This is a genomic window from Caulobacter sp. P4_E5, assembly GCF_056401555.1.
On record NZ_JBFUJD010000044.1, the window covers coordinates 1 to 42,154 of the forward strand.

Sequence of the window (42,154 nt, forward strand, 5' to 3'; positions counted from 1 at the left end):
CGTTTTAGCTCATCCGCCGTCATCCCCGCCGCCCGCAATTCCCGCAGCGTTTCGGCCTTGTCGCGCTTGGCGTAGCGCTTGCCGTCCGGGCCCAGCAGCAGCCCGTGATGGCGATAGGTCGGCGTCGGCAGGCCCAGCAAGGCCTGCAGCAGGCGCTGGATGTGCGCCGCTTCGAACAGATCCTGACCGCGGATCACATGGGTGACGCCTTGCAGAGCGTCGTCGTGAACCACGGCCAGGTGGTAGGCGACACCGACGTCCTTGCGGGCCAGCACGATGTCGCCGGCGGTCTCGGGCCGCGCCTGGATCAAATCCGTCTCGCCGTTCGGTCCCGCGCCGTCTTCCAGAAAGCTCAGGCGCTCGAACCCATCCAGCGCCTCGCGCGCCGCCGCTAGCGACAGGCGCCAGGCGAAGGCCTCGCCGCGCGCCAGGCGCTTGGCTTCCTCGTCCGCGGGCAAGGGCGCGCCGACATACGGGACGGCCGGCTCGTGCGGCGCGCGGCCGATGTCGAGTTCCTTGCGGGTCTTGAAGCAGCGATAGACCAGGCCACGCTGGCGCAGGGTCTCGATGGCCGCATGGTAGTCGGCCAGATGTTCGGACTGCCGCCGGACGGGCTCCTCCCACTCCAGCCCCAGCCAGGCCAAGTCCTCGAAGATCGCCGCGTCGTATTCGGGCCGGCAGCGCGTGGCGTCGATGTCCTCGATGCGCAGCAGGAAACGGCCGCCAGCTTCGCGCGCGGCCTGGAAGGCGGTGAGAGCCGAGAAAGCGTGGCCACGATGCAGATAGCCCGTCGGCGACGGGGCGAACCGGGTGACGAAGGTCACGCTTACGTCTCAGTCCTGGGGAGCCGTGAACTTCGCGAACATGCCCAGGTGCTCGAACACGGCGCGGAGAAAGGCCTCCTCGCCGCCCAGAAGTTCCTTGAGCGGAGCGAATTGCTTGAAGCCGATCATCTCGGCCAAGCCGTGGCCGGCGCACCAGGCGGCGATGGTCGCGAGCTCCAGGTCGATCTCGGTGGCCTGGCCGCCGGCGTTCTCGTCGATGGTGTTGCGKACCTGGCAATAGGCGCCGTCGTCTTTCAGCTGGTCAGGCAGGGCGTCCTTGTCGCGCGAGCGGTCGTACATCACGCGATAGAGCGCCGGATTGTCGCGAGCGAAGCAGACATAGGCCACGCCCAGGTTGGTCATCCGCACCCGCGCATCCGGCGTCGAGGCGCGGGCCGTGGAAAGGGCCACGTCCAGCTCGTGCCAGCCCTCGTGGGCGACGGCTTCCAGCAGCTCGGCCTTGTCCTTGAAGTGGTGATAGGGCGCGGCGGGACTGACCCCGGCCTCGCGGGCGACGGCCCGCAGCGACAGGGCGGAGGGGCCCTCGCGCTCGAGGATCGCGCGCGCGGCGTCGACGAGCGCGCGGCTCAGATCGCCATGGTGATAGGGGCGGGATTCGGCGGTGGCTGTGGTCATCGGGCCTCACTGTAACCACACCTTTCTAAAATTTCATCCAAACGCTGTAAAGATGATCTTGACGGCGTTTAGATTTGCGCTATCTAAGCACTGTCCAGATTGGTTCAGCCCTCAGGGTGGCCAATGACCCATCGGGGGTTGGGACATGACCAAAGAGAGGGACCATCATCATGCAACGGACGCTCAACGCCTTTGAAAACGCCTTCGACCGCCTGGCCGCCGGCTACTTCCTCGTGATCGCCCTGGGCCTCGCCGCCGCTGTCGCCGGCGTGGTGCTGTAAGACTGATTGCTCGCGCTCGGCGGAACTGGCGCTTTCGATCCCGGATCTAGCGGGGAGGAAGCCACCCGCCGCCGCGTTCGGCCCGCTTGAACCTCTCCGGAAGGGGAGCTAACTGGACCGAAGACGCGTTAGGCCTTCGACGCCGTTTCTTCCGTATGCGTCGCAGGCTTCTTCCATGATCCAAGACATTTTCCGGCTATGAGCGTCGCCTTCACGAAAGAGGGCGACAGCGAAGCCTTCGCGGCGGATCTGCCCGATCGCCCGATCTCCACCCAGCCCAATATCGTCACGCCCGAAGGCTTGGCCCAGATCGAGGCCGAGCTGGCGTCCGCGCGCGCGGCCTATTCGGCGGCCCAGAGCGCCGGCGGCGCGGCCGACGGCGACCGCACCGCCATGGCCCGCGCCACCCGCGACCTGCGCTACTGGTCGGCGCGCCGGGCGACCGCCCAGCTTCTGGAGCGCGACCCGGCCAAGACCGTCGTGCAGTTCGGCGACCGCGTGACCTTCGAGCGCGAGGACGGCCGCGTGCAGACCTTCCGCATCGTCGGCGAGGACGAGGCCGATCCGGCCCAGGGCTCGATCTCCTACGTCGCTCCGATCGCCCGCGCCCTGTTGGGCAAGGTCGTCGGGGACGTCTCGCCCGCGCCCGGCGGCGAGATCGAGATCACGGCGATCGGGTAGTTCAGCAAGAACCGGATTGTCATTCGGGTCGGGCTACGCCACCTGCGAATGATGTTCGTCCCGCCGACCGCCGAAGCCCTGCTCGAAGCTCGCAAGCATCTGGCTGCCATCGATCCGGCCCTGGCCGCGATGGAGGCCGTCACGCCGCCGTTCGAATGGCGCGTCAGCATGGGCGGTTTTCCGGGCCTGCTGAAGATGGTCGTGCAGCAGCAGGTGTCCCTGGCCTCGGCCGCCGCCATCTGGGCGCGGGTCCAGGCGGGTCTGCCGGAGATGACCCCGGACGTCGTGATCGGCCATGAGGAGGCCTATCTGCTGTCCCTGGGTCTCTCGCGCCCCAAGGCGCGCTACGCTCGCGCCCTCGCCGAGGCCCATGTCACCGGCGCCTGCGACTTCGACGCTCTTTCGGAGCTATCGGACGACGAGGCCGTGGCGGCCTTGACCGCCATCACCGGCATCGGCCGCTGGACGGCCGAGGTCTATCTGATGTTCACCCAGGGCCGCATGGACATGTTCCCCGGCGGCGACATCGCCCTGCAGGAGGCCATGCGCTGGGCCGACAAGGCCGAGGTTCGGCCCACTGAGAAGCAGGCCTACAAGCGGGCCGAGCTGTGGCGCCCTTATCGCGGCGTGGCCGCTCACCTGCTGTGGGCCTGCTACGGCGCTGTAAAACGCCGCGAGATCGCGCCTTTCTAGAGCCGACCGTGGCGGCGGAGAGTGGCCGCGGTTCCGGCACAGGCACGCGATAAACAATACCGTCGGCGAGATGTCTTGGTTCTGTCGCCGACTTGGACCATCCTTTCCTTGCGTTCGGGAATGGATGGCGATTCCCAGAATTGCGTAGGAAGGAGGCCCGTCTTCAGTCCTGTCGCGTACTTCATCAGCCGAAGCCCCATGGGCTTGGGTTCCGGGCGTTCCGCCGCCCGTTTCGAGGGGGGGATCTGATGCAGGTCCTCACGCGCCCACCGTCTGGCATGCCAGCCTTGGTGCTCAACGCCGACTTCCGGCCGCTCAGCTATTATCCGCTGTCCCTCTGGCCCTGGCAGGAGGTGATCAAGGCGGTGTTCCTGGACCGAGTCGACGTCGTCGCCAGCTACGACCAGGTGGTCCATTCGCCGTCGTTCGAGATGCGGCTGCCCAGCGTGGTGTCGCTGAAGCAGTACGTCCCTCAGGACCGTCCGCCGGCCTTCACCCGTTTCAACCTGTTCCTGCGCGACTCGTTCAGCTGCCAATATTGCGGCTCGCCCGAGGATCTGACCTTCGACCACGTGATCCCGCGCTCGCGCGGCGGCCGGACCACCTGGGAGAACATCGTCACCGCCTGCGCGCCGTGCAATCTCAGCAAGGGCGGCCGCACGCCGCGCGAAGCGGGGATGCAGCCGTTCCACCACGCCAGGCGGCCGTCGATGCACGAGCTGCAGGACCGCGGACGCAGGTTCCCGCCGGGGCGGCTGCACGTCAGCTGGCTGGACTATCTGTATTGGGACATCGAGCTGGAGGCCTGAGGCGCTCCGATCGAGACAGCAAAACGGCCCGGGCTGGCGTTTTGAGGAATGGCATCCCGGGCCGTCGGCTATGAGGCGGAAGGGGATCTGACCGCCAAGCTGAGCCTAAAATGCAGGCCTACGGCGAAGGTTCCGGGCTTTCGCGAAAAATATTGAAGCGCCGAGACTGGCCCGCGAATAGGGATGGCGCCGTGCAACCCGAACCTGAGCCGGCGGGTTTTATCATCCGAGGCAAAAAAGCCACGGGAGACACGCCATGACCCGACACCAGACCGACGGGGACAACCAACGCCACTTCACCCACGGCACCGCCGCGTCGACGGCTGACATGGCCGCCGAGGGCAAGATCCGGGCGGAAGACAAGCACATCGACGCGCCGCATGCTCGCGAAGCCAAGCGCCCGCTGCAAGAGGGCGAGAAGCACGATCAACTGGCCGCCAAGGTCGCCAAGTCGGAGAACCGTCAGGAAGCCCTGCTGGACGAAGGCCTGGAAGAGAGCTTCCCGGGCAGCGACCCGGTCAGCGTCAAACGGATCACCTGACGCGCCGTCTTAGCGGGCGGGGAAACGACGGGCGGCGCGCTCGGCGAAGCTGACCACGCCGTCCATTTCACCAAACGAAGGTTCCGCCGTCGCCGGCTCGAACGCCGTCGCCTGGCGGCGGCGGCCGCGGCGGCGGTCCATGGAGGCGATCTGAACGAAGGTCAGGTCGCCCTGCTCGCGGGCCATCTTGCGCACGGTCTCGATCATGCCCGCGCCGTAGATCGTCAGAATGCCGGCCGCGTCGGCCAGCCAGTCGGGGAGGTTGCCGTCACGGTGAGCGATGATCTGGGCCACCTCGACCGCCGCGCCCAGGACCAGGGCTGCGATCGCCAGGTCGTTGCGGCGCATGCGAGGGAAGGCCAGGAACGAGATCGCCAGCAGGCCGCCGAACGCGATCGCGTGTGCGGCCTTGTCGCTGAGCCCGAACACCTGCTCCAGCCCCTGGAACGGCCCCAGGGTCAGGACCGCCACGGTCAAGGAGCCGACCAGCAGCGCGAGACGCGCGGCGGCGACGAAGTGGACGGGCTTGAACATGGAACGCGATCTCCGGAGACGTCACCATCCTAACCGTGAAGGTCGCGCCATTCGGTAAACGGGCAGGGTCAACGAGAGATGACCGCGCCCGCCGAGCCCGGGCCTATTTCTTCTCCGCCTCGGCCTTTTTCTTGGCCTCGGCTTCGGCCTTGGCGGCGTCGTCCTTGGCCTTCTTCCAAGCCTGGAACACTTCCAGATAGGGCTGGCGGCGCAGGACCTTCGAGGCCGGATCGACGATCACCGGGACGGCGCCGCCGACCGCTACGCGGCCGGTTCCATCGGCCATCGGCAGGGTGACGATCTTGTCGCCGACCTTGACCTCGATCGGCATCGGGAACGGCTTGTCCTTCGGCGCTTTCCAGCGCAGCACGAGATCGCCGCCGTCGCGGGTCTCGATCAGCTCGGGCTGCTGGGCCTCGTACAGATAGACGTCGAAGAACCAGCCATAGTCCTTGCCGGTGACCTGGTTGACGATCTTGATGAAGTCCTTGGTTCCCAGATAGCGGGTCGAGAAATTGCCCGGCTTCGGGTCGTCGCGGCCGTAGACGGCGATGCGGGTGATCTTGAAGAAGGCTTCGTCGCCGATCAGCGTCCGCAGAGTGTGCAGGACGTTGGCGGCCTTGAAGTAGATGTCGTTCCCGGGCCCGCGATCGGCGTTGTAGACGTCGTCTTCCTTGAGCTGCTTGCCCGAGACGATCGGAAACCGGTTCTTGGTGTCGACCCGCATCTGGTTCAGGCGCGCCATGTACTCCATGTCGCCGTGCAGCCATTGCGACATCAGCGGCTGCATGTAGCTGCCGTAGCCCTCGTGCAGCCACATGTCGTCGTTGTCGTTGTTGGTCAGCTGGTTGCCGAACCACTCGTGGGCGAACTCGTGCTGCAGCAGCCAGTCGAAGCCGTAGGCCTCCTTGGCGTACTTGTTGCCGTAGGCGTTGATGGTCTGGTGCTCCATGCCCAAGTGCGGAGTCTCGACCACGCCCATCTTCTCGTCGCGGAACGGGTAGGGGCCGATCATCTGCTCGTAGAAGTCCAGCATCGGCGCGAACTCGGCGAACAGGCCCTTGGCCTTTTCCGCGTTGCCCTTCAGGTACCAGAACGACATCGGGAAGCTGTCGCCGAAGCGGCTCTTGTAGCTGGCGGTCAGCTCCTCGTAGGGGCCGACGTCCAGGGCGATGGCGTAGGTGTTAGGGTTCTTGGCCCGCCAGTTGTAGGTGCGCCAGCCGTCCTTCTCGCTCATGCCCAGGAACACGCCGTTGGCGGGCGCGACCAGCGGGGCGGGGATGGTGATGTGCAGGTCGACCAGCTTCGGCTCGCCGGTCGGATAGTCGATGCAGGGCCAGAAGATATCGCAGCCGTCGCCCTGGACGGCGGTGGCGATCCACGGCTCGCCGGTCTCGGTCTTGCTCCAGACGAAGCCGCCGTCCCAGGGCGCGCGCTTAGCCTCCAGCGGAACGCCGTCATAGGTCACGACCACGGTCACTTGCCGGCCTTTGGCGACCTTCTTCGGGAGGGTGATGGTCATCCGGCCTTCGGGATTGCTCCAGGCCGAGGGCTTCAGCGCCTTGCCGTCGACGGTCAGCATGCGGACCGCGAAGACGCGGTCGAAGTCCAGCACCAGCTTGTCCAGCGGGGTCTTGGCCGTGAAGGTCAGGGTCGCCTCGCCCTCGATCGCCTTCTTGTCCGGTAGGATCTTGAACTTCAGGTCGGCGTGGTCGAAGCCCAGCGCCTGCTGTTCGGCGGGCATCGGGCCGCCAGTGCTGAGGGACAGTTCGCTGGTCTTGAGCGGCTCCGCCGCGAGAGCGAAGCCCGTGGAGAGCGCGAGCAGCGACGCCGCGCAGGCGGCGAGGGTACGGAACGACAAGGAGCGACTCCCCAACACGAAGATCTCGTTGGGGCGTATCGGTAGGCCGGCGCGGGACGGCCGCCAAGCTTTGGCTTTAGATCTTCTCGCTGATCTTGATGGCCGCGCGGCAGCCGGCCTGGATCACGGCGGTCAGCAGCGGATAGGCGGTCGCTTCGTGGGCGCCTTCTTCGATCGCCAGGTCGCGATGCGCCAGCTCGTCGTCGCGGAACTGGGTCAGCTCGGCGGCCAGGGCCGGATCGCGGTCCTTCAGCTCCTCGATCTGACCGGCGTAGTGCTGCTCGATGACGTTCTCGACGGCCTCAGTGCAGGCATGGGCGGCCTTGTCACCGAGCAGGGCGGTGCCGGCGCCCAGCGCGAAGGCGGCCGCGCGCCAGACCGGCGACATCAGGGTCGGGCGCACCTGTCGCTCGGTCAGCAGTTCGTTGAAGCGAGTCAGATGGACCTGTTCGTGGCCCTCCATCTCCTTCAATTGGTCGGCGATCCGCTCGCGGCCGGGGCTGGCGCGCATCACCGCCGCCTGGCCGCGATAGATGTGGACGGCCGCCAGCTCGCCAGCCTGGTCCACGCGCAGGATCTCGGCGAGACGGGCGCGCAGCGCGCCCTGGCCAGGACGGGGCGGGACCGGCTTGGTCATTGGAGTGTCTCCGCCTTGCGCAGGCCGGCCAGGACCGACCACACGGCCAGCTTCAGCGAGACCAGCGCGTTCCAGCCGGCCATCGACAGGCCCAGGAACACCCAGGCGGCCTTGTCGCACATCGGCGGCTTGATCTTCATCGTGCCGTTCAGCATGGCGGTCAGATTGGCCGCACTGGCCACGCCGCTGCCCGTGCAGGTGGTCGGGCCCGGCCACCACTTCCACTCGACGCCGGCGTGGAAGACCGCCAGCCCGGTCCCGTACAGGAAGATCGCCGCCAGCAGCAGGTTGGCGGGCGCGCGCAGGCGACCGGCCAGCGGTGTGCGCTGAAGGGCGAAAGCCACCAGGCCGACGGCGCCGGCCACCCAATAGACCTCGCGAGCCTTCAGGCAGAGATGGCAGGGGGCGAGGTGACCGAAGGTCTCGAACGCATGGGCGATGGCCAGCATCGCGGCGCTGCTCAGGAAGGCGATCAGCGGCCAGTGGCGGGTCACCAGGTCGTAGACTCGGCCGACAAAGGTGCCGCTATCGACGCTCGTCTTACGCTCTTCGTTCGTCATGCGGCGCAAGCTCCACCATGTCCGCCCCCACCGATGAAGTGGCTGGCGGTCAGGCCAATGACAAGGAGCGCGATCAAAATTCCGGCGAATAGCGCCAGGCGACGCTCGACGATCGGCAGCAGGGTCGGGCCGAACTTCTTGATGATGAAGGCCACCAGGAAGAAACGCGCGGCGCGGGTCACGGTCGAGGCGGCGATGAACATCGGGAAGCTGAAGGCGGCCAGGCCCGAGGCGATGGTCACCAGCTTGTAGGGGATCGGCGTCAGGCCCTTGGCCAGGATCACCCAGACGCCGTACTTGCCATACCAGCACTGGAACTGCTCCAGGCCGCCGGCGTGGCCGGTCGCGGCCATCATCCACAGGCCGAAGTCGCGCAGGAAATACCCAATCGCATAGCCCAGGCAGCCGCCCAGCACCGAGGCGATCGTGCAGATCAGGGCGTAGCGCCAGGCCTTCTCCGGCTTGGCCAGGCACATCGGCGCCAGCATCACGTCCGGCGGGATCGGAAAGAACGAGCTCTCGGCGAACGAGACCGCGAACAGGCTCAGTGGAGCGTGACGGGAAGCGGCCAGGCCCATGACCCAGTCGTAGAGGCGACGCAGCATGCGGACTCCGAGGAAACGTGTGGCCCCGGTAGCTAGCAGGGCGCGACGAGCTTGTCCGCAAGGATGTCGGCGCGCGCGGCTTCCCGCCCGCGCGCGCCTCCAGTCCGGTCAGAACTTCAGCGACAGGGAGACGCTGTAGTTCCGGCCCGGCTGGGTGTAGCCGTCCTTGACGGTGGCGTTGTCGGCGAGGCCGCGAGCGTCGCTCCACCACCAGTACCGCTCATCGGTCAGGTTGAAGACGCCGCCGCGTACGGTCACGGCCTCGGTCACCGCCCACCACGCCGTCAGGTCAGCGACGGTGAACGAGGGGGGCATGAAGCAGTTGTTGGCCGAGCTGCCGCTCGCCCCGGCGCAAGCCAGGCCTGAGCGGCCGACGGTCTTGCGGTCCGAATGGATGACGCTGAGGTCGCCGCCGAACTTGCCGGTCGGCGCGCGATAGGCCAGGCCGGCGGTCAGCTTGACCGGATCGATCGAGGTCAGGGGCGTGTTGACCCCGTTCGTGCGCGAGGCGCCGCGTGCGTAGGAGGCGGCGGCCCGGGCGGTGAAGCCGGCGCCCAGCTCGAACGAGCCCTTGGCCTCGGCCCCACTGACCTTCACGCCCGACAGGTTGACGTATTGGTAGACGGCCGGATTGGCGGCGGTGAAGTTCCCGCCGACCTGAACCTGCTCGATGAAGTCGTCGTACTCGCCGGTGAAGCCGGTGAGCGCCACGCGCCAGCCGCCACGATGCATTCGAAAGCCGGCTTCCAGGGTCCGGCTGGTCTCGGGCTTCAGGTTCGGGTTCGAAATCGACCTGTAGTTCGAGACCAGGTTGGCGAAGCCGGTGTTGACCTGCGACGGGGAGGGGGCCTTGAAGCCCGCTGCGACATTGGCGAACACGGTGACCAGGTCCGTGGCGTCCCAGACCAGCCCCAGCTTCGGCGAGACGTGGCTGTCGCTCTGACCTGAACTGGCGGTCGTGAACAGCGGATCGGCCTTCGGATCCAGCTTGTAGTAGTCGAAGCGGACGGCCGGATAGATCGTCAGCGGACCCGCCGTGATCTCGTCCTGAACATAGAGGCCGGCCAAGGTGTAGTCGGTGGTCGGGAAGGCCTTGGCGGGGAAGGTCTCGCCGACCGGTGGGACCGTGCCGTCGCGTGTGCCCTGCTGACGGGTGATCGAGGCGTCACCGCCCCAGACGACCTCGTGCTTCACCGATCCGCTGTCGAACACGCTGTGCAGCTCGACGCTGGCGCCCAGCACCCGGTTGTCGAAGGTGGCGTCGCGGGTGCGGTCCGCGGCGGTGTTGCGGTCCTCGGCCGAGAACTGCCGGGTCTTGCTCTTCTGCCAGTACAGCGAGGTGCGGGCGGCGCTGATCAGGCCGCCGCCGCCATCGAAGCGGTGGTCCAGCGTGGCGCGGTCGCGACGCAGCTTGTCGAAGGCGGTCAAGCCGATCACGCTAGTCGCGGCCAGGGGCGGCTTGGCGATGGCCGAAAACACGGTCCAGTCGACGTCGCGGTCCAGGTGGTCGAGCGTCAGGCGGAAGCGGTTCTTGTCGTCGGGACTGTAGACCAGCTTGCCCAGGATCGCGTTGGACTGGTTGTCCTCGGGATTGGCGGTGGTGCGATCGACATTGGCCGAGTCGTTGGTCCCCGCCGTCTTCTGGCCCTCGCCGTCGCGGCGGGTATAGGCGAACAGCGCCTCCCAGCGATCGGACTTGCCGGCCAGCACCAGGCTTTCGGTCCAGCTTTTGTCGGCCGAGGCGTAGCCGACGCGAGCGCGGCCGGCGAAACTCTGGTCGCCCTTCAGGATATCGGACGGATCCTTGGTGATGAAGCTGACCGAACCGGCCAGGCCGTCGGCGCCATAGAGGGCCGAGGCGGGGCCACGCACGATCTCGACCGACTTCAGCAGGTCCAGGTCCACCTGATCGCCGCGACCCACCGACTGGGCGCCGAAGGCGAAGCCGTCCGGCACGCGCACGCCATCGAGGACGATCAGCACGCGGTTGCCTTCCAGGCCCCGAATGTTGAAGCCGGCATTGCCGTCGCGGCCGGTTGAGGCGCCCGCGGCGGTAAAGCGGGCGGGCGCGCTGCGCACCGACACGCCGGGTTCGTCGCGGACCAGGTCCTTGATGTCGCGGACCAGCCCGTCCTCGATCTCGTCCGACGAGATGACGCTGACCGTCACCGGAGCCTCGGACACCGTCTTCTCGGAGCGGGTGGCGGTGACGGTGACCTTGTCGAGTTCGACCGCGTCGGCGGCCGGCGTCGACTCGGCGGCGTGAACGGCGGTCGCCAGCAGGGCGGCGGTCGAGGCGGCCATCAGGGCGGCCAACTTCAGGCGAGACATCAATATCCCCTCGATGGTGTAGATGCGAATGGTTCGCAGTTGATGGCGTTGGCCTAGAGCCGCCTGTCCAACCGGTCAAGCTATTTGCAATTGATTCTCAGAACTATTCGCAATATGCCGAGTCCGMCGCGACTGGAGCGGCGCCTGGGGTGTTCTCGATGATCCGATCTCTCCGCGCGGGCCTGATGGGCGGCGCGCTTCTGCTCTGCCTCACCGGCGCGCTGGCGCCCGGGGCCGCTCAAGCCCATTCGCCCTATCTGCTGCCCACCGTGTTCGACGCGTCCGACCGCAAGATCGTCACGGTGCAGGGCTCGTTCACCGAAAACTTCTTCACGCCAGAGGTGGTGATGAAGTCCGACGCTTGGGCGGTGGTCGGGCCCGACGGCGTCCGCACGCCCCTGACCCCGACCTACCTGCGCGAGCTGGCGCTGGTGGAAGCAGTCACCGAGAAGCCTGGCACCTACCGCATCACCACGGGCCAGCGCGCCGGTCGAACCGCCAAGGCGGCCCTGGTCAACGGGGAGTGGAAGTTCTTCGAGGGCGAGAAGGCTCCGGCCGACGCGATCGACATGCAGAGCATGACCCTGACCGAGGTCTATGTGACGCGCGGCGCCCCGAACGAGGCGGCTTTGGCGCCAATCGGCAAGGGGCTGGAATTCAAGGCGGTCACCCATCCCAGCAAGATCGTCACCGGCCAGGAGGCGGTGTTCGAGGTGATGTTCGACGGCAAGCCGCTCGCGGGCCAGCCAATCACCCTGCAAGGCGCCGACGACCGCTACGCCGACAGCAAGAGCGCGCCGACGACGGTGACCAGCGACACCAAGGGTCGCTTCGCCGTCAAGGTCGACAAGTCAGGCGTCTACCAGGTCCAGAGCCGCTACCGCGTCGCGCCCGCCGCCGCCGGCCAGCCCGGCCAAAGCTTCACCTACGCCCTGACCTTCGAATCCCTCCGCTAGGACATCCCATGAAGACCCGCGCTATCCTGACCGTCACCCTGGCCGCCGTCCTGACCACCGGCGCCGCCCATGCCGCCTCGCACGCGCGCGACACCTTCATCAAGGAGCAGGACCAGAACGGCGACGGCGTCGTCTCCAAGGACGAATTCGCCGCCACCCGCGCGATCCAGTTCGCCAGGACCGACGCCGACAACAATGGCTCGTTCTCGCAGGCCGAATATGTCGGCGAGTTCAAGGCGCGCCTGGAGAAGACGCTAGCCGCCTCGGATCGCACGGCCGCGGACAGGGAGGAAGAGCGCGTGCGCCAGATGCGTCAGGTCAATATCCGCTTCGGCGTTTTGGACAGCGACAAGAGCGGCGCCATCACCCGCGCCGAGTTCGACTATTCCGGCTGGCGAATGTTCAACCACCATGACACCAACAACGATGGCGCGGTCTCGATCGCCGACCCGGTCAAGGAAGACGCGCAGGACTAAGTGGAGACGGAGGCGCCTCGCCACAGTTGGATTTTCGGCGTTTCGTGGCTATGACCGCCGGCCAAGACATAGGCCGCGCGGCCTGGACGAAAGCTGAAGACCATGAGCGACACGCCTCCCGACCGCCTCTCCGTCAACCCGGACAGCCCGCACTACAATGCCGACCTGCTGGAACGCGGCATCGGCATCCGCTTCAAGGGCGTCGAAAAGACCAATGTCGAGGAATACTGCATCAGCGAGCGCTGGGTGCGGGTGGCCGCCGGCAAGACCATGGACCGCAAGGGCAACCCCATGACCATCAAGCTGCAGGGCGACGTCGAGGCCTATTTCCGCGACACGGCCGAAGCCTAAGGCGCGTGAGCGATCCCGACCCTGACCTCGAGGCGATGGCGCGCGACGAGCTTTCGCGCGCCGTGACCCTGCGCTGGCAGGACCTGAAGGCGGTCGTCCCCTGGGGCGACACCTTCGAAGGCATCTCGCCCGCGGGCCGCTATGTCGAGGTCGAGCGCAGCTACATCTGGGCCTCGGACGAGGGCGGCGACATCCTCTGCGAGGTGACCGTCTATGGCGGGCCGTCGCGCTATGACAGCGGCGTCCGCGCCACCAAACTCATTTCCCGCCCGTTTTGAGCAGCTTGGCCGTGCATCGATAACGCTGTTGCGTTAACCATGGGAAGCGCCATCGATGGCGCTTCGCGTGGACCGAGGGGGCTCCGGTGTACCAGTCAGAATTTCCGGTCGATCAGCCGGTGCCGGTGTTCGACCCGACTCTTGTGTTCCTGCTGATCCTGGCGGGCCTGGCCATCGCGGGCCTGGCCTTCTTCGCAGGTCGGCTGACCGGGCGCGGCGACAAGGGCGAAAAGCGTAGCGATGTGCCGAAAATCATCCACGAAGCCGTGAAGGCCAAGTGCGTGTCGGCCAGCAGCGCCCATTCCGGCGAACTGGTGGTCAAGGCCCAGGACCTGATCGACGAGGTCAAGCTTCGGGTCGGCCCGGTGCTGGCATTCGGCGGCCCGAGCGCCAAGGCCTTCGAGCATCTGGCCAAGGCCATGAAAGGCGATCCGCCTGAAGAGAAGAAGGACGACAAACACGGCGGCGGTCATGGCGGCCACGGCAAGGACCACGACAAGACCCACGGCCACGATTCGCACCGTCCGGGCGATTCCAAGGAGCACGGCGCCGACGTCGGCGTCCTGACCCGCAACGTGACGATTCTCGCGCCACAGACGGTGGTCATCACCCATCCGCACAAGCCCGATCCACACGGCCATGACGACCATGGCCACAAGGACGAAGCGCCCAAGCCCTTGGATCACAAGGAATACATGCAGCAGCTGCGCCTGGCGGTCGCCGAGTTCTCGGACTTCTGGAATCGCCCGAACTGCCTGCGCGAGATCCAGGACTGCCAGAAGGCCCTGACCGAGACCAAGCCGTTGCCGAAACTCAAGCTGGGCCTGTCCGAGCGCGATTGATCGCCCGGCAAGGGGGCTGGGGGCATAAGAACGCCGTTCAGGAAGGCGAGACGACTATTCTCTGCCCAAGCGGCGTGCGAAACTGCTTCTTCGTTCGGGCGAACTCGCCGAGGCGTTGAGCCTTCGGCGGAGGACGCTCACACCAAGATAACGCGTGGGCCCAAACGCCAAGGCCCGGAAACGCGAAACGGATTGGCGAAGGCCGCTCCTCCTTGAAGGCGGTCACGCTTGGGAGGACGAAAGGAAGGGATATGACCGCGACGGTCTCTCCGATCACCCCTGGCGCGTCCGAAGCGCCTGAAACCGGCGTCAGCCTGATTGAGTATGTGCCGTACAAGCTGGCCACGGCCTCGGCGGCGGTCAGTCGCCTGATCGCGCGGGCCTACGAGGACCGCTTCGGCCTGACCATTCCGCAATGGCGGCTGATGTCGGTGCTGGCCGAGGGCAACCTGACCCAGCACACCGCCGTCACGCGCACGGCCATGGACAAGGTCCGGGTCAGCCGCGCGGCTCAGGAATTGGTGGTCCGACGTCTGGTGGCCCGCACCACGGTTCGTTCGGATCGCCGCTCGCACACGCTGGAGCTGACGGCCGCCGGCCGGCGTCTGTTCGCCGAGATCGCGCCTTTGGCCCTGGCCTACGAGGCGACCCTGTTGGCGGGGCTGGCGCCCAGCGAGGTGGCGATGTTCAAGCGCCTGCTGGACCACCTCGAGACCGCGGCCATCCAGCTGACCGGCGGCGAAACGATCTCGCCGCCGTAGAAAACGGCATGACGAAGAGCGGGTGTCGCGGCACTGGAATTCGTCCGCGACGCCTGCTAGGAAGACCACCCTTCGCGAAGGCGAAGCACGCGGGCGTGGTGAAACTGGTAGACGCGCCGGACTCAAAATCCGGTTCCGAAAGGAGTGTCGGTTCGACCCCGACCGCCCGCACCAACTCTCTCTTCTTCAGATCGAGACCTGACTGGCCAGCCGCGCGCGGGCCAGGTCGATGAAGGCCCGCAGCTTGGGCGCTTCGGCGGCGCGGCGTGGGAAGTAGAGGAAGAGCCCGGGCTCTTCGATGGCGCTGGTCGGCAGGACCTGGCGCACCTGGCCGGCGGCCAGGGCGCGGCGTGCGATAGGCTCGAACAGATAGGCGACGCCGACGCCGGCCATGGCCAGGTCCAGCGCCGCCATCGAGTCGGTGACGCGGGCGGGGCCGCGCACGGAAAGAGCGACGTCGCGCCCGTTCTCGCTGAGATCCCAGGCATAGGCGGCGCCCGAGGCCAGCTGGCGATAGCCGATGCAGGCGTGATGCTGCAGATCCGCCAGGGCGCGAGGTTCGCCCGCGCGACCCAGATAGGCTGGCGAGGCGACCATGATCGCCCGCAGCGGCGGGGTCAGGCGCACGGCGACCATGTCCTCGGCGATCATCTCGCCCAGTCGCACGCCGGCGTCGTAGCCCTCGGCGACGATGTCGATCGAGGCGTCCTGGCTGACGACCTCGACGGTCAGCTCCGGATGGCGGACGGCCGAAGCGGCCAGAAGATCGGTCAGCACCAGCGGGAAGGCGATGCGCGGAGCGTTGATCCGCAGCGTGCCGGTGACCTGGCCGCGAAGGGCCAGGGTGGTCTCGAACGCGTCACGGATCTGATCGAGGGCCGGCGCCGTCTGGTCGAGGAACCGTTGGCCCGCCTCCGTCAGGGCGACGCTGCGGGTCGTGCGGGCGAAGATCGGCGTCTTCAGGCGCGTCTCAACAAGGCGCACCGCGTGGCTGACCGCCGAGGCGCTGAGATCGAGCTCGGCCGCGGCGGCGGCGAAGCTCTTGCGACGCGCCACGCAGGCGACGACGGGCAGGTGCAGCAGAAGGTCGCGATCCATTATGCGATCATATCGCATAATCTAAGCGATATGAGCAGAATTATCGTCCCGGGCAGCTTGATGCATCTTCCGAACAACGGCGTTGCGCCCCACGTTTCGAAGGAGAACACCATGTCCGAGCAAGTCTGGTTCATCACCGGCGCTTCAAGCGGTTTCGGCGAGGCCTTCGCGCGCTACGCCCTGAAGCAAGGCCACGAGGTCGTCGCCGCCGCCCGCAGCGTCGACAAGCTCGCCGCCATCGCCGCCGAGGCTCCCGACCAGGTGCTGGTCCAGCCCCTGGACGTCACCAAGCCCGGCGACGCCGAGATCGCGATCAAGGCCGCCGTGGCCCGTTTCGGCCGCATCGACGTGCTGATCAACAATGCCGGCTACGGCGTGGTCGGGGCGGTCGAGGAGACGCCGATGGACGAACTGCGCGCCCAGATGGAAACCAACTTCTTCGGCGCGGTGGCCGTGACCCAGGCGGCCCTGCCGACCTTCCGCGCCCAGCGGGCCGGCGCGATCGTCAATATCTCCAGCCTGGGCGGCCAGCTGTCGATGCCGGGCTTCGGGGCCTATAGCGCCAGCAAGTTCGCGCTCGAAGGGATCTCGGAGGCGCTGGCGGCCGAGATGGCGCCGTTCGGGGTCAAGGTGCTGATCGTCGAGCCCGGTTCTTTCCGCACCAACTTGGCCGGCGGCGCCATGCGCCACATGCCGGCCAACGACGCCTATGCCGGGACGGTCGGCCCCACCCGGGACTTCGCCCACGCCATGCACGACACCCAGCCTGGCGACCCGGCCAAGGCGGGCCCGGCCATCGCCAAGGCCCTGGCCGCCGAGGTCACGCCGCTGCGCCTGCAACTAGGCGCCGATGCGGTCGACATGGTCCGCACCCATGCGCAGAAGCTGCTGGCCGACCTGGAGGTCTGGGCCCCGGTGGCCCTGGACACCGCCTTCTAGAGGCGCTGTGCTGCCTCTACCCGGTGGATCAGACTACGCAGCAGCCCGCGTCCCTTCACCCAAGGCCCATGGCCTGACTCGACGTTGATGTGCCCCGCGCGGCCCAGGTCGACGAACTCCGAGCCCCAGCCGCGGGCGAAGGCCTGGGCGCGGTCGATCTCGACATAGGGGTCGTCGCGGCTGGCCACGACCAGGCTGGGGAACGGCAGGCGCTGGCGGGGGATCGGCGAGAACCCCACCAGCAGGCGACCGGCCGGGCCCTCGCGATTGACGTCGGCCGGCGCCACCAGCATCGCCCCGCCGACCCCGCGTCCGCCCGTCACCTGGGCGAAATGGGCGACGAGGGCGCAGCCCAGGCTGTGGGCGACCAGGATCGCGCCGGGCCGCTGCCGCACCGCCTCGGCCAAGCTGATCGTCCAGTCGCCCAGCAGCGGGCGCTCCCAGTCCTGCTGGTCGACGCGCTCGGCGCCAGGCAGCTCACGCTCCCAATGGCTCTGCCAATGGTCGGGGCCGGAGTTGTAGAGGCCCGGCACGATCAGGATCGGCGGATCGTCGCGATCCGAGCGACGCGTTTCGGAGGCGTACGGAGCGGGGGTCATCATGCGAACTCTAAGGGCTTCAAGGCGTCGAGCCGCAGATAGGCCCGGCCCGCCGGCCTGCTCAATTCATATCAACTGGATAGGAATTCAGAAAAGCTGAGGCGAGACCGGTGTTTCCGGCGCGCTCAGCCGATCCGATCGCCGCGATGCAACGGATCGGGCAGGGGATCGCCGGCCTTCACGAACTGCAGCGACACCGAGTTGATGCAGTAGCGCAGCCGCGTCGGCGCCGGCCCGTCCGGGAAGACATGGCCCTGGTGGCTGTCGCAACGGGCGCAACGGGTCTCGATGCGAGCCATGCCGTACGAGTCGTCGCGCACGCCGACCACGTGGTCCTCGGCGAACGGCGCGTAGAAGCTGGGCCAGCCGGTGCCGCTTTCGAACTTGGTCTCGTGCTTGAACAGCGGCAGGCCGCAGAGGCGGCAGCAATAGACGCCGGGGCTCTTCTCGCCCAGCAGGCCGCCGCAGAACGGGGCCTCGGTGCCGTGATGCAGGAGAACCCGCGCCTCCTCGGCCGTCAGGTCGGCCTCCAGGCGTTCGCGTTCGGGCTCGGTCGGCGGCGTGAGATCGAAGCCGACGGTTGAAAGGATGGCTGCGTCTGTCATGAACGCTAATGTAAGCGCTAAGGCGTTGATCCGGTAGAGAGCCAGGAGTCGTCCATGACCGTCGCCGTCGCCTTTTTCCAACCAGGCTGGGCCGATTGGGAGGCTGGCGCGGTGCTGGCCCTGCTGCGCGAGTATGTGAAAGTGCAGATCGAGGTGGCGACGCCGACCGGCGATCCGGAGACCTCGATCGGCGGCGTGTTGGCCGCGGCCGACTATCGCTTCGACGATCCGGTGCTGAGCGACGCCGACGTCTACATCCTGATCGGCAGCGACGAATGGTCGAAGGGCGAGACGCCGGCGGTCACGGCGCTGATCCGCCAGGCCTTCGCCGACGGCAAGGTCGTAGCGGGCATCTGCGCCGGAACCACGGCCCTGGCCCGCGCGGGTCTGTTCGAGGGGCGCAAGCACACCTCGAACGGCAAGGACTGGCTGGAGGGCGTCACACCCGGCTATGCGGGCACGGAGCACTATGTCGACAGCGCCAAGGCGGTGACCGACGGCAAGCTGGTCAGCGCTTCGGGCCTGGCCCCGGTGACCTTCGCCGCGGCCGTCGCGCGCCTGATCGCCCCCGAACAGGAAGAGATGATCGCGGGCTACGAGGCGATGTTCGCGAAAGAGTTTTCAGAGCGATAAGGCCCACCCCAAACATCCGACCTTCCCGGCGAAGGCCGGGACCCAGATTCATCCGGAGCGGCTTTGGTGTTCGCGCCTACGGACTGCGCCAGCATTCCAGGTGCTCGTGGGTTCGATCTGGGCCCCGGCTTTCGCCGGGGTGGTCGGTTGAAGAGTTATTTGAGTGTGGCGGCGCCCGCGCGCGCCACGATTCCGTCCTGGGCGCCGGTGCCGCCGGAGACGCCGATCGAGCCGACGATCTTGCCGTCAACCAGCAGCAGCTCGCCGCCCTCGACCGCGGTCGCGCCGGTGAAGATCGAATTCAGCGTTCCGGCCTTCACCGCGTCCTGGAAGTAGGATGAGGGGCGGCGGAAGTTGGCCGAGGTGTGGGCCTTCTTCAGCGCCACCTCGTTCGAGCCGTACTGTGTGCCGTCCATCTTTTCGGCGAACACCTGCTGGCCGTTCGACTCCAGGATGACGATGACCATGGTCCAGCCGTTCTTGCGCGCTTCGGCCTCGGCGGCGGCGGCCACCGTCTTGGCCTCGGCCAAGGTGACCACGCGGCTGGAATAGGCTGGCGCGRGCGCTGGCGTCGGCGCGGGGGCCGCCGTCTGGGCCAAGGCCGGGCCGCCGGTCAGGACGAGGCCGGCGGCGATCAGGGCGAGAGAGTTTCTCATGGCAGCACGACCTCGTCGTTCAGAGCGGTGTTCTGGGGCTGGGTGGAAACAATGCGGACCCGCAGGCCCGAGGCCTTCACGCCCGCCGGGATCTTCAGCTTCACCGAAGCGGTCTTGGGCAGCAAGTCCAGCGGCGCCTTGAGGGCTGGAATAGCGGCGCTGTTCAGGACCTTGCCCGAGGCGTCGACGAGCTCAAGCCTGGCCGCCGCCGCGTCCTGGGCGCCCAAGCTGTGGACCTTGGCGGTGACCGCCGAGCCCTTCACCGTCACGTCGCCGCGCCCGACGCCAAGGTCGGCGCGCTTGGCCGGATCGTCGCCGGCCGTGACCAGCTTCATGTCGATGACCGTGGTCTGGCGCGGGGCCAGGGTGACCTTGGTTCCAAGGCTGCGCTCGAACGGTAGCGCGCGGGTCTCGCCGGAACCGTCGATCGCGTCGTCGCCGTTGGCGTCGGAGCCCTGGCTAAGGCTCCACTGGCCCGGCGCGACGTTCCAGCCGGTCATGGTCGCGCTCACCGGCTTGTCGGTGGTGTTGTAGGCGACGACCTTGAAGCCAGTCTTGGCAGCGTCCTTGACCAGCAGCGCCACATCCGCGCCGTCGGCGTTGTCGAAGCGCCACGAGACGACGTGGCCCGGCGTCATCTGGCCGCGTTTGTTGGCGATGCCGCCAAGGCGCGAGCGTTGCAGGATGTCGGACGGCAACTCGACGCGGTCGGACCACCAATGGCCCTCGGTGTGCATGTACATGTGCTGGGCGTTGAACTGGATCTCGTCGGCATAGAGAGCCTCAAGATACTTCTTGTCGCCCGTCAGGCTCCAGGCCGCGTAGCGCTCGAGCGCGCCGCCCTTGGCCGCCAGCTTGACGATCGCGTCCTTGTTGGGTTCGCCCAGGTTCATGGCCGTCAGGGCGTTCTCGTTGATGCTGCCCAGCGACTTGATGCCGTTCTTGGAGATCCGCCAGGTGATCGGGGCCAGGTACTTCTTGTCGCCGGTCAGGCGATAGGCGGCCCAGAACACCTGGAACGGACCGTCCGCGCCCGAGCCTTGCAGCACCGTGCCGCCGCGCTCGGCGTCGCTGCGCCAGTTGATCTCGTTGGGGTACGAGCCGTCCTTGGCCACGTGGGCCAGATAGCCATCGGCCAGGCCGATGACCGTCGCGCGGGCGGTCGGGTCGCCGTTGTAGTCGGCGATCAGGATGGAGGGATGGGTGACGCCGAACGAATACGGCTTCTGCCACTCCCACGGGCCTTCACGGTACGAGATCTTGCCGCTGTACCAGTTGGTGTTGAAGTGGACGTGGCCGGCTGGGTTCTTGTCGACCACGCGGGGCAGGGCCTTCACCGTCGTGAACAGCCGCTCGACCGCCAGAGGATCGCCGTAGTTGACGTACATCGCCTCGGCGTTGGAGTTGATGCCTTCCTCATAGGCGTGCAGTTCGTCGGTCACGATGGTCGACAGGCCGTCGGTGAACATGCCGTTCTTGTAAACGGCGTCGGTGAGGCGGTTCAGCGAGGTCGTGATCTTGTCCGGCTGTACGCCCATCAGGGCTAGGCCCGGCCACTGCTGCAGCAGGTCGCTGTCGTCCGACAGGCCACCGCCGAAGTCCCCGTAGTCGGCCTGGCGCTCGTCGATCCACCAGTCGACGAACTTGGTGACCAACTTCAAGTCCTCGAGCTGGCGGAAGGCCCACAGCGGCGTGGCGTCGGTGGGCTTGGGTTGGTCGAAAGCTGGCCAGCCCTGGCTGCCATAGGTGATGTCGCCCCAGTACTCCCGGCCGATCTGGTTGTCGGGATCCACCTTCAGCAGGTCCGAGATGTCGGCATAGAGGCGGCGATACAGGCCCTGGCGCTTGGAGGTGGTGTGCTCCTCGACCAGGAAGGCCCAGTTGTCCTTCACCTGGTTCAGGCGATCGGCGATGTGCTCGGCCTTGGCCTTGTCGCGGTCTTTCAGGACGAGACGGATCTTGGCGCCGTCCAGGGCCTTGGGGCCGAACTCGGTGCTGTCGGCGGCGATGGTCAGGTACAGGCTGTCAGGCGTCAGGATGCGGTCGCGCATGTCCAGCCATAGGGTGCGGGCCTCGCCGGCCTTCACCGAGACGCTGACGTCGATCATGTTCCGGCCCGGCCAGATCGGGTCCTTGACCTGGATGTTCAGCGGGATCGTGGTCCCAGAGGCGCCGGGCAAAGCGGGGATGTCGATGGCGACGCCGTCCAGGCCGTCGCGGGCGTTCTCCCAGCCATAGGCCCAGTTGCGGGCCAGGGGCTTGGCGGCGGGGGCGTCGCCGAACCCCGACGGGATCAGCACGTGCACGATCGGCAGGCCCTTGGCGGCGAGGTCGCTGGCCGACCGCGGACGCGTGGGCGCGCCTTCCGGGATGGCTACGACGGTGGCGCGCTCGCCCGCCGGATGACGGCCGGCGATATAGGCGTTGAGGTTGGCCAGATTGAGATAGTCCGGCGCCACGTCGGCGCGGACCGTGTAGCTCATCTTGAACGCGTCCTTCGGCTCGGCGCCGGCGGTCACGTTATAGGCCCAGATCTCCTGGATCGGGGTCTCCTGCGCCACGTTGGTGAAGGTCAGGACGCCGCCCTTCAGCGGCTGGGCCAGGGTGTTGACCGTGCGTTCCTGATCCTTGGCGCGGGTCCCGACGCTGGCGCCCTTGTCGCCCGCTTTGGCGGCCCACGACAGGTCGCCATAGGCCGGGCCTTGGATCTCGATCCGGTTCGCCGGCTCGTCGGGCAGAACCAGCGTCAGGGCCTTGCCGCCGTCGACATAGACGTTCCAGTCGGGCAGCTGGAAGTAGTCGTCACGGCCGGGCAGGCGCGAGCGGTTGTAGACGCCGGGCCAGGTGGTCTCCTGGATGCCGTCCGTGCCCTTCCACATCCATTGCTTGAGGTCCTTGGCGTCGGCGAACTCGACCTTGCGGATCGTGGTCTGGGCGTCGGCGAGGAGCGGCGGCAGGTCCTTGTTCCAGCCGTAGCGCTGCTTCCAGGCGGCGTGGACGGCCTGATCGTCCAGGGTCGCCACCGGCGCGGTGGCGGCCGGCGTCTCGTTGCGGGCCAGGGCGGCGATCGTGTCGGGGGCCAGCGGACGGTCGTAGACACGCAGCTCGTCCAGATCGCCGCCACGGGTGAAGTTATAGCGGCTCTGCACCTGGTGCGGGGCGATCACGCGGCCGGCGACGCCGAACTGGTCGAGACCGGCGTCATAGACCGCCTTGGTTTCGGTCTTGGCCGCCAGCTTGCCGTCGACGAACAGCTGGACGCCGGTCGTCTCGTCCCAGGTGAAGGCCRGGTGGGTCCAGGCGTCGGCGGCCGGGTTCTTGTCCAGCTTGAACGACGCGCGGGTGCGCGAGAGGCCGTTGTCGGTGACAAAGGCGTCGAAGCCGTGGCCGTTCCAGTCGATGCGCAGGAACGCCATGTCCCAGCTGGAGTGGTCGGCATAGCCGACGCGGAAGATCACGAACGGGGCGACCCCGACCGGATAGCCCGAGCGCCAGAAGAACGACAGCGTGCCGCGCTGGGCCTGGATGTTGCCGGGGGCGTTCCAGGAGACGACGCCGTCGTCCTCGGCGTGGAAGCCCTTGCCCGCCTTGCCGTTGTCGATCGGCGTGACCTTGTCGGCGAAGTTGGGGACCGGGTCGCCGGCGGCGAGGTCCGCCACCAGGCCCTTGTCGCCCGAGGCCTTGAACAGCAGGGCCGGCTCCGAAGCCAATGGGCTGCTTTGGGCCCCGACGGCCGCGTTGGCCAGGATCAGCGCGCAGGCCGACCCAAGGAAAATCGCCTTCATATGGACTGTCTCCTCCCGATGGCGGACATCTCGGACCTTACTCGTGGTAACCGGTGTCATGCCTAGGGGTTGGTGTAGCGCCGTAAGGGCATGCTTGCAAACCCGCGAAGGCCTGATAGGCCATGCTGCAAAGCACAAAAACGATGGGCGGAAGTTGCCGATGTTCACGAAGATCCTGATCGCCAATCGGGGCGAGATCGCTGTGCGGGTGATCAAGACCTGCCGCCGGCTGGGGATCAAGACGGTGGTCGTCTATTCGGACGCCGACGCGGGCAGCCTGGCCGTCGAGATGGCCGACGAGACGGTGCACATCGGGGCTTCGCCGGCCGCCCAGAGCTATCTCGTCGCCGATAAGATCATCGCCGCCTGCAAGCAGACCGGCGCCCAGGCCGTGCACCCGGGTTTCGGCTTCCTGTCCGAGAACGCCAGCTTCGCCCAGCGCTGCGCCGACGAGGGGATCGTGTTCATCGGTCCCAATCCCGGCGCCATCTCGGCCATGGGCGACAAGATCGAGAGCAAGAAGTTCGCCGAGAAGGCCGGCGTGTCCTGCGTGCCCGGCCATATCGGCGAGATCGCTGACACGGCCCATGCGGTGACCATCTCCGAGCAGGTCGGCTACCCCGTGATGATCAAGGCCTCGGCCGGCGGCGGCGGCAAGGGCATCCGCGTGGCTTGGAACCGCCAGGACGTCGAGGAAGGCTTCCCGGCCGTGCGGGCCGAGGCCAAGGCCAGCTTCGGCGACGACCGGATCTTCATCGAGAAGTTCATCGAGAGCCCGCGCCACATCGAGATCCAGGTGCTGGGCGACAAGCACGGCAACGTCGTCCACCTGTTCGAGCGCGAGTGCTCGATCCAGCGCCGCAACCAGAAGGTCATCGAGGAGGCGCCGTCGCCTCTATTGGACGAGGCGACCCGCCAGGCCATGGGCGCCCAGGCCGTGGCCCTGGCCAAGGCGGTGAACTACGACAGCGCCGGCACGGTCGAGTTCGTGGCCGGCCAGGACAAGAGCTTCTTCTTCCTGGAGATGAACACCCGCCTGCAGGTCGAGCACCCGGTCACCGAGCTGATCACGGGCCTCGATTTGGTCGAGCAGATGATCCGCTCGGCCGCTGGGGAAAAGATGGCGTTCGGCCAGGCCGACCTGAAGATCAACGGCTGGGCCATCGAGAGCCGCATCTATGCCGAGGATCCCTACCGCAAGTTCCTGCCCAGCATCGGCCGGCTGGTGCGCTACGCCCCTCCGGAGGAGGGACAGCGGGAAGGTTATGTCATCCGCAACGACGCCGGCGTCCGCGAGGGCGACGAGATCTCGATGTACTACGACCCGATGATCTCCAAGCTCTGCGCTTGGGCGCCGACACGGCTGGCGGCCATCGACGGCATGGGCCGGGCGCTGGAGGATTTCCACATCGAGGGCCTGGGCCAGAACATCCCGTTCCTGGCCGCGGTGATGGACCAGGAGCGGTTCCGGTCCGGCAAGATCTCGACCAACTACATCAAGGACGAGTTTCCCGACGGCTTCGCCGGCACGCAGCCTACGGCCGAACAGCTAGACATCCTGACCGCCGTCGGCGCGGCCATGCAGCGGGTCTACGCCGCCCGCGCGCGCTCCTACGCCAACGGCCTGGCCGGCGCGCCGCGCGCCGAATGGGTGGTCGCCGTCGGCCACACCAAGCGCCGGGTGAAGGTGAGCGGGGAGGGCGACGTCACCGTCGAGATGCTGGACGAGGGCCGCGTCCTGTCGCTGACCGACATCGACTGGCGTCCCGGCAAGCCGGTGTTCAGAGGGGCTCTGGGCGGCAAGGCCTTCACGGTCCAGGTCGCGCCAGCCGCCGAGGGCTTCGACATCCGCCATCGAGCGACCAAGGCTCGGGTGCTGGTCCTGACCCCGCGCAGCGCCGACTTGCACGACAAGCTGCCGGAGAAGCAGGCCGCCGACACCTCCAAGCTGGTGCTGTCGCCGATGCCGGGCCTGGTGGTCTCGATGGACGTCACCACAGGCCAGCAGGTCCGCGAGGGCGAGGTGGTCTGCGTGCTCGAGGCCATGAAGATGCAGAACATCATCCGCGCCGAGCGCGACGGCGTCGTCAAAGCCGTCAACGCCAAGGGCGGCGACCCGGTCGCGGCCGACGAGGTGTTGGTGGAGTTCGCGTAGGAGGCGTCGTGGATTTCACGGAGAAACTGCTTAGTTTTCAAGGGCGCCTTAGGCGAAGGGACCTATGGCTAATCATGGTCGGTCTCCTTGTCGTAGGGTTATCTTTCCGGAGTCTCGTCACCGGCGTGGCGGGCTGGGCCTTCATGGATACACGGCTAACCTGGCCGATGCTCTTGCTGACAGCTTGGCCGAGCACCGCCGTTACCGTGACACGGCTTCATGATCGTAACCTGTCGGGCTGGTGGGCGGCCTTGATGTGGGCGCCAACCTTCTATCTGGAGCTAAAGCCTCACTTGGCGCTGTCTGGATCGATGGCCTCGATCATGAGTGGTCTATCCTCTCTGATCAGCCTCGCCTTTTTCGTGGTCATATTCTGCCTCGACGGCACGAAGGGGCCAAACCGGTACGGTTCCTCGCCCAAAGGGATAGGAGGACCGGATGTGTCCGTGGCCCAAGTCTTCGACTGAGAACTCGTCGCGGCATTTTGCAATCTGCGGTAAAGTCTCTAGCCTCGGCGCATGGCGAACACCTTTCGGATCTCGACCCCCAGCCTGCTCAGCTTCAACGGCCGCCTTCGGCGCTCACACTATTGGGTGACAAGCTTCGCCCTGGGCATCGTCAAGGCGGTGCTGACCGTCATTCTGGCGGCCGCAATCGGTCAGATCGAGATCAAGGACGGTGGCTTCGCCAGCGGGGTCGCCGAACTGTTGTTCCTGTGGCCCACCCTGGCGCTGTTGGTGAAGCGGGGGCACGACCGTAACCGTCCGGCCCTGTTCAGTATTGGCATTCTGGTGGCAGGTTTGGTGGCCGCCATTATCATCGCGGCGACGCAGTACCGTGATGCTCCGGCGCTTTCGGTCGTTTGCCTGGTCGTCATACTGGGGTGTTTCGGATTCCTGGCCATCGACTACGGTTTTATCGACGGAACGCAGGGACCCAACCGCTATGGGCCTTCACCGAAGGGGATCGGCGCCGAGAGCCAGGATGTGGCCGCGGCTTTCGATTGAAGCTCGCGCTTGCCACCTCCGGTCGAGCCGCTAACTTGACCGGATGGCGAAGAAGAATCAGTTCCTGATAGACGGCCTGTTCGGTTTCGACGGCCGGTTTCGGCGCTCCGAATACTGGATCGCAAGTATCGGCGTCGGGGTCGTGCGTTTCGTGGTTCTGCTGGCCGCCAGCGCCGCCCTGGGCATGGGGGTGAGGGAGGCGTCAATGGTGATGCCGTTGCGTATCGGCCTGGACCTACTCTTCCTCTGGCCCTCGGCGGCGATCGCCATCAAGCGCGGACATGATCGCAACCGCTCGGCCCTGTTCACCGGCGTCCTGCTGGCGATCATCTATGTTGTGGCCGAGGTCTCCACCGCCTTGACCGGCGCGGGCCAGATGGTGGCCGGCGGCGTGGTCGCGCTTCTGATGTTCCCGGTGATCATCTACCTGTTCATCGACTATGGCCTGATCGACGGGACCAAGGGCCCGAACCGCTACGGTTCCTCGCCTAAGGGGCATCAGGGCGTCGGCGCCGAGGTGGCCAACACCTTCGACTGAGGCAGCTCTTTCTCCGGCAGGGCTCAGGCTCTAGATTGGGCCTGTCGGCGCGCGGCCGACTCGTAAGGCTGCAAGGGCGGGCATGAGCGATCGTAGCGAATGGGCGGAACTGTTCCTGTCGTCGAACGGCAGGCTGTCGCGCACGCCGTTCCTGATCGCGGCCGGTGTCCTGGTCGGCGTGGCGGTGCTCTATGAAGCCATCGCCGGCTATACGCTGCACTGGCTGACCGGCTGGCTGGTCTATCCGGCGCTGCTGTTCTCGGGCGCCTGTGTGCTGTCCAAACGCCTGCACGACCGCGGCCGTTCGGGCTGGTGGGCGCTGCTGATCCTGGTGGCGGTGGTCGCGGTCTGGCCGCAGCCCGAGCACTTCCTGGATTTCCTGTTCTCGCTGGTGCTCGTCTGGGCGATCGTCGAGCTGGGCGTCATGGGCGGCGAGCAGGGCGCGAACCGCTATGGGGCCAACCCGTTGAAGGCGGTTTCGATCTAAACCGGCGCCGCCGTATCCTCGACCGGCCCGAACACCTTCTGGAAACTCGCCCGCAAAGCCGCGTCGGCCTCGTCCATGGTCACCGGCAGGCCCAGGTCGACCAGGCTGGTCACGCCGTGCTCGGTCTGGCCGCAGGGAACAATGCCTGAGAAGTGGCCAAGGTCCGGCTCCACGTTCAAGCTGATCCCGTGGAAGCTGACCCATTTTCGCAGCTTGACGCCGATGGCGGCGATCTTGTCCTCGCGGCTCCAGCCCGGGCCCTTGCGCTCGACCCAAACACCGACCCGGCCATCGCGCAGCTCGCCGGTGACGTTGAAGGCCGCCAAGGCGTCGATGATCCAGGCCTCCAGCGCCGCCACGAAGGCGCGCACGTCGCGGCCGCGCTTGGTCAGGTCCAGCATCACATAGGCCACCCGCTGGCCGGGGCCGTGATAGGTGAACTGGCCGCCGCGCCCGCTCTCGAACACGGGGAAGCGGTTGGGCTCGATCAGGTCGCCGTTCTTGGCTGAGACGCCGGCCGTATAGAGCGGCGGATGCTCTAGCAGCCAGACCAACTCGCCCGCCATTCCGTCGGCGATGGCGGCGGCGCGGGCCTCCATGGCGGCAACGGCTGCCGGGTAGGGGACGCGCTCGGTCGAAACCGCCCACCCCGTCGGCGCGGCGTCATCGCGCCTCATGGTCGGAAGCCCAGCATTTTCAGGGTTTAACGGGAGAGCAAGCATACGGCCTTAATCTTGCAATCGAGACGTGGCGACCCGGTCGGTCGTTTTAGTCAGTTTCAGGGGCCCTACTTCGTGAGCCAGGTCAACGCCGTCAATGTCGAGATCTCCGTCCTGCTGGGGCGCTCGATCCTGCCCATGCAGCAACTGCTGCGCATGGGCCGCGGCGCGGTGATCCCGCTGGACGCCAAGACCAATGACGAAGTGTGGATCCTGGCCAACAACCACCCGATCGCGCGCGGCGAAATCCAGATCACCGACGACCGCATCGCCATCCAGGTGACCCGCGCGGCCGACGTCTACGACTACATGGCCGGCGGGACCTAAGAAGCCGCGGGCTGGAACTTCGCTCATAGCGAACTTCCGACTTCCCAAATCCGATTCAGTTTGCTACCTGCCGCCCCTCACCACGAGCGGTCGTGGCGGAATTGGTAGACGCGCAGCGTTGAGGTCGCTGTATCGCAAGATGTGGAAGTTCGAGTCTTCTCGACCGCACCAGTGTTGAACACGGAATAGAGCGCTCCCGGCGAAATCGGTTTCCGACTCGCTAGGGGCGCTCTAATCGTTTCTGGCCTTGGTTTCGCCCCAAGCGCGCTTCACGGACCCAGCCTTACGAAACCAGCCTAGAGCTCAGGAGGCCCCCATGACCCGGGACACCGCCGAACTGACCGACGACGTGCTGGACGACATCCCGCTGGCCCAGATCCCACTGCCCAAATCCGAGACTCCCGAGGAGCTGGAAGATCTCGCCCTTGGCGACGACTACGCCCTCAATCCCGAATATGTCGAGATGGTGGTCGACGCCGCCGACAGTGGCGACACCAAGCGTCTGCGCGAGCTGGTGGGCGCCCTGGACCCGGCCGACGTCGCCGACCTGATGGGCTTCCTGACCGCCGACTATCGCGAAGAGATCATCCCGCTGCTCGATCCCGAGGCGCTGGGCGAGATCATCTCGGAGCTGGAGGACAACATCCGCGAGGAGGTGCTGGAGGCGACCCCGTCGGTCACCCTGGCTCGGGCGCTGGAGGAACTGGACACCGACGACGCCGCCGACGTCATCGACGACCTGGACGACACCAAGCGCTTCCAGGTCTTGGCCGCCATGGGCGAGATCGACCGCGCCGCCATCGAGACGACCCTGTCGTACGAGGACGAGACCGCCGGCCGCCTGATGCAGCGCGAGTTCCTGGCCGCGCCGGAGTTCTGGACCGTCGGCCAGACGATTGACCACGTCCGCGAGGCGGGCGACCAACTGCCGGAGCTGTTCTTCGACGTCTATGTGGTCGATCCGACCTTCAAGCCGGTGGGCGCGATCCCGATCAGCATCCTGCTGCGCAGCCGCCGCGAGACGCCGCTGGCCGAGTTGATGGAGGCGGTCACCGAAATCGACGTGGCGATGGACCAGGAAGAGGTCGCCTACATCTTCGACAAGTACCACCTGATCAGCGCCCCGGTGATCGAGCCGGGCGGCCGGCTGGTGGGCCAGATCACCGTCGACGACATCGTCGAGGTCATCCGCGACGAGGCCCAGGAGGACATCCTGGCCCTGGCCGGCGTGTCCGACGCGGGCCGCGACGCCTCGGTCATCGAGATCGTCAAATCGCGCCTGCCGTGGCTGATGCTGAACCTGGCCACCGCCACCCTGGCGGTCAGCGGCGTCGCCATCTTCCAGGCCGAGATCGCCCAACTTGTGGCCCTGGCCATCCTGATGCCGATCGTCTCGTCGCTGGGCGGCAACGCCGGCACCCAGACCCTGGCCGTCGCCGTCCGCGCGCTGTCCAGCAAGGAGCTGACCACCGCCAACGCCCGCCGCATCGTGATGCGCGAGCTGCTCGTCGGCCTGGTCAACGGCCTGTGCCTGGCCCTGGTGATGGGGACGGCGACCTATCTGTTCTTCGGCGCCAAGGACCATCACGGCAAGCTGGCGATCATCGTCGGCGCGGCGCTGATCGCCAACATCTTCACCGCCGCCCTGGGCGGCATCCTGGCGCCGCTGGCCCTGGAGAAGATGGGACGCGACCCGGCGGTGTCGTCGTCGATCTTCGTGACCTTCCTGACCGACTTCACCGGTTTCTTCGCGGTGCTGCTGATCGCGGCCCTGCTGCTGCACTGACGCGTTTACGGCGGCAATAGGGGAAACTGGCGCCGACCTTGCGCCGGGACAGACGAACGCATCCGCGTCTGTTTCAAACTGGGTCAACTAGGCGATGAAACCGCGTCATCAGGTCACCCGGACGGTCGTCGATCTCATCAAGAGATTCGAAGGCTACCGTCAGAAGGCCGCGCAGCTCCTCGATGGGCGCTGGACGGTCGGCTATGGCCACACCCTGACCGCTCGCGAGGGCGCCTCCGTCTCGGAAAAGGACGCCGAGGCCCTGCTCTTGTACGACCTGATCTCGGTCGCGCACTCGGTCAACGAGCACACCTATACGCCGCTGAACCAGAACCAGTTCGACGCGCTGGTCTGCTTCGCCTTCAACATCGGTCTCGACAACTTCCTCCGCTCGGGCGTGCTGCGCCGGATCAACGAAGGCTCGCTGCTGCAAGCGGCGTGCGCGATGGAGATGTGGCGCAAGGCCGATTTCGAGGGCGAGCGGATCGTCATCGACGCCCTGGTCCGCCGCCGCTCGGCCGAGAAGACCCTGTTCCTGACGCCGGCCAATGGCGAGTGGGTGCCCGCGCCCAGCCCGGTGCTGCGCCCCAAGGTCGACTACGACGCCAGCTGCGCGATCCCGAAGCAGACGCCGATGGCCGTCAACACCCGCACCGAGGGCGACCGTGTCGTCACCGAGCGCGAGGAAGGCCTGCCGCTGAACGTGGTTGTCCCGGAAGAGGACGGTCCCAGCGCCAYCGAGCAGTCGGCCGCCGCCGTCAGCGCGCGCCTGGAAGCCATCCTGTCCGACGCGCCGTCGGCCGTCACGACCACCAAGCCGGTCGTGCGCCAGGACGACCTGGGCCTGCCCGAGCCGCCAGCGCCCGTGCAATCGGCCCCGGTCCAGCCGGCCGTGACCGAACCGGCCCCGGTCCTGTTCCAAGATGCGACGACGACGACCCCGGTCGAGCCTGTCGAGCCTGCCGCTCCGGTCGAGTTCACCCCGTTCCGCCTGACGCCGCAGCCGGTCGAAGAGGTCGAAAGGCCTCAGCCGGTCGAAGCCTTCGCCCCGGCCCCGAAAGCGTTCTCCAGCGAGCCGACCCTGTTCGGCGCGCCGGCGGCCGGTCCGTCGGTGTTCAATCTGGGCGGCTTCTCGACCAGTGACGAGGTCTCTCTGGGCGCCATGGATGTGCCGTTTGTCGAGACCGAGCAGCCGCGCTTCGGCAATCTCAGCCTGCTGGTCAGCCTGGGCATTCTGGGCCTGGCCCTGTTCGGCGGCGGCGTGCTTTGGATCCTGACGGTGGCCGCCGGCTCGGACAGCGGCGTTAAGCTGTTCGGCTATGGCGCTAGCATGATCGGTGCGATCTGTTTCGTGGTCGCGGCCTACCTGCTGCTGCGCCGCCTGGCCGGTCCGGACGTCGCCGACGAAGAATAGTTTTCTTTGCTTCCCTCGGGGAAGGTGAGCAAGAACGCCCGCGGGTCTCAGGATCCGCGGGCGTTCGTGCTATGGGAGCAGCCATGATGACCAATTTCGCACCCTCGATGGATTTCGCGCTGGGCGAGACGGCCGACGCGATCCGTGAAACCACCGCCCGCTTCGCCGCCGACAAGATCGCGCCGCTGGCCGCCAATATCGACGAGACCAACGTCTTCCCGCGCGAGCTGTGGGTCCCGATGGGCGACCTGGGCCTGCACGGCATCACGGTCGAGGAGGAATTCGGCGGTTTGGGTCTCGGCTATCTCGAACACGTGATCGCCATGGAAGAGATCTCCCGCGCCTCGGCCTCGGTGGGGCTGTCGTACGGCGCCCACTCGAATCTCTGCGTCAATCAGATCCGCCGCTGGGCCACGCCGGACCAGAAGCAGCGCTACCTGCCCAAGCTGATCAGCGGCGAGCACCTCGGATCGCTGGCCATGAGCGAGGCCGGTTCGGGCTCGGACGTCGTCTCGATGAAGTTGCGCGCCGAGCAGGTCGGCGACCGCTACGTTCTCAATGGCACGAAGTTCTGGATCACCAACGCCCCGCACGCCGACACCCTGGTGGTCTACGCCAAGACGGGGGAAGGCAGCCGCGGCATCACCGCCTTCATCGTCGAGAAGGGCATGAAGGGCTTCAGCGTCTCCAAGAAGCTGGACAAGATGGGCATGCGCGGGTCCGACACCGCCGAGCTGGTGTTCGAAGACTGCGAGATCCCGGAAGAGAACATCATGGGCCCTGTGGGCGGCGGGGTCGGGGTGCTGATGAGCGGTCTCGACTACGAGCGCGCGGTGCTCTCGGCCGGGCCGCTGGGCATCATGCAGGCCTGTCTCGACATCGTCCTGCCCTATGTCCGCGACCGCAAGCAGTTCGGCCAGGCGATCGGCTCGTTCCAGCTGATGCAAGGCAAGATCGCCGACATGTACGTGGCCCTGAACTCGGCCCGGGCCTATGTCTACGCGGTGGCGCGGGCCTGCGACGCGGGCAAGACCACCCGCTTCGACGCGGCCGGCGCGATCCTGATGGCCAGCGAGAACGCGGTGAAGGTGTCGCTGGAGGCCATTCAGGCTCTGGGCGGCGCGGGCTACACCAAGGAATGGCCGGTGGAACGCCTGCTGCGCGACGCCAAGCTCTACGACATCGGCGCGGGCACCAACGAGATCCGCCGCTTCCTGATCGGCCGCGAGCTGATCGGGGCCTAGGGCAGCTCTAAAGCCGCAATTGAAAAGGGCCGCCCCAGTTACCCGGGACGGCCCTCCATCGTCGTGGCCGCTCTCGCAGCGCGTGACTTAGAAACCTTGGGCGCTCAACGCCTAGGCGGAGACCTCACTCTTAAGGCTCCAGGTCACGACTTGCGACCGCGGTTGGAGACAATGAGACACTGGTCACCTCCTTTCAGTTGGTTGAACAACACAACAGAAACATGGGGTCTGATCGCACGATTGAAAAGAGGAAACCGTGCGCGACGCGACGTCGCAGGCGATCAGACCGCCAGAAGGCGTAGGCCCACCAGGATGGCCGCCCAAAGCACAAGGGCCGCGCCGATCGCCAGAGGGCGGTTGAAATTGAAGCGACGAACACCGGGAGACGGCGCCGAAGGGCCGCTCGGGACAAGACGTATGTGCGTGGGCATTCCGCGTGAATCCTTCCCTAGTAGTCCCTCTGTCGGAGACCTGACTCGGACCGTATGATGAATCTTCGCCTATGAGAAGAATTCTTCACAAAGAGTCAGGTTGCATCAGCGCGGATTGTCGCAGGGGGAGAAAGCTCGCATGACCACCTGGGATCCGGATGTCTACGCCCTCTATCGCCGCTATCGCGAGCGGCCCGCTCTGGACCTGCTGACCGCCATTCCCCGCGACCTTGATCCGCGCGAGATCTGGGACCTGGGCTGCGGCCTCGGTGAACAGGCGGCGCTGCTGGCGGCGCGCCATCCGGCCGCGCGGGTGAGGGGCCTGGATTCCAGTCCGGAGATGCTGGAACGGGCCAAGGCCTTGCCGACCCGCGTCGAGTGGGTGCTGGGTGAGATCGGCGGCTTCTCGCCCGATGCTCCGGCCGACCTGATCTTCACCAACGCCGCCCTGCAGTGGGTCGACGACCACGCAGAGCTGATCCCGCGCCTGGCGCGGGCCCTGACGCCCGGCGGCGCCCTGGCCTGCCAGATGCCGGTGGTCGAGGGGCTGGGCTGGCGCGCGACCCTGCTGGAGATCGCCGCCGACGGTCCCTGGGCCAGGCGCCTCCGCGGCGTTGAGGGCGTGCGCGCCGCCCATGAGCCTCAGGACTACTTTGCCTGGCTGGCGCCGTACTGCCCCGAGATCGACATCTGGACCACCACCTACCTGCACGCGCTGCACGGTCAGGACCCCATCGTCGACTGGACCATGGGCACGACCCTGCGGCCCTATCTCGATGCTCTGCCGGACGACGAGAAGAAGCCGTTCCTGGACGCCTGGCGCGCGCGGTTGGCCCGAGACTATCCGCGCCGCGAGGACGGCGTGACGCTGTTTCCGTTCAAGCGGCTGTTCATCGTCGCGCGGAAGGGGTGACGCCGGCCCGGCGCTCCGCGAGGCTCGGTCGCCGCCTCAGCTCCGTTACGGCCATGTGCAGTCCTTCCAACGCGAAGCTGGCGGCGACATAGCCGGCCTTGACGGCGGGCTCGAAGGCGCGCCAGTCGCGGATGTCGACGCCTTCCAGCTTCGGGGTGATCAGGACGTCGGTGGCCTCGCGGGCGGCGGCTAGATCTCGGCCGGTGGTCACCGTCGCCGCGCGCATCAGCAGGGCCACGATCGGCGGGCCCTTGCGCCATTCGCCCGAGGTGATCCAGTTCCATAGCGACGGCGGCGCGACGATGTCCTCGGCGGTGATGCTGCGGCCGCGCGTGACGTCGACGCCGACGATCGGGCCGAGCTGGAACGACCGCATCACGTCGGCCGGGAAGTTCTTCATCACCGCCCCGTCGACCAGCACCGCCCCGTTCTCGGTCGCGGGAGGCAGCACGCCGGGCAGGGAGATCGTCGCCCGCAGGGCGTTTTGCAGATCGCCGGTGCGATGCAGGTGGTAAGCGCCCGAGGTCAGGTTCGACGAGACGCAGAAGAACGGCAGCCACAGGTCGCTGATGTCGACCGCGCCGAAATGCTCGTCCAGCCGCGCCCTGACCTTCTCGCCGCGGGTCATGGCGATCATCGGAAAGGCGATGTCGTCCAGCGGGCTGGTGTCGACGAAGGCCTTGTGTATGCGGGCCTCCAGCTCGCCGTCGTCCCAGCCCATGGCGATGCCGGCCGCCACGATCGCGCCCATCGAGGCGCCGCCGACGAAGTCGATCGGGATGCCGCGCTCGCGCATCGCCTGGATCGCGCCGATGTGGGCGTAGGCGCGCGCCCCGCCGCCAGAGAGCACCAGGCCCACGGACTGTCCCGTCAGCACCCGCGCCAGCCGTTGCAGGTCGGCCATGCCGTTCTCGCGCAGGTGGAACAGACGCGCGGCCTGGGTCGCCGCCATCCAGGCTTCCGAACCGCTAGGGCGCGAAAGGCCGGCGGACTGCAGCAGGATCAGGTCGACCAGCCGCTGAGCCTGCAACGGACCCGACGCATAGCTCGGGATGCTGGCCGGCGGAACGCGCTCGCCGCGCCCGACCCGGAACAATCGATCGACCTGCCGGCCGACGACATGCTTCCAGGCCGTCTCGTCGGCCTCGGCGACATAGAGGACGAAGTCGTGTTCGCGCTCGACATTGCCGAACCACTCGGTCGGGGCCAGCAGGGATTCGCCGCCCTCGACGGTGACGGAGTAGCCCAGGGTCTCGATGCAGCGGGCCAGGCGCTCGACGACCGGCCGGATCGCTGCGCCGGGCTCGACGGCGATGAAGCCGAACACCGACGGGTCGCCGATCGCGGCGTGGGTCTGGGCCTGGCGGGCGCGGCGGATCATCAGCCGCGACAGCTCCAGCATCACGGTCGGGTCGCTCTCGGCCGCCGCGAAGAAGTCCTCGCGGCGCAGGGACAGCACCTCGCTGTCGCGCAGGGCCACCATGTTGGCCGAATGGGCGGTGCCGCCGACCAGGGCCATCTCGCCAGCGGGCTCGCCAGGGCGGATGACGCCCAGGAACTGCGGCTCCTGGCCCTCCTCGCGGCGGAAGGCGCCGAGGCGGCCGGTCTTCAGGAAATAGAGTTGGTCGGCGTCCTCGCCAGGTTCGAACAGGGTCGCGCCGCCGGGCAGCGAAAACCAGGCCGCCGCCCCGGCTTGCCGCTCGCGGGCGAAGAGGCGCGCTAAGGCCGAGTCATCGGGCAGGGGCGTTTCCACGGCGCGGACGCTAACCCGAAGCGGCAGGCTTGACCACGGGGAGCCGTTCGGGCGCAACTGTTGCTCGCCGAGGCGAAATAGAAGAGAACGGTTTTGGCTCTGAATCTTCGTGTTCGGGGTCCAAAAAACTCCGACTTCCGGGCCAGGGTGGAAAAGGCTAAGCGTCGTTCATGCCGAAGTTGAACTCCGTTATCGACGCGTCCGGTGACGCCTTCGCCCGAAACACGGCCCATAATCGCGCCTTGGCCGACGAGCTGCGCGCAAAGGTCGCGGCGGCGGCGCTGGGCGGGCCGGAGAGTTCGCGCGAACGCCACGCCGCGCGCGGCAAGCTGCTGCCCCGCCAGCGCGTCGAGCGCCTGCTGGATCCGGGCTCGCCTTTCTTGGAAATCGGCCAGCTGGCCGCCTGCGACCTCTATGACGGCGAGGCGCCGGGCGCCGGCATGATCTGTGGGATCGGCCGGGTGTCGGGCCGCGAGGTGATGATCGTCGCCAACGACGCCACGGTGAAGGGCGGGGCCTACTTCCCGATGACGGTGAAGAAGCACCTGCGCGCCCAGGAGATCGCCGCCCAGAACCGCCTGCCGTGCGTCTATCTGGTCGACAGCGGCGGCGCGAACCTGCCGCACCAGGCCGAGGTCTTCCCCGACCGCGATCATTTCGGYCGCATCTTCTTCAACCAGGCGCGGATGAGCGCGGCGGGCATTCCGCAGATCGCCTGCGTCATGGGCTCGTGCACTGCCGGCGGCGCCTATGTTCCGGCGATGAGCGACGAGACCGTTATCGTCCGCAATCAAGGCACCATCTTCCTGGCCGGTCCGCCGCTGGTGAAGGCCGCCACGGGCGAGGTCATCTCGGCCGAGGAATTGGGCGGCGCCGACACCCACGGCCGCCGCTCCGGCGTCGTCGATCATGTGGCCGAGAATGACGAGCATGCGCTGGAGATCGTCCGCGCGATCGTCGCCAACCTGAACACCACCAAGCCCCAAGAGCTGGTGATCGCCGACGCCGAGCCGCCGGCCTACGATCCAGAGGAGCTGTACGGCATCGTCCCGACCGACGTCCGCGCGCCGTACGACGTGCGCGAGGTGATCGCCCGTATCGTCGACGGCAGCCAGTTCGACGAGTTCAAGGCGCTGTACGGCACGACCCTGGTCTGCGGATTCGCCCGCATCTGGGGCCAGCCGGTAGCGATCCTGGCCAACAATGGCGTGCTGTTCAGCGAGAGCGCGCTGAAGGGCGCGCACTTCATAGAACTCGCCTGCAAGCGCAAGATTCCATTGGTGTTTCTGCAGAACATCTCGGGCTTCATGGTCGGCGGCAAGTACGAGGCCGGCGGCATCGCCAAGGATGGCGCCAAGCTGGTTACGGCCGTGGCCTCGGCCGAGGTGCCGAAGTTCACCGTCCTGATCGGCGGCAGCTTCGGGGCCGGCAATTACGGCATGTGCGGCCGCGCCTATTCCCCGCGCTTCCTGTTCACCTGGCCCAATAGCCGCATCTCGGTGATGGGCGGCGAGCAGGCCGCCAGCGTGCTGGCCACCGTCCACCGCGACGCGGCCAAGTGGACGCCCGAGGAGGCCGAGGCCTTCAAGGCGCCGATCCGCCAGCGCTACGAGGACGAGGGCAACCCCTATCACGCGACGGCGCGGCTCTGGGACGACGGGATCATTGATCCAGCTCAAACCCGCGACGTCCTGGGTCTGGCCATCTCGGCCAGCCTGAACGCACCGATCCCGGAGACCACCTTCGGCGTTTTCCGGATGTAGCGTCGAAAAGAGAAAGAGCCCGCCATGACCAACCCCATCGCCGATCCCATCGTCGAAGTGCCCGACACCGAGACGATGAGTCCGCTGGTCCACATGGACAGCACGCCCGAGGGCGCGGTCACCGTGTGGATCAATCGTCCGGACAAGAAGAACGCCTTCGACGCCGAGACCATCGCCGCCCTGCGCCAGACCTTCGAGACCCTGCACGGAGCCGAGGGCGTGCGGATCGTGTTCCTGCGCGGCGTCGGCGGCGCGTTCAGCGCCGGGGCCGACCTGGCCTGGATGGGCGCGGCCGTCGACTGGGATGAGGACGACAACCGCGACGACGCGCTCGAGCTGGCCCACATGCTCAAGGCCCTGCACGACGTCCCGGCCCTGACGGTGGCGCTCGTCGAAGGTCCGGCCTATGGCGGCGGGGCGGGCCTGGTCGCCGCCTGCGACCACGCCATCGCCCTGATGGACGCCAAGTTCTCGTTCTCGGAGGTCAAGCTGGGCCTGACCCCGGCGACCATCAGCCCTTATGTCATCCAGGCCTTGGGCCCGCGTACGACCAAGCTGCTGTTCGCCACCGGCCGGGTGTTCGACGCCGACGAAGCCTGGGGCTATGGCCTGGTCGACGAGGTGTTCGAGGACGTCGCCAGCCTGGAAGCGGCCCGCGACGCCCTGATCGAGGAGATGGCCCCGTGCGCGCCAGGCGCGATCGGCGACGCCAAGGCCCTGGTCAACGACTTCGCTGGTCAGAAACTCGACAGGGGCCTGATCGAAGAGAGCGCCCGGCGCATCGCGCGGCGCCGCGTCTCCGAAGAGGGACAAGAAGGCGTGCGCGCCTTCCTCGGCCGTCGTAAACCGTCCTGGGCTGAATAGACTTAAACTCAGGAACGTTTTGGGGGCGTGATGACGGCGGCGGATCTGGAAGCAGGGGCGGCGGACTCGGCAGCGAGTTTCATTCGGCCGAAGAAGAAGCCCTTCAACCATCAGGGTGAGCCCTGCAAGAACTGCGGGACGCCCCTGGAGGGCTGGTACTGCTATTCGTGTGGCCAGAACGCCGACACCCATCACCGCTCGATCCTGCACCTGATCTGGGAAGCCATCGAGGGGATGTTCCACCTCGATGGTCGCCTGGCCAGCACCCTGCCGCTGCTGTTCTTCCGGCCCGGAAAGCTGGCCAAGGACTACATGGAAGGCCGGATCGTGCGGCACGTGCCGCCGTTCCGCACCTTCCTGGTGGCCCTCCTGCTGTTCATCTTCGCGGCCGAGCACACCATCCATGGCATCCGCCACGAGCAGGAGCTCAAGGAGGAGAAGGAAGCCCAGGCGCTGATGACGCCTCAGGGGCGCAAGACCAAGGCCGACGAGATCCGCAAGGAGGCGACGACCGATCGCGCCGAGCGCCTGAAGAGCGCCGTCGAGGAGCGCGACGAGGATCTCAAGGAGGAGGGCGCCGACCAGGCCAAGATCGCCGACGAATACGCCGACGACGTCAAGAAGGCCGAGGGTCGCTACGCCAAGGCGGTCGCCAAGGCCGATGCGCTGCAGAGCAATCCCAACGCCGGCAAGGAGGCTCTGGACCGGTTGCACAACCGCTACGCCAATGCCGCCGAGCAGATCCGCGGGCTGGATTTCCAGGACCCCGAGAAGATCGAGGCTGGCGCGAACAAGATCGCCGAGGCCCAGATCGCCGGCCAGCATTTCAACGTCGTCGTGCCAGACAAGAACGCGCCTGCCGCCGCTGGACACGCCGCACCGGAACCCGCCGCCGGCGGCCACGAGGCCAAGGCCAAGCCGTGGTGGCCCAAGGATGGCCTGGCCAAGGCCGTGGCCAATCCCGACTACTACCTGCTGGTGATGTTCGGCTGGGCCCACCGCCTGGCGGTGCTGCTGCTGCCGATCATCGGCCTCAGCCTGGCCCTCGTCTATGTGAACAAGCGCCAGTACTTCATCTACGACCACCTGCTGGTGGCCACCAACCTGCTGTCGTTCTCGTTCCTGGTGAACGCCATTGGCATGGTGCTGCCCATGAGCGCTTGGCCGATGGCCTTTGGCATCGTGTCGCTGTGGACGCCGATCAATCTCTTCCAGACCCTGCGCGGGGGCTACGGCTCCAGCATCATCGGGGCCCTGCTCAAGACGTTCATCGTCTGGATGATCAGCGTGACGTCGTTCGGCGTGCTGCTGACAGGCCTGATGCTCTTTTCTCTTTCCCAGATGTAGGTCTCCGCCTTGCTCTCCTCCGTCCTGATCGCCAATCGCGGCGAGATCGCCCGTCGCATCATCCGCACCGCCCGTGAGCTGGGCGTGCGGACGATCGCTGTCTATTCCGAGGCGGACGCCAATGCGCCGTTCGTGATGGAGGCGGACGCGGCGATCCTGATCGGGCCGGCCCCGGCCAAGGAGAGCTATCTCGACCCGAAGAAGATCCTGGCGGCGGCCAAGCAGATGGGCGCCGACTCCATCCATCCCGGCTACGGTTTCCTGTCCGAGAACGCCGACTTCGCCCAGAGCGTCATCGACGCGGGCCTGACCTGGATCGGCCCGCCGCCCTCGGCGATCCGCGCCATGGGCCTGAAGGACGCGGCCAAGAAGGTGATGATCGACGCCGGCGTGCCGACCACGCCGGGCTATCTGGGCGAGGACCAGTCGGCCGAGCGCCTGGCCGCCGAGGCGCGGCTGATCGGCTATCCGGTGCTGATCAAGGCCGTGGCCGGCGGCGGCGGCAAGGGCATGCGCAAGGTCGAGCGGGCGGAGGATTTCGAGGCCGCCCTGGGCTCGTGCCGCCGCGAGGCCTCGGCCAGCTTCGGCGACGACCGGGTGCTGCTGGAAAAGTACGTCACCCGTCCGCGGCACATCGAGGTGCAGGTGTTCGGCGACCAGCACGGCAATGTCGTCCACTTGTTCGAGCGCGACTGCTCGCTGCAGCGCCGCCATCAGAAGGTCATCGAGGAGGCGCCGGCCCCTGGCATGGACGAGGCCACCCGCGGCGCCGTCTGCGCCGCCGCGGTCAAGGCCGCCCAGGCGGTGGGTTATGTTGGCGCCGGCACGGTCGAGTTCATCGCCGACGCCAGCGAGGGCCTGCGCGCCGACCGCATCTGGTTCATGGAGATGAACACACGGCTGCAGGTCGAGCATCCGGTCACCGAGATGGTCACTGGCCAGGATCTGGTCGAGTGGCAGCTGCGGGTCGCCTCGGGCGAGGCCCTGCCGTTGGAACAGGACGAGATCACATTGGAGGGCTGGGCCATGGAGGCCCGCCTCTATGCCGAGAACCCGGCCACGGGCTTCCTGCCGTCGACCGGCAAGCTGAAGCATTTCCGCCTGCCCGAGGGCGACGTCCGTGTCGACAGCGCGGTCGAGGAGGGCGGCGAGGTCACGCCCTATTACGATCCGATGATCGCCAAGCTGATCGCCCACGGCGTCGACCGCGAAGACGCCGCCGCGCGTCTGGCCGAGGCCTGTGGCCTGGTCGAGGTCTGGCCGGTCAAGACCAACGCCGCCTTCCTGGCCAAGTGCGCCAGCCATCCGGACTTCGTCGACGGCCGGATCGACACCGGCTTCATCGAGGCGCGGCTGGGCGAACTGATCGAGCGGACCTTCAGCGACGCCCCGACCCTGGCCGCCATTGGTCAGAGGCTGGAAGCGTTCGGCGAGGCAGACATGCCGCGCGCCGACCCGTGGGCCAGCGCGCCCTCGCGCCTGCTCGGCTTCCGCATGAACGCCCCGCGCGCGGCCATGGACCTGCCGTTCAACATCGACGGCCAGCGGACGCCGCTGCGCGTGGCGCTGGTGGGAGGGGAGGGCGACGACTGGTCCTGGGACATCACGGTCGAGGACGGCCGCGCCCTGGACGACGTCGAGATCCTGCCGGGCATCTACGGCAAGGGCCCGTTCCACGCCTTCGAAGGCGGCGACGTCCGCGAATTCGACTTCACGGCCAAGGTCGGTGGGGCGGGCGAGGGGGCGGCGTCGGACGGCGCGATCCTGTCGCCGATGCCGGGCAAGATCGTCTCTGTCGCCGTCCAGGCCGGCCAGACGGTGACCAAGGGCCAGACCCTGCTGACGCTCGAGGCCATGAAGATGGAACACGCCCTGGCCGCGCCGTTCGACGGCGTGGTGGCCGAGCTCTTGGCCACGGCCGGCGGCCAGGTCAGCGAGGGCGTGGTGCTGGCGCGGCTGGAAGCACAGGGCTAGGCCGTCCATGGGATCTCCGCTTCACGCGGCTCGCCGCTGAAGTTCATGGGGAGGCGACGGAGCGGCCGGGCGAACCCGGAGACCGTGATGGTTTGTGTGTTTCGGCTCGCTTACCGCTCCGCCAGGCTGTTCTTTCCGTGAGGATGGGGGGCGTGAGCGTATTTCAGCTCGGGACCCCACGAGCCCCCGGACGGGCGCGGACCAAGTCGATCGGCTACATCCGTCTCGACCCCGACGATCCACGATAGGCGGTTTGTACGATCACCGCCCTGTCGCTCCGCTGACGATTTGGTCCCGGACGATCCCGCCACTCGCACGCGCTCCTAAAGAGTAAGCCGCGCGACCTGACGAGGTCGCCGGGAACCGCCAGCGGCCCCGCTCAACCTATCCCCATCGCCGCTTCGGGCCGGATCCAAGCGCCCTCCCCTTGCGACGGGGACAGCGATGATTGTGCAGCGGG

General features: G+C 67.2%; 42 protein-coding genes, 2 tRNA genes and 1 pseudogene. 29 read left to right on the forward strand and 16 right to left on the reverse strand.

Translation table 11 applies throughout. The annotated features are described in order from the left end of the window. On the reverse strand, positions 1-824 hold an 824-nt coding region (gluQRS, locus tag AC1DSO_RS14455; protein ID WP_477069478.1), incomplete at its 3' end, for a tRNA glutamyl-Q(34) synthetase GluQRS. A 9-nt stretch (positions 825-833) separates the two neighbouring features. Then, entirely contained in the window at positions 834-1,460 is a 627-nt protein-coding gene (locus tag AC1DSO_RS14460) for a TetR/AcrR family transcriptional regulator (protein WP_477069479.1), read from the reverse strand. Positions 1,461-1,630: 170 nt separating this feature from the next. Here AC1DSO_RS14460 and AC1DSO_RS14465 point away from each other — a divergent pair, with 170 nt between their 5' ends. From AC1DSO_RS14465 to AC1DSO_RS14485, 5 genes are all read left to right on the forward strand, one after another. Continuing rightward, positions 1,631-1,741, forward strand: a complete 111-nt coding sequence (locus tag AC1DSO_RS14465; RefSeq protein WP_477069480.1) for a hypothetical protein — start codon at positions 1,631-1,633, stop codon at positions 1,739-1,741. Positions 1,742-1,939: 198 nt separating this feature from the next. Then, positions 1,940-2,422 carry a transcription elongation factor GreA gene (gene greA, locus AC1DSO_RS14470; RefSeq protein WP_477069481.1) on the forward strand — a complete coding sequence of 161 codons (483 nt, stop codon included), beginning with the start codon at positions 1,940-1,942 and terminating at the stop codon, positions 2,420-2,422. A gap of 51 nt (positions 2,423-2,473) precedes the next feature. Further along, positions 2,474-3,115, forward strand: a complete 642-nt coding sequence (locus AC1DSO_RS14475; protein WP_477069513.1) for a DNA-3-methyladenine glycosylase family protein — start codon at positions 2,474-2,476, stop codon at positions 3,113-3,115. A gap of 245 nt (positions 3,116-3,360) precedes the next feature. Further along, positions 3,361-3,924 carry an HNH endonuclease gene (locus AC1DSO_RS14480; RefSeq protein WP_082009413.1) on the forward strand — a complete coding sequence of 188 codons (564 nt, stop codon included), beginning with the start codon at positions 3,361-3,363 and terminating at the stop codon, positions 3,922-3,924. Between the two features lie 256 nt (positions 3,925-4,180). Next, a complete protein-coding gene (locus AC1DSO_RS14485; protein WP_477069482.1) occupies positions 4,181-4,465 on the forward strand; it encodes a hypothetical protein in 285 nt (94 codons plus the stop codon). Positions 4,466-4,474: 9 nt separating this feature from the next. Here the strand turns inward: AC1DSO_RS14485 and AC1DSO_RS14490 are convergent, their stop codons facing one another. From AC1DSO_RS14490 to AC1DSO_RS14515, 6 genes are all read right to left on the reverse strand, one after another. After that, a complete protein-coding gene (locus AC1DSO_RS14490; RefSeq protein WP_477069483.1) occupies positions 4,475-4,999 on the reverse strand; it encodes a VanZ family protein in 525 nt (174 codons plus the stop codon). A gap of 103 nt (positions 5,000-5,102) precedes the next feature. Next, positions 5,103-6,875, reverse strand: coding sequence for a M1 family metallopeptidase (locus AC1DSO_RS14495; protein WP_477069514.1), 1,773 nt, complete (start codon positions 6,873-6,875; stop codon positions 5,103-5,105). Positions 6,876-6,936: 61 nt separating this feature from the next. Beyond that, entirely contained in the window at positions 6,937-7,497 is a 561-nt protein-coding gene (locus AC1DSO_RS14500) for a demethoxyubiquinone hydroxylase family protein (RefSeq protein WP_477069484.1), read from the reverse strand. Continuing rightward, entirely contained in the window at positions 7,494-8,057 is a 564-nt protein-coding gene (locus AC1DSO_RS14505; protein WP_477069485.1) for a disulfide bond formation protein B, read from the reverse strand. The genes AC1DSO_RS14500 and AC1DSO_RS14505 overlap by 4 nt, the downstream gene beginning before the upstream one ends. Further along, positions 8,054-8,662 (reverse strand): YqaA family protein, encoded by a 609-nt coding sequence (locus tag AC1DSO_RS14510; protein WP_477069486.1) that lies wholly within the window; start codon positions 8,660-8,662, stop codon positions 8,054-8,056. The genes AC1DSO_RS14505 and AC1DSO_RS14510 overlap by 4 nt, the downstream gene beginning before the upstream one ends. A 108-nt stretch (positions 8,663-8,770) precedes the next feature. Then, complete coding sequence (locus AC1DSO_RS14515) at positions 8,771-10,993, reverse strand: TonB-dependent hemoglobin/transferrin/lactoferrin family receptor (RefSeq protein WP_477069487.1); 2,223 nt, start codon at positions 10,991-10,993, stop codon at positions 8,771-8,773. 158 nt (positions 10,994-11,151) lie between these two features. On the opposite strand from AC1DSO_RS14515, the gene AC1DSO_RS14520 reads away from it, so the two are divergent. From AC1DSO_RS14520 to AC1DSO_RS14550, 7 genes are all read left to right on the forward strand, one after another. After that, on the forward strand, positions 11,152-11,949 hold the full coding sequence (locus tag AC1DSO_RS14520) for a DUF4198 domain-containing protein (protein WP_477069488.1): 798 nt from the start codon (positions 11,152-11,154) through the stop codon (positions 11,947-11,949). An 8-nt stretch (positions 11,950-11,957) separates the two neighbouring features. Continuing rightward, complete coding sequence (locus AC1DSO_RS14525; protein ID WP_477069489.1) at positions 11,958-12,425, forward strand: EF-hand domain-containing protein; 468 nt, start codon at positions 11,958-11,960, stop codon at positions 12,423-12,425. A gap of 102 nt (positions 12,426-12,527) precedes the next feature. Next, the gene (locus tag AC1DSO_RS14530; RefSeq protein ID WP_477069490.1) at positions 12,528-12,776 is read left to right on the forward strand and encodes a DUF3297 family protein; all 249 of its coding nucleotides are present in this window, start codon (positions 12,528-12,530) and stop codon (positions 12,774-12,776) included. Positions 12,777-12,811: 35 nt separating this feature from the next. Beyond that, complete coding sequence (locus AC1DSO_RS14535; protein ID WP_477069515.1) at positions 12,812-13,054, forward strand: hypothetical protein; 243 nt, start codon at positions 12,812-12,814, stop codon at positions 13,052-13,054. A gap of 86 nt (positions 13,055-13,140) precedes the next feature. Then, complete coding sequence (locus AC1DSO_RS14540; RefSeq protein ID WP_477069491.1) at positions 13,141-13,896, forward strand: hypothetical protein; 756 nt, start codon at positions 13,141-13,143, stop codon at positions 13,894-13,896. 251 nt (positions 13,897-14,147) lie between these two features. Continuing rightward, entirely contained in the window at positions 14,148-14,657 is a 510-nt protein-coding gene (locus AC1DSO_RS14545) for a MarR family winged helix-turn-helix transcriptional regulator (RefSeq protein WP_477069492.1), read from the forward strand. 89 nt (positions 14,658-14,746) lie between these two features. Then, positions 14,747-14,831, forward strand: a tRNA-Leu gene (locus AC1DSO_RS14550). Positions 14,832-14,843: 12 nt separating this feature from the next. On the opposite strand, the gene AC1DSO_RS14555 is transcribed toward AC1DSO_RS14550, so the two are convergent. Beyond that, on the reverse strand, positions 14,844-15,755 hold the full coding sequence (locus tag AC1DSO_RS14555) for a LysR family transcriptional regulator (protein ID WP_477069493.1): 912 nt from the start codon (positions 15,753-15,755) through the stop codon (positions 14,844-14,846). A 111-nt stretch (positions 15,756-15,866) separates the two neighbouring features. Here AC1DSO_RS14555 and AC1DSO_RS14560 point away from each other — a divergent pair, with 111 nt between their 5' ends. Further along, positions 15,867-16,694 (forward strand): oxidoreductase, encoded by an 828-nt coding sequence (locus tag AC1DSO_RS14560; RefSeq protein ID WP_477069494.1) that lies wholly within the window; start codon positions 15,867-15,869, stop codon positions 16,692-16,694. On the opposite strand, the gene AC1DSO_RS14565 is transcribed toward AC1DSO_RS14560, so the two are convergent. Both AC1DSO_RS14565 and msrB read right to left on the reverse strand, forming a co-directional pair. Then, entirely contained in the window at positions 16,691-17,293 is a 603-nt protein-coding gene (locus AC1DSO_RS14565) for an alpha/beta hydrolase (RefSeq protein WP_477069516.1), read from the reverse strand. The genes AC1DSO_RS14560 and AC1DSO_RS14565 overlap by 4 nt on opposite strands. 125 nt (positions 17,294-17,418) lie before the next feature. Then, positions 17,419-17,898: a peptide-methionine (R)-S-oxide reductase MsrB gene (gene msrB / locus AC1DSO_RS14570; RefSeq protein ID WP_477069495.1), complete on the reverse strand. Its 480-nt coding sequence runs from the start codon at positions 17,896-17,898 to the stop codon at positions 17,419-17,421. A 54-nt stretch (positions 17,899-17,952) separates the two neighbouring features. Between msrB and AC1DSO_RS14575 the strand changes: the two genes are divergently transcribed. Further along, a complete protein-coding gene (locus tag AC1DSO_RS14575) occupies positions 17,953-18,531 on the forward strand; it encodes a type 1 glutamine amidotransferase family protein (RefSeq protein WP_477069496.1) in 579 nt (192 codons plus the stop codon). A 155-nt stretch (positions 18,532-18,686) separates the two neighbouring features. On the opposite strand, the gene AC1DSO_RS14580 is transcribed toward AC1DSO_RS14575, so the two are convergent. Together AC1DSO_RS14580 and AC1DSO_RS14585 are read right to left on the reverse strand one after the other, a co-directional pair. Then, the gene (locus tag AC1DSO_RS14580; RefSeq protein ID WP_477069497.1) at positions 18,687-19,187 is read right to left on the reverse strand and encodes a GlcG/HbpS family heme-binding protein; all 501 of its coding nucleotides are present in this window, start codon (positions 19,185-19,187) and stop codon (positions 18,687-18,689) included. Continuing rightward, complete coding sequence (locus tag AC1DSO_RS14585; RefSeq protein ID WP_477069517.1) at positions 19,184-23,110, reverse strand: LamG-like jellyroll fold domain-containing protein; 3,927 nt, start codon at positions 23,108-23,110, stop codon at positions 19,184-19,186. The genes AC1DSO_RS14580 and AC1DSO_RS14585 overlap by 4 nt, the downstream gene beginning before the upstream one ends. 22 nt (positions 23,111-23,132) lie before the next feature. Between AC1DSO_RS14585 and AC1DSO_RS14590 the strand changes: the two genes are divergently transcribed. The 5 genes from AC1DSO_RS14590 (at position 23,133) to AC1DSO_RS14610 (ending at position 27,159) form a co-directional block, all read left to right on the forward strand. After that, positions 23,133-25,127 (forward strand): acetyl-CoA carboxylase biotin carboxylase subunit, encoded by a 1,995-nt coding sequence (locus AC1DSO_RS14590; protein ID WP_477069498.1) that lies wholly within the window; start codon positions 23,133-23,135, stop codon positions 25,125-25,127. An 8-nt stretch (positions 25,128-25,135) separates the two neighbouring features. Further along, positions 25,136-25,594: a DUF805 domain-containing protein gene (locus AC1DSO_RS14595; protein WP_477069499.1), complete on the forward strand. Its 459-nt coding sequence runs from the start codon at positions 25,136-25,138 to the stop codon at positions 25,592-25,594. 51 nt (positions 25,595-25,645) lie between these two features. Next, entirely contained in the window at positions 25,646-26,134 is a 489-nt protein-coding gene (locus AC1DSO_RS14600) for a DUF805 domain-containing protein (protein ID WP_477069500.1), read from the forward strand. A gap of 43 nt (positions 26,135-26,177) precedes the next feature. Further along, positions 26,178-26,672, forward strand: a complete 495-nt coding sequence (locus AC1DSO_RS14605; protein ID WP_477069501.1) for a DUF805 domain-containing protein — start codon at positions 26,178-26,180, stop codon at positions 26,670-26,672. Positions 26,673-26,754: 82 nt separating this feature from the next. After that, complete coding sequence (locus tag AC1DSO_RS14610; protein WP_477069502.1) at positions 26,755-27,159, forward strand: DUF805 domain-containing protein; 405 nt, start codon at positions 26,755-26,757, stop codon at positions 27,157-27,159. Here AC1DSO_RS14610 and lipB read toward each other — a convergent pair. Further along, positions 27,156-27,881 carry a lipoyl(octanoyl) transferase LipB gene (gene lipB / locus AC1DSO_RS14615; RefSeq protein WP_477069503.1) on the reverse strand — a complete coding sequence of 242 codons (726 nt, stop codon included), beginning with the start codon at positions 27,879-27,881 and terminating at the stop codon, positions 27,156-27,158. The genes AC1DSO_RS14610 and lipB overlap by 4 nt on opposite strands. A 12-nt stretch (positions 27,882-27,893) precedes the next feature. Between lipB and AC1DSO_RS14620 the strand changes: the two genes are divergently transcribed. From AC1DSO_RS14620 to AC1DSO_RS14640, 5 genes are all read left to right on the forward strand, one after another. Then, positions 27,894-28,205 (forward strand): FliM/FliN family flagellar motor switch protein, encoded by a 312-nt coding sequence (locus tag AC1DSO_RS14620; RefSeq protein ID WP_477069504.1) that lies wholly within the window; start codon positions 27,894-27,896, stop codon positions 28,203-28,205. 86 nt (positions 28,206-28,291) lie between these two features. Continuing rightward, positions 28,292-28,376 (forward strand) — tRNA-Leu (locus AC1DSO_RS14625). Between the two features lie 145 nt (positions 28,377-28,521). Continuing rightward, on the forward strand, positions 28,522-29,991 hold the full coding sequence (mgtE, locus tag AC1DSO_RS14630; protein ID WP_056045590.1) for a magnesium transporter: 1,470 nt from the start codon (positions 28,522-28,524) through the stop codon (positions 29,989-29,991). Positions 29,992-30,085: 94 nt separating this feature from the next. Continuing rightward, entirely contained in the window at positions 30,086-31,405 is a 1,320-nt protein-coding gene (gene spmX, locus AC1DSO_RS14635) for a lysozyme-family localization factor SpmX (RefSeq protein WP_477069505.1), read from the forward strand. A gap of 83 nt (positions 31,406-31,488) precedes the next feature. After that, complete coding sequence (locus tag AC1DSO_RS14640; protein ID WP_477069506.1) at positions 31,489-32,649, forward strand: isovaleryl-CoA dehydrogenase; 1,161 nt, start codon at positions 31,489-31,491, stop codon at positions 32,647-32,649. A gap of 111 nt (positions 32,650-32,760) precedes the next feature. Here the strand turns inward: AC1DSO_RS14640 and AC1DSO_RS14645 are convergent. After that, a pseudogene (locus AC1DSO_RS14645) lies at positions 32,761-32,846 on the reverse strand (hypothetical protein). Positions 32,847-33,219: 373 nt separating this feature from the next. Between AC1DSO_RS14645 and AC1DSO_RS14650 the strand changes: the two are divergent. Next, positions 33,220-33,993, forward strand: a complete 774-nt coding sequence (locus AC1DSO_RS14650) for a methyltransferase domain-containing protein (RefSeq protein ID WP_477069507.1) — start codon at positions 33,220-33,222, stop codon at positions 33,991-33,993. On the opposite strand, the gene AC1DSO_RS14655 is transcribed toward AC1DSO_RS14650, so the two are convergent. Beyond that, on the reverse strand, positions 33,971-35,746 hold the full coding sequence (locus tag AC1DSO_RS14655; RefSeq protein WP_477069508.1) for a patatin-like phospholipase family protein: 1,776 nt from the start codon (positions 35,744-35,746) through the stop codon (positions 33,971-33,973). The two genes, AC1DSO_RS14650 and AC1DSO_RS14655, sit on opposite strands and share 23 nt — an antisense overlap. 170 nt (positions 35,747-35,916) lie before the next feature. Between AC1DSO_RS14655 and AC1DSO_RS14660 the strand changes: the two genes are divergently transcribed. The 4 genes from AC1DSO_RS14660 to AC1DSO_RS14675 are packed head-to-tail and all read left to right on the forward strand — an operon-like array spanning position 35,917 to position 41,694. Further along, complete coding sequence (locus AC1DSO_RS14660; protein ID WP_477069509.1) at positions 35,917-37,509, forward strand: carboxyl transferase domain-containing protein; 1,593 nt, start codon at positions 35,917-35,919, stop codon at positions 37,507-37,509. Between the two features lie 24 nt (positions 37,510-37,533). Continuing rightward, the gene (locus AC1DSO_RS14665) at positions 37,534-38,373 is read left to right on the forward strand and encodes an enoyl-CoA hydratase-related protein (protein ID WP_477069510.1); all 840 of its coding nucleotides are present in this window, start codon (positions 37,534-37,536) and stop codon (positions 38,371-38,373) included. A 30-nt stretch (positions 38,374-38,403) separates the two neighbouring features. After that, on the forward strand, positions 38,404-39,720 hold the full coding sequence (locus AC1DSO_RS14670; RefSeq protein WP_477069511.1) for a DUF3667 domain-containing protein: 1,317 nt from the start codon (positions 38,404-38,406) through the stop codon (positions 39,718-39,720). Positions 39,721-39,729: 9 nt separating this feature from the next. Continuing rightward, a complete protein-coding gene (locus AC1DSO_RS14675) occupies positions 39,730-41,694 on the forward strand; it encodes an acetyl/propionyl/methylcrotonyl-CoA carboxylase subunit alpha (protein ID WP_477069512.1) in 1,965 nt (654 codons plus the stop codon). Positions 41,695-42,154: the final 460 nt, after the last annotated feature.

Bases quoted from the DNA above. Each gene is read 5' to 3' on its own strand.
- AC1DSO_RS14465 (WP_477069480.1), top strand. From the start codon at position 1,631: ATGCAACGGACGCTCAACGCCTTTGAAAACGCCTTCGACCGCCTGGCC.
- greA (WP_477069481.1), top strand. From the start codon at position 1,940: ATGAGCGTCGCCTTCACGAAAGAGGGCGACAGCGAAGCCTTCGCGGCG.
- AC1DSO_RS14475 (WP_477069513.1), top strand. From the start codon at position 2,474: ATGTTCGTCCCGCCGACCGCCGAAGCCCTGCTCGAAGCTCGCAAGCAT.
- AC1DSO_RS14485 (WP_477069482.1), top strand. From the start codon at position 4,181: ATGACCCGACACCAGACCGACGGGGACAACCAACGCCACTTCACCCAC.
- AC1DSO_RS14490 (WP_477069483.1), bottom strand. From the start codon at position 4,999: ATGTTCAAGCCCGTCCACTTCGTCGCCGCCGCGCGTCTCGCGCTGCTG.
- AC1DSO_RS14500 (WP_477069484.1), bottom strand. From the start codon at position 7,497: ATGACCAAGCCGGTCCCGCCCCGTCCTGGCCAGGGCGCGCTGCGCGCC.
- AC1DSO_RS14505 (WP_477069485.1), bottom strand. From the start codon at position 8,057: ATGACGAACGAAGAGCGTAAGACGAGCGTCGATAGCGGCACCTTTGTC.
- AC1DSO_RS14510 (WP_477069486.1), bottom strand. From the start codon at position 8,662: ATGCTGCGTCGCCTCTACGACTGGGTCATGGGCCTGGCCGCTTCCCGT.
- AC1DSO_RS14515 (WP_477069487.1), bottom strand. From the start codon at position 10,993: ATGTCTCGCCTGAAGTTGGCCGCCCTGATGGCCGCCTCGACCGCCGCC.
- AC1DSO_RS14520 (WP_477069488.1), top strand. From the start codon at position 11,152: ATGATCCGATCTCTCCGCGCGGGCCTGATGGGCGGCGCGCTTCTGCTC.
- AC1DSO_RS14525 (WP_477069489.1), top strand. From the start codon at position 11,958: ATGAAGACCCGCGCTATCCTGACCGTCACCCTGGCCGCCGTCCTGACC.
- AC1DSO_RS14530 (WP_477069490.1), top strand. From the start codon at position 12,528: ATGAGCGACACGCCTCCCGACCGCCTCTCCGTCAACCCGGACAGCCCG.
- AC1DSO_RS14535 (WP_477069515.1), top strand. From the start codon at position 12,812: ATGGCGCGCGACGAGCTTTCGCGCGCCGTGACCCTGCGCTGGCAGGAC.
- AC1DSO_RS14545 (WP_477069492.1), top strand. From the start codon at position 14,148: ATGACCGCGACGGTCTCTCCGATCACCCCTGGCGCGTCCGAAGCGCCT.
- AC1DSO_RS14555 (WP_477069493.1), bottom strand. From the start codon at position 15,755: ATGGATCGCGACCTTCTGCTGCACCTGCCCGTCGTCGCCTGCGTGGCG.
- AC1DSO_RS14560 (WP_477069494.1), top strand. From the start codon at position 15,867: ATGTCCGAGCAAGTCTGGTTCATCACCGGCGCTTCAAGCGGTTTCGGC.
- AC1DSO_RS14565 (WP_477069516.1), bottom strand. From the start codon at position 17,293: ATGACCCCCGCTCCGTACGCCTCCGAAACGCGTCGCTCGGATCGCGAC.
- msrB (WP_477069495.1), bottom strand. From the start codon at position 17,898: ATGACAGACGCAGCCATCCTTTCAACCGTCGGCTTCGATCTCACGCCG.
- AC1DSO_RS14575 (WP_477069496.1), top strand. From the start codon at position 17,953: ATGACCGTCGCCGTCGCCTTTTTCCAACCAGGCTGGGCCGATTGGGAG.
- AC1DSO_RS14590 (WP_477069498.1), top strand. From the start codon at position 23,133: ATGTTCACGAAGATCCTGATCGCCAATCGGGGCGAGATCGCTGTGCGG.
- AC1DSO_RS14600 (WP_477069500.1), top strand. From the start codon at position 25,646: ATGGCGAACACCTTTCGGATCTCGACCCCCAGCCTGCTCAGCTTCAAC.
- AC1DSO_RS14605 (WP_477069501.1), top strand. From the start codon at position 26,178: ATGGCGAAGAAGAATCAGTTCCTGATAGACGGCCTGTTCGGTTTCGAC.
- AC1DSO_RS14610 (WP_477069502.1), top strand. From the start codon at position 26,755: ATGAGCGATCGTAGCGAATGGGCGGAACTGTTCCTGTCGTCGAACGGC.
- lipB (WP_477069503.1), bottom strand. From the start codon at position 27,881: ATGCTTGCTCTCCCGTTAAACCCTGAAAATGCTGGGCTTCCGACCATG.
- mgtE (WP_056045590.1), top strand. From the start codon at position 28,522: ATGACCCGGGACACCGCCGAACTGACCGACGACGTGCTGGACGACATC.
- AC1DSO_RS14640 (WP_477069506.1), top strand. From the start codon at position 31,489: ATGATGACCAATTTCGCACCCTCGATGGATTTCGCGCTGGGCGAGACG.
- AC1DSO_RS14650 (WP_477069507.1), top strand. From the start codon at position 33,220: ATGACCACCTGGGATCCGGATGTCTACGCCCTCTATCGCCGCTATCGC.
- AC1DSO_RS14665 (WP_477069510.1), top strand. From the start codon at position 37,534: ATGACCAACCCCATCGCCGATCCCATCGTCGAAGTGCCCGACACCGAG.
- AC1DSO_RS14670 (WP_477069511.1), top strand. From the start codon at position 38,404: ATGACGGCGGCGGATCTGGAAGCAGGGGCGGCGGACTCGGCAGCGAGT.